The following is a 55684-nucleotide window of genomic DNA, read 5'->3' as shown; positions in this document are numbered from 1 at the left end:
CGCAGCAGATACGCGTCGGACGCGTCCCAGGCGCGCAGCCGGTCGCGGGGATCCTCGGGGAAACGGGTCAGCGTGTGGGCGCCCCAGGGCGTGCTCATACGGTCGTTCATCGTGCGTCCAGGCTAGCCGAGGCGCAGCTCAGCCCCTGTCTCCGTCCGTCGGCGAGGAACCCGGGGAAGAGGTGCCGGCCCCGCCCCGAGCCCCGGGTCTGCGCGGCTCCGCCCGACCGGCCGGATACGTGATGATGGGGCCATGGAGGCCGAGCTGTTCCCGCGCAGCCGTGTGCGGATCGCACCCGGCGCCGCCCACGTGCCCGACTGGCTGGACGCGGACCGGCAGCGGTGGTTGCTCGGCGCCTGCCGGGAGTGGGCCCGGCCGCCCGCGGGACTGCGGACCGTGCGCACTCCCGGCGGCGGCACCATGACCGCCCGCCAGGTGTGCCTCGGTCTGCACTGGTACCCCTACGGCTACGCCGGAACGGCCGTCGACGGCGACGGCGCCCCCGTCAAACCCCTCCCGGACTGGCTCGCGACGCTGGCCCGCGAGGCGGTCGCGACCGCCCTCGGCCCGGAAGCCGTCCCGCCGGAGCCGTACGACATCGCCCTGATCAACTACTACGACGCGGACGCCCGCATGGGCATGCACCGCGACAGCGACGAGAGGTCCGCCGCCCCCGTGGTGTCCCTGAGCCTCGGCGACACATGTGTCTTCCGCTTCGGCAACACCGAGAACAGGGCGCGCCCCTACACGGATGTGGAGCTGCGCAGCGGGGATCTGTTCGTCTTCGGCGGTCCCGCGCGGCTCGCCTACCACGGCGTGCCGCGGGTGTGTCCCGGTACGGCGCCGCCCTCGCTCGGGCTGACGGGCCGGCTGAACATCACGCTGAGGGTCGGCGGCTTCCGGCAGGACCCGGAGCGGATCATGGGAGACTCGCCCTCATGACTGGCAAGGAGGCCCCCCGGACGGCAGGGGAAGCGAACACACGGACGCGGCTGGACCGGGGCCGCGGTGCGCTCGGCCCCGCGCTGGAGTTGGTGCACACCGGACGTGCGCCGACGCGTGCCGTGCTCACCGCCGAACTGGGCGTCACCCGGGCCACCGCCGGAGCCGTGGCCGCCGAGCTGGAGGCCCTGGGGCTGATCCGGGTCGACGCGCATCCGGGCGCCGCCGCCGGTGCGCAGGGCCGGCCCTCGCACCGGCTCGAGGTCGCCGAGGACGGGCCTGTTGCGCTCGCCGCCCAGGTGCACGCGGACGGCTTCCGGGCCGCGCTCGTCGGGCTGGGCGGCCGGATCGTCGCGACCGCGCCCGGCTGCGAGACCGTCGACGCCGACCCGGCGAAGGTGCTCGGCTCGGTGGTCGAGGAGGGTGCCCGGCTGCTGCGCGAGACCGGCCGGCGCTGTGTGGGCGCGGGGCTCGCCGTGCCGTCCGCGGTCGCCGAACCCGAGGGTCTCGCGCTCAACCCGCTGCATCTGGCCTGGCCGGCGGGCGCGCCCGTGCGGGAGATCTTCGCCGAACAGGTGCGCGCCGCGGGCATCACCGGACCGGCCTTCGCCGCGAACGACATCAACCTCGCCGCGCTCGCCGAACACCGGCACGGCGCGGGACGCGGCTCCCGGGACCTGCTGTGTGTCGCCACCGGTCACCGGGGTGTAGGCGGTGCGCTGGTGCTCGACGGGCGGCTGCACACCGGAAGTTCGGGGCTCGCGCTGGAGGTGGGACACCTCACCGTCAACCCCGAGGGCCGCCCCTGCCACTGCGGCAGCCGCGGCTGTCTGGACGTGGAGGCGGACCCGCTGGCCTTCCTGACGGCGGCGGGCCGTGACGCGGGCCCCGAGGTGTCACAGCTCCAGCAGGCCAACGACCTGATCCGGGACGGCTTTCCCGCCGACCCCGCCGTGCGCGTCGCCGTCGAGGTCCTGATCGACCGGCTGGGCCTCGGCCTCGCCGGGCTGGTCAACATCCTCAACCCGGACCGGATCATCCTCGGCGGACTGCACCGCACCCTGTTCGACGCCGACCCCGAGCGGCTGCGCGCCGTCGTCGCCGACCGCAGCCTGTGGGGCCGCAGCGGCGGCGTCCCCATCCTCGCGTGCACGCTCGACCACAACAGCCTGGTGGGAGCGGCCGAACTGGCATGGCAGCCGGTGCTCGACGACCCGCCGGCGGCCCTGGCCGAGGTCTAGGAGCGGGAGCGGGGGCCGGGAACGTGGCCCGGTCCCCGGCCCGTACGGCATCCGGCAGCCGCCAGTCCGTGGCTCCTCACCACTGGCGTCCGCGCGGCAGCCGCTCCCTCCCCGGTGCCGACATGCGCAGCACCTGGAACACCTCGCCCGGCGCCTTGGGCGCCTCGTGGTCCCAGAGCGAGAAGCGGACCACCTCCCAGCCGTGGGTGTCGACGGCCGCCGCCGCGAGCACCGCGCCGTCCGCCGCGGCCAACCGCCCGGTCTCGCGAACCACGTCCGCCATGGTCTCGGACAGCTCCGCACCGTCCGGCACCCGCTCGCGACTGCGCACGGCGACCACGGCGGGCGAACCCGCGGCGGCTCCCTCCTCGTACGCCAGCCCCGTCCACTGGCGGACCACCGGTCGCCCGAAGTCGTCGGCGAGCCCTTGGAAGGGGCCCGTCCACAGGAAGGTGTTCATGCCGTCGACGGTGTTCCAGAGGTAGAACGGCGCGTACTGGTTGACGGGCGAGCCGTGCACTCCGCGTTCCCGTATCAGGTACGTCTTGAAGCCGAGGCCGTCCCAGTCGTCCAGCAGGTGGCCGACGCGGGACACACGGCCGCGGATGATGTCCATGTCGTAGTCGGCGGGCAGCGTCAGCTCGTACTGCATGGCGTGCATCGGATGCCTCCTGAGACGGTGTGGGCGCGGACGTCGAGCCTCTTTCAGGAGGCCGGGCGGAGAAGGGTCAGCAGACCCCGGACCGCCGTGTCGAAGGCGGCCGGCGAACCCGAGGCGCGGGCCAGCACATAGCCGCCCTGGACGGTCGCGAGGACGGTCGCGGCGATCTCCTCCGCGTCCAGGGACCGAGCGAACTGCCCCTGCTCCTTGCCCTCTTCGACGAGCTGGGCGAGCTGCTCGCGCAGCCAGTCGATCGTCTCGTCGACGGGGGCCCGCAGAGCGTCGCTGGCGATCACGTCCGGATCCATCGTCAGACGGCCCACGGGGCAGCCGCGCAGCACGTCGCGCTCGCGCCGCAGATACGCCTCGATGCGTTCGTACGGCGTTCCGGGGCCGGAGAGCACGGCCTGCGCCGTGGCGCGCATCTCCTCGGCGGTACGACGGATCGCGGCCAGCGCCAGGTCCGGCTTGCCCTTGAAGTGGTGGTACATGCTGCCCTGGCCGGTGCCGGAGCGCTCCAGAATCGCCTTGGGACTGGTGCCCACGTAGCCGCGGTCCCACAGCAGTTCGCGAGTGGACTCGATCAGTCGCTCCTGGGTGTTCACGGCGACACTATACATACCAGTAGGTACAGAAATCGAGGGAACCGAAGGAGCAGCCGCCGACCACCCCGTACTCCTGACGGGGTACGCGCACTGCCGCCGGCCGTACGACGACCTCGAACCCTTCCTGGAGCGAGTCTTGGGGCATCACCGAGAACTCACCGAGGAGATGACCGAGATGGAGACCCTGGCTCATGGCTACGGCGGGCCCGGCCCCTGGATCCTGTTCTTCCCGCTGGTCTGGGCGGCCGTCGTGTTCGGCGCCGTGACCGTCCTCCGCCGCACCGCCTGGCGCGGCCGCGGTGCCCCGTGGCGCGGAGTGGACAGCCGACCGACGGGTGACTCGCCGATCGCGGTGCTCGGCCGCCGTTTCGCCTCCGGCGAGATCGACGAGGACGAGTACTGGCGTCGACTGTCCGTCCTGGACGAGCAGTTCGGGCGCGTGAGCAAGCAGGGCGCCGCGTGAGCGGTGCGGCCGCAGGCCGTGCCCCGGCCGCCGGAAACGGCGGCCTGCGCGACGGGACAGGTGTCACCGCCCGGTCAGCCGGCAACGGCGGACCGGGCGGGAGCGTGTCGTGTCCGGCGCTCGTCGACCGCGAGCGCGTGGGTCGGTGCCTCCAGGGCCTTCTCGTGCGGCGTGAGGGCGGGGACCGGGGCGACCGGCGCCGGTGACGGCGCGGGCAGCACGAACCAGACGACCTTGCCCGAGTCGCCGTTCGGCCGTACACCCCAGCTGTCGGCCAGCGCGGCGACCATCGCCAGGCCGCGTCCGCTGGTGGCGGTGGGATCCGGCGCGCGCAGTTCCGGCAGGCGCGGATCGTGGTCGTGCACCGAGACGGTGAGCCGGTCGAGCAGCAGTTCCATCTCCACGGTGCACGTCTTGTCGGGCTGTGCGTGCAGGTGGACGTTGGTCAACAGTTCCGTCACACCCAGGGACGCCCGGTCTATCAAAAGATCGAGGTGCCAGTAGCGCAACTGCGCCGATACGATTCTGCGGACCTGGCCGATCCGCGACGGCAGGGCTTGGAGCTCCACCGTGCAGTGCCTGCTTGGCTGGCTGATCACGGCTGCGACTCCCCGAATTGAGGTCCGGAAGAAGACGGAGATCGGATCCAGCAGGAGGGCTGGGTGTACCTGCCGCCTGCTGTGCGGCGGACTACTCCGGCCGCTTGCTGCGGTACGGCTTCGTACGGGGGCCGCCCGCTGTTCTACCGGCGGGCTGGTTCTTCAGCGTGATCGCCGGTAAACCCAGAGTGATGTGAGACCAGCGTGACCCAAGGGGTGACCTACCGCAACTCGCGCTCCGCTCAGCCGCCCCGCCCGGACGCCCGGCGCACCGCCTCGATGAACCGCCGCGCCGACGGCGGCCCCGGCTGCCCCGGAGCGGGGTCGCGGTCGCCGAGCGTCAGCGAGTAGCGTGTGCCGTTGAGGTCCGCCGACGCCCGGCCCTCCGGCGCGAACCACGGCCTGGACGCCCGCACCGCCTGCACCGGCGCGCTGTCGATCTCGCTGCCGTAGCTGGTCAGCAGCCGCAGCCGGCCGTCACTGATCCGGACCTCTCCGGCCCGAGTGAGCGACCGCAGTCTCTTCCCGATCCGCACACCCGTGGCCGTGAACTCCGGGTCCGCCATGATGCCCCGCCCCCTCACGCGTCCGCCTGTGCCCGTACCGGATCCCGTCCGGATCCGCGTGGCGCGCGATCCGGTGGCGCTGGTCGAGTCCGGTCGTGATCGAGTAACCGATTCCGCGCAGGCCGGTGCCCCGGTGACGCCAGGCTGCACCGACCGGCGTTCCTCGCCGTGCAGTCTGCCCGCACCCGGCGCCTGGCACCAGTGCACACGGTGAGGGCGCGCCGGGCAACCGGCGCACTCGCGTGGATGCGCCCCCACCGTTTTCCGCCGCTGCGCAAGGGACGCCTTTGAGCCGCCCAAAGAAGCGTTTATGCAGGTGGGAACCCCTGTGAAAGGTGTTTATGATGCGGGGCGTCCGAGCGTGTGAAACCGGCCTCGGCACATCCCGGTAAGGAGCCCCGCCGTGAGCATCCCCCAGATCAACCGCCCCGGCGAGACGCTGGACGTCGACCGCAGCGACGCCGAGTACCGCGCGTGGCTCAAAGAGGCCGTCCGCAAGGTGCAGGCCGAGGCGGGCCGCTCGGCCGACACTCATCTGCTGCGCTTCCCGCTGCCCGAGCGCTGGGGCATCGACCTGTATCTCAAGGACGAGTCGACCCACCCCACCGGAAGCCTCAAGCACCGCCTCGCCCGCTCGCTGTTCCTGTACGGACTGTGCAACGGCTGGATCCGTCCGGGCCGCCCGGTGATCGAGGCGTCCAGCGGTTCGACGGCCGTCTCCGAGGCGTACTTCGCGGGGCTCATCGGCGTGCCCTTCATCGCGGTCATGCCCCGCACGACGAGCGCCGAGAAGTGCCGGCTCATCGAGTTCCACGGCGGCCGGTGCCACTTCGTGGACGACCCCCGGAAGATGTACGAGGCCTCGGCCGCCCTCGCGGCGGAGACCGGCGGCCACTACATGGACCAGTTCACCTACGCCGAACGGGCCACCGACTGGCGCGGCAACAACAACATCGCCGAATCCGTCTTCCGCCAGCTGGAGTTGGAGCGGTTCCCGGAGCCCGCGTGGATCGTCGCCACGGCCGGCACCGGCGGCACCTCGGCGACCATCGCGCGGTATGTGCACTACATGGGCTACGACACCCGCATCTGCGTCGCCGACCCGGAGAACTCGTGCTTCTTCGCGGGGTGGACCACGGGCGATCCGGACGTCACCTGTGAGAGCGGCTCGCGGATCGAGGGCATCGGCCGGCCCCGGATGGAACCCAGCTTCGTACCCGGAGCCATCGACCGGATGATGAAGGTCCCGGACGCCGCCGCCGTCGCCGCGGTAAGGGCCCTGGAGGGCGCCATCGGCCGCCGGGCCGGCGGGTCGACCGGCACCGGGCTGTGGAGCGCGCTGAAGATCGTCGCCGAGATGGTGGCGGTGGGGCGCACGGGCAGCGTGGTGTCCCTGCTGTGCGACCCGGGCGACCGCTACCTCGACAAGTACTACTCGGACGCGTGGCTCGCCGAGCAGCGCCTCGACATCGCGCCGTACTCGTCGGCGATCACCTCACTGCTGGCGACCGGGGTGTGGGCGGGCTGATCCGGGCCCCGCGCCCTCGGCCGCGAGTCGCGCCTCCAGGGCCGTCACCGCGCCCCGGAACGCGCGCCCGAGGCCCCCGCGTGCCCGTCTCAGTGCAAACAGCAGAACCCCCGGCCCGCCGGCGGCGAAGGTCCACTGCACACGGGTGCCCGAGCCCGCCGGCGTCAGCCGCCACTCCTCCAGGAGCGCGCGGAGCCCCGGCGCGTTCGTCTCGTCGACCCGGTACGCGTACACCTCGTGGGGTACGGCCGCGACGACCGTCTCCCGGAAGCGGGTGCCGCCGACGAGGCGGACCTCGCGCCCGGCACCCCCGTCGAGCGGGCGGGCGAGGGTCACCGCGGCGAACCACTCGCTCCAGCCGGAGACGTCCTCCGCGAGAGCCCGGAAGACCCGCTCCGGGGGTACCGCGACTTCCCGGACGAACATGAGCCGCACGGGGGCGGTCCGTGTGAAGTCGAGCTCCACCGGGCGCAGACGGCGTGCCATGGACGACGACCTCCTCGGGGACAACGGTGCCCCGGACGCACGCGGTTGGCGCCGGGCCGGCGTCACCCTAGCTGGCGGGCCGTCAGATGTCTGCAGCGTCCTCGGTCTCGCCTGCCACCATCAGCCGCAGATGCTCGGAGATCTCCGCGCGCGCCTCGGGCGGCAGCCCCGCATCGGTCACGAGCGTGTCGACCTGCTCCAGCGCGGCGAACGAACTCAGGCCCACCGTGCCCCACTTGGTGTGGTCGGCGACCACCACGACACGCCGTGCCGACTGCACGAGCCGCCGGTTGGTCTCGGCCTCCGCGAGGTTCGGCGTCGACAGACCCGCCTCCACCGATATGCCGTGCACCCCGAGGAACAGCACATCGAAGTGGAGGGAGACGATCGCCTGATCGGCCACCGGCCCCACCAGCGAGTCGGACGGGGTGCGCACCCCGCCGGTCAGCACGACCGTGGCGGCACCCTGGCGCGGACCCGAGGTGCGCTGCGCCGAGTGGAAGACGTCCGCAACCCGCACCGAGTTGGTGACGACCGTCAACTCCGGTACGTCGACCAGGTGATGCGCCAGCGCGTAGGTCGTCGTGCCTCCGGAGAGGGCGATCGCCGTGCCGGGCGTGACCAGCTCGGCCGCCGCGCGCGCGATGTCCTCCTTGGCCGTCAGCTCCAGGCCCGACTTGGCCTCGAACCCCGGCTCGTGCGTGCTCGCCTCCACCACCGGGACGGCGCCGCCGTGCACCTTCTCCAGGACGCCCTGGCGGGCCAGCGCGTCGAGGTCGCGACGGACCGTCATGTCGGAGACGCCGAGCTTGCGTGTCAGTTCGTTCACGCGGACGCCGCCGCGTCGTCGTACCTCGTCGAGGATCAGGGCACGGCGCTGCTCCGCGAGGAGGTTCTGATTCTCACTCACGTCGGCTCCATTCCCCTTTATCCCCCTTCGTCCCGAATTCACCCGAAATTCTCGCAGGCTGTTCGCACCGGCATCCACGAGGTCATTGTCCCGTCACCAGCACCGAGGAGGTCTCATCCTCGCACGGGTCGTCTCACGCGGCGCCACCGACCGCAGCCCGGGATCTTCCTGTCCGCCGTCCCGCGTCGTCACACATATCGGGGAGATTCCGTGACAACGAGTGTGCACTGGCGCGCCGGAGGCGATCCTTTGCCTGCGACGACACACCGTACGCGGCACGGGGGAAGTGCGAAACAGTGGAGCGTGCACCGAGACACGACAGAGACCACGGCGCCGCCGGGCAGGCGTCCGCGGAAGCCGCGACGGCCCTGGAGCTCCTGGTCCACGGCGTCGGCGGCACCACACCCGAGGAGATGCTCGGCGATCCCCGCACGGTCCGGATCACCGGTGACGACACGGCGGCCGTGTACCGGCGCGCCGACGACGCCGACGCGGAGCGGCACCCGGCGGACCGGCACGGTCGCCCGGTGCCCGAGGCGTACGTCTGGTGCAACCTGACCTCGGGGAACGCCGCGCGCGCCCTGTGGCTGTTGCTGCTGCCGTTCATGGTGGCCAACCTCGCCCATTGGATGCGGCCCCCGACGGCGGGCCGCCGGCAGACCGTCCGTCTCTACGGACTGATCGTGCGGCTCATCGGGCTCACCCTCACCGTGCTGCTGGTCGCCGCCGCCTGCGAGGTGGCCATGGACCTCGCGGCCTGGCAGTGCGCGGGCACCCACGCCTGTGCCCGGCGCCACGCCTGGCTCGGATTTCTCTCCCCGGCGGGCTCCGGCGCAGGCTGGTGGAGCCCACCCGGCCGGCGCCTGGCCGTGGCCGGCGTGGTGCCCACCGCCCTCACCGGCCTGCTCTGGTATCTCTCCCACCGCACCTGGTGCGCCTACGAGTCCCAGGAGCCGATCCCCCGGCCGCCGGAGCCCGAGGAGGAAGCGCACCGCCCCGCGCTCGGCCGTCCCGGGTTCTGGTACGGGCGCCGCCTCGTGGCCCGGCTGCGCGCCGCCCACACCGCCGCCGGCTTCCTCACGGTCGCCGCAGCCCTCACCGGCTCCGCCGTGCACGACGACCACCGCCACGGCGCGACCACGCTGCACGTGATCGGTCTGGTGCTGGAGGCCGCGCTCCTGGCGGTCGCGGTGCTGGTGGTGGCGGTGGTGTGCCGAAGGGGACGCACCGAGAACCTGCTCGACCGGCAGCTCGACCGCACGGTGGTGCGTCTGCTGCCCGCAGGCGCGCTCGCACTCGTCGTCGCGGCCGTGATCTACGCGGGCTGGTCGCGTCCCGGCCGACGGTCCGAGGGGCGGCTGCCGGGTGCCTGGACGTTCAGTGCGCTGACCCTGGCGCAGGGGTTGCTCGTCCTCGCGCTCGCTGTCTTCGCGCACGTCCTGTACCGCGCCCACCCCGAGCCGCGCAGCGCACTGCGCGGACAGGCCGGACCTGCCGTCGCACTGCTCGCCTGTGCGCTCGGCGGGGTGATGTCCGGTGGCGTGGCCCAACGGGTCGCCGACTGGCTGGACGGCACGGGCCACTCGCTGGCCGGCCCGCCGGTCCTGCTCACCTGGCAGGCGTCCACCATCCCGCCGCTGCTGCTCATCCTGCTGGTCCTGGCCGCCCGGTTGGCCAGGCGCACCTGGCTGCTGCGGCGCGCCGAGGCGGTCGAGGTCGAGCGCGAACACCCGGGCGAGCCCACGGACACGGCCCGTACCGCGCGTATCGCGGGCACCCGCGCGATGGCCACCCTCACCGACCGGGCCCCGCTCGTCGTCGGCGTCACATCCGCCACGACCCTGCTGCTCGGGGCGGCCGCCCTGGTGGGGGCCGTCGCCACCGACGACACGCCGACCGGTGCCGCACAGGCCGCACAGCCCGTCGTCCGGGGCGTGGCCGAGACCGTGCAGACGCTCGGCTCCTGGCTGATCGGTGTCGGCTTCCTCGTCTTCGTCACCTGGGGCCGCCGCGCCTACAAGGACGCCTCCGCGCGCCGCACCATCGGCATCCTGTGGGACGTCGGCACCTTCTGGCCGCGTGCCGCCAACCCCTTCGCCCCGCCCTGCTACGCCGAACGTTCCGTACCCGACCTGACCTGGCGCATGGCCACCTGGACGCGCCAGAGCGGCGGACGGATCGTGCTGTCCGGCCACTCCCAGGGAAGCGTGCTCGCGGCCGCCGCAGCCTGGCAGCTGGCGCCCTCCGTGCGCCGACGGGTGGGCCTGCTGACCTACGGCTCACCCCTTGAACGGCTCTACGGGCGCTGGTTCCCGGCGTACTTCGGCCCGGCCGCGCTCACTTCCCTGCACCGCGAGGTCGACTGCTGGCGCAACCTCCACCGTCCGACCGACCCGATCGGCGGGCCGATCCGGCTGCCCGGCGACTGCGGCCCACAGGTGGACCGGGCACCGCTGCGGGACCCGCTCGCCTACGGTCGTACGCCCCGTCATCCGCTGCCCGCGCCGATCCTCGGGCACGGGGACTACCAGGCGGACCCGGCGTTCGCCGAGGAGCGCGCCCGGTTGCTGGCACGACTTCGGCCCGGACTCCCCGGACCGCGTCCCTCGGGCACGCCGCCCGGGTCGGGCGACAAAGGCTCCGGGGGTGCGGCTCAGGGCAGTTCGGGCAGGTCCTCCGGGTAGAGCAGAGTCAGGTCCTCCGTACTCGGCTCCGCCAGCTGGGCGACGCGGCCCGCATGCCGCTCCACCATCGCCTCGAAGGTCTGGCGTGCGGTACGCCCGTTGCCGAACGTCGCGCCCTTGGGGATCTCCGTGAAGTACTTGAGCAGCGCCTCGGCGGTTCCCGGGCTCAGCCGGTACTCGTGGTCCTCCGCCTGCTGCTCCACGATCCGCAGCAGCTCCTCGGGCCCGTAGTCACCGAAGGTGATGGTGCGCGAGAAGCGGGAGGCCACACCGGGGTTGACGGACAGGAACCGCTCCATCTCGGCGGTGTAGCCCGCGACGATCACCACGACCGCCTCCCGGTGGTCCTCCATCAGCTTCACCAGCGTGTCGATCGCCTCACGGCCGAAGTCGCGCCCGGAGTCCTCCGGGGACAGCGCGTACGCCTCGTCGATGAACAGCACTCCGCCGCGCGCCCGGTCGAAGGCTTCCTGGGTGCGGATGGCGGTGGAGCCGATGTGCTCGCCGACCAGGTCGACCCGGGACACCTCGACGAGATGCCCCTTCTCGAGCACACCGAGCGACGCCAGGATCTCGCCGTAGAGCCGCGCGACCGTCGTCTTGCCGGTGCCGGGGGAGCCCGTGAACACCAGATGCCGTCGCACGGAGGCCGCCTTGAGGCCCGCCTGCTGCCGACGGCGCCCCACCTCGATCATGTCGGTGAGCGCGCGCACCTCGCGCTTGACGCTCTCCAGGCCGACCAGCGCGTCGAGTTCCCCGAGCACGGCCGTCGACGTACGCGCCGGCTCCTGCGGCTCCGGGGCGGCGGCGAGGGGCTCCTGCTCGGTGGTGCGCTGGCCGGGGATCGCGCCGAGCAGACCGCCCGACTGGGTCGACGGCTGGACGGCGGCCTCATGGGCCACCACCGGCCGCAGTCCGGCGCTCTCGTCGCTCGTGCAGTCCTCGACGATCGCGGCGCCGCCACCGGGCGCGCCCGGGCCGCCGTCCGCGAACTCGTAGCCCCCTCGGCTGCAGCGCTCCGTGCGGCACTTCCGCAGTGTCGCCCGGCAGCCGTCGATCACATGGAAGCCGTAGCCGCCGCTGTCCGTGACCCGGCAGTTCAGGAAGCTGCCCCGGCCGCCCGCGGAGACGTAGAAGCCGGCCTCCGACGGTGACGTCACCGTGCAGCGCTCGATGGTGGGGTCGGCGCCCTTGGTGACGATCACGCCCGTCTGGGTGCCGTCGACCGTGCAGCCCGACAGCGTGCCGCCGCTGCCGTGGTCCCGGAACCAGGCGCCCGTCGCCGCGTCCCGGATCCGGCAGTCGTCCAGCTGCGCCGTGGCCCCGTCGCTCACCGACACCGCGGTGTTGCGCACCTGGGTGAGGTCGCTGTCCACGACGTCCGCGCGCGAACCGCGATCGAGGACGAACAGGGCGTCGGGCACGTCGTGCACCCGGCACGCCTCGAGGACCACGGTGGCCCCGTCGCTGACCCACACCGCCGGATAGTCGCCGGTGCTGTCGAAGATCTCGCACTGGTTGGCGTCCACGCGGGTGCCCGGGTCCCACACCGACAGGCCGTTGCGCCCGAACTGCCGCACCGTTGTCCGGGTGAGCGTGAGCACCGAACGGGAACGCAGGTCGACCGCGTTCTCCGGGATGTCGTGGATGCGGCAGTCGGCGAGGGTCAGCACCGCGTCGGTGTCCAGGGTGATGCCGTCCGCGGTCGTCCGGTGCACATCGCAGTCCGTCAGATGCGCGGTGCCCCGCCCCGTGACCTGCACCCCGGAGCCCCGGACCTCGTACACCTCGCAACCCACCGCTTCCAGCGCCGAGTTCTCACCGGTCGCCGACAGGCCGGCGCCCGAGGTGTGGTGCACCCGGCAGCGCTCCAGCCGGGGGTGGGCGCCGCCGCGGACCGCGACGCCGGACTGGCCTGCCGCCACGACCTCGCACTCCTCGAACACCCCGCCACCGCCGTCCACGACGGCGATGCCGATGCCGGCCGGGTTGTCGACCGTGCACCGGCGGACCGTGGGGCGCGCGCCGCCGCGGACCTCGATCCCGGCCGCGGATCGCGTCATGATCCGCAGATCGACCAGCTCCGGGGTGCCCGACTCCACGAGCACCGCGGGCGCGGCCGCGTCCTGGCCCTCGACATGCAGGTCCTGGACCACGGCGGAGGCCCGCACGGTCAGCGGCACGCCGTCCACCGGCGCGATCCGCACGGAGCCGGGGGAGCCCTCGGGTCCGCGCAGTGTCACCGCCCGCTGCACGACGAGATTCTCCCGGTAGGTGCCGGGGGCCACGGTGAGGACGTCTCCGTCGCCCGCGGCCTCCAGGGCGGCGGCGAGCGATGCGTACTCACCTGTGCGGCGCCGCCACCGCGATGTGCCGGTGTGCGTCACCTGGACCGTGCCCTGTGCCATGGCGCTGCTGTGCCCCCACCTCTGCTCACGCGGGTTCTCGCGAAGAAGCCGGACAGCCGAACAGCCCGGTCGGTCCACCGTAGCGTGCGCGGACGCCGCTGGATGACCGGAGTCCGCAGGCCGTCAACTGCCCGTCCCGGTACGGCCCCAGTCCGGGCCTGCCTTGTCCCATGCCTGGTCCCAGCGGGCGTAGCGGCGCTGGAGCATGCGCCAGACGATCACGCGCCGGCCGGTCTCTATCAGCCCCGCGGCCATCACGGCCGCACCGATTCCGGCCAGTACCGCGTGTGTCGTCGCGGTCTCACCGTCCAGCGGACGCGCCACTATTCGGCCACGGTCGTCGGTCCAGACGACGAACTGGTCGCCCCGGTGCGGGGAGCCGAGGGCGGTCAGTACCGTGCCGTGCCGCGCGGTGCCGTCGGGGGCGGTCCAGTCGGCGAGTACCTGGCTCTGTCTCTTCCGTGAAGCGGGGGATTCCGGATCCGGCTCCACCGGAGCGTGGTTGAGCCGTCTGACGACGGTGGCCGCCACCTGGTGATGGGTGCGCTGCTGGTCCTGCACGGCACGCTGCAGGGAGCTCTGGGCGATCGTGCCGATCACGGCGCCCGCCACCGGTGCGGCGAGGAGGACCAGGACCATGGCGGCCAGCGCCAGCCAGGCCTCGACCAGATCGGTCGTACGGCGCAGCGGATTGCGCCGCCAGCGCCACAGGCCGACGAGTGCTCGCATCATCACCCACCCTCTTCCGCCTCCGTCATAATCCCCGTATCCGCCCGTCCGTGTGCGGAATCGGTGAAGAGAGAGCCGAAACACCTCTCCTCCGTCTCATGAGCCCCTCATGAACTTCTCACGCACACTCAACGACCGCGTTCGCTGCCTGGGTTCCCGCGTACGGGGCGAATGCCGGCCTCGCTCGGCCCGGCGAGACGGAGGTCCCCGGTCCGCCAGCCGCGTCGCGATCCGGGGGAGGAGAGGGGAAGGGAGAAGGGGAGGGGGAGGCAGACGATCGCGGCGCGGCTCAGCCGAGGATCTCGACCGGGTCGCCGACGCGGATCGTGCCGCGCGTCAGCGGCACCAGATTCTGGCCGAAGATCAAGCGGCCGCCGATGCGCCGATGGCGGCCGAGCGTGCGCAGGGGCTCCTTGCCGCGTCCGGCCGTTGCCTGGTCGGTGGTCGTCACGACGCAGCGCCCGCATCCCTTGGCGACCCGGAACCCGACCTCGCCGATCGCGATCCGCTCCCAGTCGTCCTCGGCCCAGGGCGCCGTGCCGGACACGACGACGTTCGGCCGGAACCGGTTCATGGGCAGCGGGCCCTCGTCGGGGTGATCGCCCTGCGCGATCAAGGAGTTGAGGGCGTCCAGGGAGGCGAGCGTGGTGACCAGCAGCGGAAAGCCGTCGGCCAGGCTGACGGTCTCGCCCGGGCGCCCGAAGGGCGGGTCGATGGGGCGGCGGTGCGCGGGATCGTCGAGGTGGACGAGGGTCACCCGCTCGCCGAGGTACGCGCTGAACCAGGCGCTTGCCCCGGAGCCGGCCGCAACCGTCTCGATCTTCTCTCCCGCCCACTTCGCAGTGGTCGTGCCGGCCGGTTCGGGCACGGGCACGCTCAGCGGCTCCCGGTCGGAGGCGGACAACCGGATGCCGCCGTCGGACACGGGCTCGGCGGTGACCAGCGCGAGGCGTGGCTGCTCGCGCTGGGTGACGACCTTGCCCGTCTCGTCGATGAGGGCCCAGCGCCGGTCCCCGGACAGCCCCCATGGCTCCACCACGGCCTCGTTGAGCTGCTGGGCCCGCAGTGCCTTGACCGGGTGGACGTGAATCGAGTGCAGCGCTGGTGTCGGCATGAGGCCATCGTGCCATTGCGCACTGATGGCCTCACGTCACGAAATGGATCAGTACCCGCGGTACTGCTGTCCGTTGTTGTACGGATCCTGGTACGGAGCCGGGGCGGGACGCGGCGCCGCGGGGCGCATCGCCTCGTAGCCGGTGGGAGCGGCCATCGGGCGGGGCTGCTGCATCTGCTGGGGACCCGGGTAGCCGCGCGGGCCCGCCTGCTGCGGGATGTACGCGGTGGGGGCCTGCTGCAGGGGCGCGGGCTGCGGAACCTGGGGGTAGCCGTAGGCCGGGGCGTGGGACGGCCCGGCCGGCAGCGCGGGGAGCGCCGACGGCAGCGCGGGCAGGTTGCTGCCCGGCGTCTCGTACGCGGAGGGGACCCGGATCGGAGCGATCTGCGGGGTGCCCCGCTCGGCGACGAGCCTGTCGTAGATCGGAGTGTCCGGGAAGGGCGACGCGGAGTAGTAACCGCCGCCATAGGTGGAGCGGGGGGAGGTCATGGCACATAAGTTAAGCCCACGATGTGCTGGTTGGGGAGACCGATAAGAGGGTTGTTTTCCGTGCCCGGGGTGACGCGGGATCCCCAATGCGAGCGAACTTGTCAAAAAAGGGCAGCAATCGGGGTTTGGATCGCGTAAAGGCCGAGTTCCCAGCAGGTTACCGGCGGTTGACCACCGCTCTTCGGTGCCGTTGATGGGACTTCGGGGCCCGGGAGAATAGGTTGGCCGGAACGGATGCACGGACCGCCCGGAACCCTTCCCGGCCGTGCGACAGGTGATGGGGGCGGACATGCCGATGTCGAAAGGATCCAACCTCCAGGTGCCGGCAACGGCCCTGCGGGTCGAATTGGGCTGGCGTTCCGGACCGGGTGTCCCCGACGCGGACGCCTCGGCGCTGCTGCTGGTCTCCGGCAAGGTCCGCACGGACGGTGACTTCGTCTTCTACAACCAGCCGGCCCACTCCTCCGGAGCCGTACGGCACGAGGGCAAGCGGGACCTGGGCGGCCAGGTGACCGACACGCTCCTCGTCGACCTCGCGCGCGTGGAGCCCGCGGTCGAGACGGTGGTGCTCGCCGCCTCCGCCGACGGCGGAACGTTCGGGCAGGTGCCCGGGCTCTACATCCGAGTGCTCGACGCCGGGCAGGGCACGGAGCTGGCACGCTTCGACCCCACCGCGACCGTGGAGACCGCGTTCGTGCTCGGGGAGTTCTACCGCCGTCAGGGGGCCTGGAAGTTCCGCGCCGTCGGACAGGGCTACAGCAGCGGACTCGAGGGTCTGGCCACGGACTACGGGATCACGGTGGACGAGCCGCAGCACGCCCAGCCGCCCGCCGGGCCCGCCCCCGCCACGCCTGCGCCCCCCATGCCGCCGGTCACCGCCCCGGCCCCGCTTCCCCCGCCGCCGGCCGCCCCGGCCCCCACGGGCACGTGCGGGGCGCCGCTCCCGCCCCAGAGCCCGCCGTCGGTCCCGTCCACCCCGGTCCGCCTCACCAAGGTCACGCTCACCAAACAGGCCCCTTCGGTCTCGCTGACCAAGCAGGGCGGCACCTCCGGCGAGCTGCGGGTGAACCTCAACTGGCAGACACGTGAACAGTTCTCGCGCTGGGGCGGTAGGCGCGGCCGGGCGGCGACCTCGAACCCGGACCTCGACCTCGACCTGTGCGCCCTCTACGAGCTGTCCGACGGCAGCAAGGGGGTCGTCCAGGCCCTCGGCAACGCCTTCGGGGCGCTGCACCGGCCGCCGTACATCCACCTCGACGGCGACGACCGCACCGGGGCCGTGGAGACCGGCGAGAACCTCACCGTCAACCTCGACCACAAGCAGAGCCTCCGGCGCATTCTCATCTTCGTCACCATCTACGAGGGCGCCCGCTCCTTCGCCGACCTGCACGCCACGGTCACGCTCCGGCCGGAGCACGGCGCGCCCATCGAGTTCTCCCTCGACGAGTGCACGGTGCCCTCGACCGTGTGCGCCCTCGCCCTCATCACGAACACCGGCGGCGACCTGGTCGTCCAGCGCGAGGCCCGCTACCTGGTCCCCGAGCGGGGGGTGAGCCACCAGCGCACGATCGACCGCGCCTACGGGTGGGGCATGAAGTGGACCCCCGGCAGAAAGTGACCGCTCCGCCCACCCGGGGGAGCGGTCCGCTCACTGCTCGTCCAGGGCCGGGTCGGGGCGGGCATAGGTGCGGCCCTTCCAGGCCGCTCCGCGCCCGCGATAGTGCTGCACCGCCGAATCGACCGTCATCAGGAGATACAGAAAGGCGGTGACCGGCAGCAGCACCGAGAGCCACAACGGCTGCCGGTAGTACCGCAGCATCGGGATGTACGTCCCCGTCATCACCAGCTTCGCGAGCCCGCCGACCACCATCGCGGTCGTGTTCCCGCTGACGAGTCCCGCGACGATCGTCAGGGACGGCACCAGGTAGACGAGGGTGAGACCGAGCACCGTGCCGAGGAGCAGCAGCGGACTGTGCCGCAACTGCGCGTACGCACTGCGCGAGACCATCCGCCACAGGTCGTGCAGCCGCGGATAGGGACGCACGCTGTCGACCCGGTCGGCCAGTCCCAGCCAGACATGGCCACCGCCGTCCTTGACCGCCCGCGCGAGCGCCACGTCGTCGATCACCGCCTGCCGGATGGCGTCGGGGATCCGCGCCCGCTCGGCCGCGTCCGTACGCAGCAGCACACAGCCGCCCGCGGCGGCCGCCGTCCGCGACCCCCTCGTCGCGATCCACCGGAAGGGGTAGAGCTGCGCGAAGAAGTACACGAAGGCGGGCACGACGAGCCGCTCCCAGACGCTGTCCACCCGGAGCCTGGCCATCTGCGACACCAGATCGAAACCGCCGGTGCGCGCCGCCGCCACCAACTCCCGGAGGCTGTCGGGCGCATGCGCGATGTCGGCGTCCGTCAGGAGCAGGTATTCGGGGGTACGCGCGCGTGCGAGAGAGATTCCGTGCCGTACGGCCCACAGCTTGCCCGTCCAGCCCGCGGGGGGCTCACCGGGGGAGTCGACTGTGAGCGGCAGCCCGCCGTACCGCTCGGCCAGCGCCCGGGCGAGCTCTCCGGTGCCGTCCGAGCTGCCGTCGTCGACGAGGAAGACCTCGGCCTGTCCGGGGTAGTCCTGCGCGAGCAACGACGGAAGGCTGTGGGGGAGGACCGCGGCCTCGTCCCGCGCCGGTACGACGACACAGACGGACGGCCACGACTCCGGTTCCCGGCGGGGCGGCAGCCGCAGATCCGTACGCCAGAAGAAGCCCTGACCGACCAGCAGCCACAGCCATGAGGCCAGCGACACGACAGCGATCCACACAAGGGCAGTCACCTGCCGCAGTCTGCCCCACAAGGAGGTGCTTCAGGGCTCATCGTCTATGGTTGCGGGGTGAAGATCGCGCTGATGGACTCCGGAATCGGACTTCTGCCGGCCGCTGCGGCGGTGCGGCGTCTGCGGCCTGACGCAGATCTCGTGCTCTCACTGGACCCCGACGGGATGCCCTGGGGGCCGCGCACTCCCGAGGGCGTCACCCAGCGGGCCCTGGCCGTCGCCGAGGCCGCCGCCGCGCAGCGGCCCGACGCCCTGATCGTCGGCTGCAACACCGCGACCGTGCACGCCCTGCCCGCCCTGCGCGCCTTCCTCGAACCCGGTCTGCCGGTCATCGGCACCGTCCCGGCGATCAAGCCGGCCGCGGCGGGCGGCGGACCGGTCGCCATCTGGGCCACGCCCGCCACCACCGGCAGCCCCTACCAGCGCGGTCTGATCCGGGAGTTCGCGGACAGCGTGGACGTCGCCGAGGTCCCGTGCCCCGGGCTCGCGGACGCCGTGGAGAAGGCGGACGACGCGGCGATCGACGCGGCCGTCGCCGCGGCTGCGGCCCGCACACCGGCCGAGGTGACCACTCTGGTCCTGGGCTGTACCCACTACGAACTGGTCGCCGAACGGATCCGCGCCGCCGTGCAGCAGCCCGGTCGGCCGCCGCTCGTTCTGCACGGTTCCGCCGGCGCCGTCGCCGCGCAGGCACTGCGCCGCATCGGTGCGGACGTGGCTCCGGGGGCCTCCGCGAGCGCCGGTGTGACGGTGCTGCTCAGCGGACGCGAGGGTGTGCTGCCGGCTGCGGCGCTGTCGTACGACGAGGGCAAGCTCCTGCAGTCGGTCAGCACGACCGGCTGAGGACCGGCCTCGACTCCGGCCGTGTCATTGGGCCGTACCCCGCGTAGGTGACGCTGCGCAACACCATGCCCGCGCTCCGAAACATGGGTACCCTCAAGGGCATGAGGGAGCACCTCGACCGTGACAGGGCTCCGCAGCCCGAGATCTGGACCGGACGCGCGACGAACCGCGCCCAGTGGCTCGCGGCGCTCGTCGGTGCCGCCTGTATGGCGCTCGGTATCGAGCTCGCCGTCGACTCCGCGTGGTCGGCCGGCATCGTCCCCCTGGTCATGTCCGTCGTGGGCTGTATCGCGGCTGGTCTGCTGGTCCTCTTCGGCACGCTCGCGTTCGTGCATGTCGCGGTCAAGGTCGACAAGGAGTGCCTTGAGGTGCGCTGCGGGCACATCGGTCTGCCGCGTCGCCGCATCCCGCTCTCGCTCGTCGCCGGAGCGGAATTCGCCCCCCGGGTCACGCCACGCCAGTGGGGCGGCTGGGGCTACCGCTGGCGCCCCGAGAAGGGGACGGCCGTGATCGTACGGCGTGGAGAGGGTGTCGTCCTGCGCCTGTGGGACGGGCACACCTTCACGATCACCGTGGACAACGCCGAGTCCGCCGTGCGGGTCATCCGGGCCCGGCTGCACCCGAGCCTGCCGGGCGCCACGCACTGACCGGCATCAGCTCTCCTCCTCTTACTCCTTATTTATACGGCCTCTCGCGACGCCGTCATGTCACGGTGATGGTCACTGCGGCGATCCGCTCTTCCCGTCCGGCCGTGCGGCACCCTCGCCGTCCCACAGCGGGCGTGCCGTAGCGATCCCGGCCAGCAGGCCCGCGCCCGCCGTCACCGTGGTGAAGCTGAGCGCGTCACCGGTCGACGCGATCACGGCCAGCGCCGTCAGGGCCGCCCCCGCCGTGAGGGCGATCGGCGTGGGTCGCCGGGCGCGCCACAGGGCGTGGAGGAACCAGCAGTAGACCCCCGCGAGCAGTGCCAGCCCGATCAGCCCCTGTTCCGCCGCCTGCTGAAGGGACGCCGAATGGGGCTTGTCGTCGGGCAGGAGCGACTGCGCGGACACGGGGCTCAGCTCACCGAAGCGCCCGGGCCCCGCACCGAGCACCGGATGCTCCCGGACCAGGGTGAACGCGTCGTGCCACAACTGGACGCGGTGCCCGCCGAACGGGGCCTCGACAACGGCCGAGGGGCCGCCGGGCGTCATGTTCCCGGCCATCGCCCAGGTCGCCGCGGTCACCGCCGTCACCACGAGGGCGCAGGCGGCCAGTACCCCGGCGCGGTGGTGTGTCCGGTCCGCGGCGAGTGAGTACAGCAGCAGGCCGATGGACGCCGTCAGCCCCGCAGTCGAGCCCAGCGCCACCGCGACTCCCGCGATCCCCACGACGGACAGCCGGAGCGCGAACCGTGGCTCCGGGTCCCGGGCCGCCCACGCCGCACAGCACGCCGCACCCGAGGAGAGCGCCAGCAGCGCGGCGATCGCACCGGTGGAGCCGAGCGGGGCGGGGGACGGCGGGCCCGGCGTCGCGTAGGGTGCGGCGACCGCGAACCCGACTCCGCACAGGGCGCCGACCGCGGGTGCGGTGACCGGCAGCAGCGCCCCGAGGATGCGCCCCGAGGAGTACCCGGCGGCGACCGCCAGCACAGCGAGCAGGACGCCCTCCGGCCGCCCGCCGTGCGCGGCGGCCGTGATCAGCGACCAGGCCGCGCACCCGCCGAGCATGAGGACGCCCGTCGCATCCGAAACGTTTCGTCTTTCGTCTTCCGCATCCGCGGCCCCGGCCGCGGACTCCGTACCCGTGGATCCCACTCCGCCGCCCCCCTGAGCCGGGCCCCACCGTCCCGGCTGTGTCCGGCTGCACGTCACAGGCTCGCGCACACCGTAACGGTGATGCGCCGGTTTGTGGACGAGTTGCGCAGGAACGTTGCTGCAGAAGGCGGAACAAAATGGTCGAATCACGGGTGGAAGCCCCCGGGGCCCCAATGGACCGAGCTGTCCGGTGCATGGTCACGCGCCGTACACTCCCCGGGTGACCGTCACCGCAACTCCCGTGGGCGAGCCGGAACAGCTCGAACCCCAGGCCGCACCCGCACGCCGTGGTGTCCGCCGGGCACGGCGCCTCCTTCCGGCCGTCGCAGCCGCGCTCTCCGGAGTGCTGCTCTACGTCAGCTTTCCGCCCCGGAGTCTGTGGTGGCTGGCCGTCCCGGCCTTCGCCCTCTTCAGCTGGACCCTGCGCGGCCGCACCTGGAAGGCCGGCCTCGGCCTCGGCTATCTGTTCGGCCTCGGCTTCCTGCTGCCGCTGCTCGTGTGGACCGGCGTGGAGGTCGGTCCCGGCCCCTGGATCGCGCTCGTCGCGGTGGAGGCCCTCTTCGTCGCGCTCGTCGGTGCGGGCATCACGCTGGTCTCCCGGCTGCCCGCCTGGCCGGTGTGGGCGGCCGCCCTGTGGATCGCGGACGAGGCGGCACGCGCGCGTGCGCCCTTCGGCGGCTTCCCCTGGGGAAAGATCGCCTTCGGTCAGGCGGACGGTGTCTTCCTGCCGCTCGCGGCGGTGGGCGGCACCCCGGTGCTCGGCTTCGCCGTCGTGCTGTGCGGCTTCGGTCTCTACGAGATCGTGCGCGTCGTCGTGGACGGCCGGCGCAACGGGGGCGTCCTGCGGCGCGGAGCGGCCGTCGCGGCCCTGCTGAGCATCGCGGTTCCCGTGGTGGGCGCCGTCGCGGCGCGCTCCCTGGTCAGCGACAAGGCCGAGAACGGCACCACGACCGTCGCCGTCATCCAGGGCAACGTGCCGCGCTCGGGCCTTGAGTTCAACGCCCAGCGGCGCGCCGTTCTCGACTACCACGCGCGCGAGACCCGGCGACTGGCCGAGAAGGTCAGGGCGGGCAAGGTTCCGCGGCCCGACCTGGTGCTGTGGCCGGAGAACTCCTCCGACATCGACCCCTTCGCCAACCCCGATGCCGCCGTGGTGATCAGCGGCGCCGCCCGGGCGATCGGCGCACCCATCTCGGTGGGCGGTGTCGTCGAGCGGGACGGCAAGCTCTACAACGAGCAGATCCTGTGGGACCCGGCCAAGGGCCCGGTCGACACCTACGACAAGCGGCAGATCCAGCCGTTCGGCGAGTACCTCCCGCTGCGCCCGCTGCTCGGCGCCATCAACAAGAACTGGACGTCGATGGTGCGCCAGGACTTCAGCCGGGGACGCAAGCCGGGCGTGTTCACCATGGCGGGCGCCAAGGTCGGACTGGTCACCTGCTACGAGGCCGCCTTCGACTGGGCGGTGCGCTCCACCGTCACGGACGGCGCCCAGCTCATCTCCGTGCCGAGCAACAACGCGACCTTCGATCGCAGCGAGATGACCTACCAGCAGCTCGCCATGTCCCGGGTGCGCGCGGTGGAACACAGCCGGACCGTCACCGTCCCGGTGACCAGCGGCGTCAGTGCGATCATCATGCCGGACGGAAAGATCACTCAGCGGACCGGGATGTTCGTGGCCGACTCGCTCGTCCAGAAGGTGCCGCTGCGTTCCTCCACGACCCCGGCCACGCGGCTGGGCACCCTGCCCGAGGCATTGCTCGTGCTCGTCGCGGTCGGCGGGCTCGGCTGGGCGGTGGCCTCGGCGGCGCGTGGTCGCCGTGACCGTACCGTCGAGGACACCCGTCTCGGAGACCCTGAGGCCGCGGAATCGGCCCGATAGGGTCCCTCCATGGCTACGCCCGATTTCATCAGGACCATCCGCGCCTCCGCGGGCCATCAACTGCTCTGGCTCCCCGGCGTCACCGCCGTGGTCCTCGACGACGACGGCAGGGTCCTGCTGGGGCGCCGGGCCGACAACGGGCAGTGGTCGGTGATCGGGGGCATACCGGAGCCGGGGGAGCAGCCCGCCGCCTGCGCCGTGCGCGAGGTGTACGAGGAGACGGCCGTGCGGTGTGTCCCCGAGCGGGTCGTCCTCGTGCAGGCGCTGGCTCCGGTGACCTATGCGAACGGCGACCGGTGCCAGTACATGGACATCACGTTCCGCTGCCGTGCGATCGGCGGCGAGGCACGTGTCAACGACGACGAGTCGCTGGAGGTGGGCTGGTTCTCGGTGGATGCGCTGCCCGCGCTGAGCGAGTTCGCGCTGCTGCGGATCAAGCAGGCGCTGTCGGAGGCACCCACATGGTTCGACCCCACTAATCTGCTGTGAAGTGTGGGTGGTGACCATATGCGGAGGGGATGGGGCGCAGCCTAGGGTTTCCGCATGACCGAGCCCAGCCCTCTGTCGGCCCCCCACGCCCCCTCGCTCGACCTCGGCGGACGCACCGCCCTCGTCACCGGCGCCGCCGGCGGCATCGGCCGTGCCTGTGTGCTGCGGCTGGCGGCCGCCGGGGCGAAGGTGAGAGCGGTCGACCGGGACGCCGCCGGACTCGACGCCCTGGCAGGCGCGGCCGACGGTCTCCCGGGCAGCGTCGAGCCGTACGTCCTCGACCTCACCGCCCTGGACGCGGCCGAACTCGCCGCCGACGGCACCGATGTCCTGGTCAACAACGCCGGACTCCAACTGGTACGGCCCCTGGATGAGTTCCCGCCCGACGTCTTCCACACCGTGCTCACGGTGATGCTCGAGGCGCCGTTCCGGCTCATCCGCAGGGCACTGCCGCATATGTACGGCCAGGGCTGGGGCCGCATCGTCAACGTGTCATCGGTCCACGGACTCCGCGCCTCCGCCTTCAAGTCCGCGTACGTCGCCGCCAAGCACGGCCTCGAAGGACTCTCGAAAACCGCGGCACTGGAGGGCGCCCCCCACGGCGTCACGTCGAACTGCGTCAACCCCGCGTATGTACGCACACCCCTCGTGGAGAAGCAGCTCGCCGACCAGGCGAAGGCGCACGGAATCCCGGAGGAGCGCGTGCTGACCGAGGTGCTGCTCCAGGACACGGCGGTCAAGCGGCTCATCGAACCGGAGGAGGTCGCCGAGGCGGTGGCCTATCTCTGCAGCCCAGCGGCCTCCTTCATCACCGGCACCTCGCTGGTCCTCGACGGCGGCTGGACGGCGCACTGAGCGGGAACATGCCAGAAGTTGTCCACAAGGCCGGTGGGCCCGGCCCGAAGGTGGGCCATCCTGGGGGCATGTCACGCGATCACGCACAGCCTGCGGCACCCCTCGGCACCCACGCCGAGGCCCCGTTCCTGGAGCTCCTGGCCCGGCGCGCATCGGCCGACGCCTATGAGCAGCCGGTGCTGCTCGCCCGGGCCGAGGGCCTGCCGCCCGAGCACATCGACGCGCTCGACCGGGCGAAGCGGCTCGCGCTGCGCGTGCGTGCCGAGATGGAGGGCAGACGCCGCCGGGAGGCGGAGCTGTCCGCGCTCTTCGAGACCGCCCACGATCTGGCCGGGCTGCGCGACCTCGACGCCGTCCTCCAGGCGATCGTCCAGCGCGCCCGCTCGCTGCTGAGCACCGACGTCGCGTATCTGACCCTGCACGACGAGGCCGCCGGCGACACCTATATGCGGGTCACCGAGGGCTCGGTCGCCGCCCGGTTCCAGCAACTGCGCCTCGGCATGGGCGAGGGGCTCGGAGGACTCGTCGCCCAGACCGCCCGCCCCTATGTGACGCCCGACTACTTCCAGGACGCCCGCTTCCAGCACACACGGACGATCGACACCGGTGTCCATGACGAGGGACTCGTGGCGATCCTCGGCGTGCCGCTGATGATCGGCCCACAGGTCATAGGGGTGCTGTTCGCCGCCGACCGGCGGGCCCGCGTCTTCGAGCGGGAGGAGATCGCTCTCCTCGGCTCGTTCGCCGCGCTGGCCGCCGCCGCCATCGACACCGCGAACCTGCTCACCGAGACCCGTTCGGCCCTTGCCCGGCTGGCGCGGGCCAACGAGATCATCCGTGACGGCAGCGCGGTCATCGAGCGGGCCTCGGACGTGCACGACCGGCTCGCCGAACTCGTCCTGCGCGGCGGCGGTGTGCACGACGTGGCCGCGGCCGTCTCCCAGGTCCTCGATGGCACGGTCGAGTTCGCCGAGGCGGACGCCGCCCCCGCCGCGGCGCTGGAAGCCTCCCGCGCCGAAGGCCACGCCGTGCGACACGAGGACGACTGGGTCGCCGCGGTGGCGGCCGGCGGGGAACTGCTCGGCGCCCTGGTACTGCGCGGCCATACACGGCTCGACCCCGTCGACCAGCGCACCCTGGAGCGCGCCGCGATGGTGACCTCCCTGCTGCTGCTCGCCCGCCGCTCGGCGGCGGAGGCCGAACAACGCGTCCGCGGCGAGCTGTTGGACGACCTCCTCGACGCCCGCGACCGCGACCCGCGCGTCCTGCGTGAACGGGCCGCGCGGCTGCGCGCCGATCTCGACGCCACCCATGTGCTGCTCGCAGCCCGCCTCGACGGCACGGCGGACGACGCCGACCAGGAGGCCGCCGCCCGCCGCCGTCTGGGGTCCGCCGCCTTCCATCTCGCGGCCACCCGGCACGGTCTCGCCGCCGTGCGCGACGGCGGTACGGTCCTGCTGCTTCCCCTGGAACGCGGCGGCACCGCGACAGACCTCGCCCGCCGCACCGCCCGCCAACTGGGCACCGCCGTGCACGAGGCGGTCACCGTCGGCGCCTCCGCCCCCTTCGAGGACCTCGCCGCCCGGCCGGACCGGGTGGCCGCGGCCCACACGGAGGCGCAGCGCTGTCTGGAAGCCCTGCGCCTGCTGGGGCGGGCGGGAGACGGCGCCGCCGCCGAGGACTTCGGCTTCCTGGGGCTGCTGCTCGCCGGGGACAGGGACATCTCCGGGTACGTCGAACGCACGATCGGCGAGGTCGTCGCCTACGACGAACGGCGCGGCACCGATCTCGTCCGCACCCTCGACGCCTACTTCCTCTCAGGGATGAGCCCCGCACGCACCAAGGACCGGCTGCACGTCCATGTGAACACGGTGGCGCAGCGCCTGGAGCGGGTGAGTCGTCTGCTGGGCGACGACTGGCAGAGCCCGGCCCGTGCCCTGGAGATACAACTGGCCCTGCGGCTGCACCGGTTGTCGTCGACTCGGCACTGACCCCGAGCCATGGCCGCAGCGCGTCACCCCCCGGCGGAACGGCCCCCGGAACCGCGCGAATGAAGCCGGACGCACGCCGGTCCCGGGCGTCCGGACGCCCGGGACCGGCGGAAGGAACCGGAGATCAGGCGGTACGGGCATCCGCGGCCCGGGTGTCCGCTGACGCGGCTTCGGCGGAGGCCTCGACCCGCGCCAGATCGCGGTCGCGAGTCTCCTTCGCGACACCCACCGCGACCAGGGTCAGCACGGACGCCGCGATCACATACAGAGCGATCGGCGTCGAACTGCCGTAGTCCGACAGCAGAGCGGTGGCGATGAGCGGCGCCGGGGCCCCGGCCGCCACGGAGGCGAACTGGGCACCGATGGACGCACCCGAGTAGCGCATGCGGGTGGCGAACATCTCGGCGAAGAACGCCGCCTGGGGCGCGTACATCGCCCCGTGCAGCATCAGGCCCACGGTCACGGCGAGGACGAGGTTGCCGAAGCTGCCCGTGTCGATGAGCGCGAAGAACGGGAACGCCCAGAGACCGACTCCGGCCGCGCCCAGCAGATAGACCGGCCGGCGGCCGATCCGGTCCGACAGCGCGCCCCACGCCGGGATGACGGCGAAGTGCACGGCGGAGGCGATGAGTACGGCGTTGAGAGCGGTCTGCTTGGAGACGCCGGCCGACGTGGTGGCGTAGACGAGGATGAAGGCGGTGATCACGTAGTAGCTGATGTTCTCCGCCATCCGCGCGCCCATCGCGACCAGCACGTCCCGCCAGTGGTGACGCAGGACGGACACCAGCGGCAGCTTCTCCGTGTCGGCGTCGCCGGCCGCCTTCCGGGCCTCTGCCTGCGCCAACGCCTGCTGGAAGACGGGCGATTCATCGACAGACAGACGAATCCACAAACCGATGACCACCAGCACTCCGGACAGGAGGAACGGTATGCGCCATCCCCAGGACCCGAACGCGTCGTCGGAGAGCGTGGCGGTCAGCAGGGACAGCACACCCGTGGCAAGGAGCTGTCCGGCGGGCGCACCGGTCTGCGGCCAGGAGGCCCAGAAGCCGCGGCGCCGCGCGTCACCGTGCTCCGACACGAGCAGCACGGCACCGCCCCACTCACCGCCGAGCGCGAACCCCTGCACCAACCGCAGTACGGTGAGCAGCACGGGAGCGGCGGCGCCGACCGTCGCGTGGGTCGGCAACAGACCGATGGCAAAGGTCGCACCGCCCATCAACAGCAGGCTGAGCACCAGCAGTTTCTTGCGCCCGAGCCGGTCACCGTAGTGCCCGAAGACCAGAGCGCCGATCGGACGTGCGGCGAACCCCACCGCATACGTCAGGAACGACAGCAGGGTGCCGACCAGCGGGTCGGAGTCCGGGAAGAACAGCTTGTTGAAGACGAGCGCGGCGGCGGATCCGTACAGGAAGAAGTCGTACCACTCGATGGTGGTACCGATGAGGCTGGCGGCGACGATGCGGGGGAGGTTCGCCGGGGGTGGGGGAGCGGTGTTCGGGGATGCCATGTGCGCCACTTCCTCGTGTGCGGTGGGGACGGGTACGTGTCGGCACACCGTAGAAACACGCAGGTCAGGCGCACATGTGGCGGGGCAACATAGTTCGAGGGTCAGCTATGCATTCGGCCACCATGCCCCCCACGGAGGGATGGCTGGGCCGCTTTGATGGACTCGGCCGTGGTGGGTGCCGAGGGTATTTCGGTCGGCAGCACGGCAGTTGACCAGTGAACGGGCGGCTGATTCGAGAAGGGTGAGGGCCGCCGCCCTGGAGGGGCGGCGGCCGGCCGGGCTTGGTCGACGCGATCACTGGATCACGGGGTGCGGTGCCGTGGATGACGTCGGGTGAGCCGGGCAGGGTGGGGCGGACGTGTGGCCTGCGGCCGAGTCGGGAGTTCGGGCAGAGGCGGCCGACACCTTTCTCGCGGCACGGCTCCCGATCGCCAGGCTCAGGATCTGTCGGCGGTCTCGGCGAGGTTGTCGGCGTCGGCGGCCTCGTCCTGGGCTATGCCAAGGAAGCGCTGGATCGCTTCGACCGGCATCTCGAGTCCCTCGGACGCGGACTGCTCGTTGCCGAACACCTGCACTGCCTCGGCGACGGCCAAGGCCAGTTCGACCTCTGCCTTGCGGACCTTGGCCTCGGCCTTGTCCACGGTGTCGACCACCGCCAACTGGCGGCGCTGCTTCTCCTGAAGCCTCTGTTTGCGGGAAAGGATTTTGTCAGAGTTCTGCACAGACATGACCAAGATCATAATCAGCTCGCGTGCGCACCAGCGTTCTGTTCCACGGCCAGGTCAGACAGCCGCCGTCCTGGACGTACTCGCCGATGAGTTGCGCACCGACGGCGCTGCCGTCGCCAGCGATCTGCCGTCCTATGCCCTGCGGCACGGCACGAGCCGGAGCGGCGACATGGCCGAGTCGCGATTACTCGGGGATGACCAGACCCCGGGCACGCAGCTGCGGCAAGCAGCGCTCCAGGCAAGCTTCCACCGAGGGGGCGTCAGTACGCACGACAGGTCTTCGTGGAACGGGCCACCGAGCGCGACGAAGGTTTACGGCCTCACTCCGTCACGCATACGTTCCGCATCCGCCTTGAACAGCACTGTGACGCCCTGCTCCGCCAGCGCCTCCATGACACGCACCACGTCGACCAACGCTTCAGCCCACCCGTTTGAACAGGCAGGACACAGTAAACCGCCCCAGGCGTCCCCGATCACTGTCGCGGCGGTCCGGTGGACCCGACCGCCGCGCGACTGTCACGCCGTGTGCTGATAGGCCGGATAGGTCAGGTAGCCGGCATCGCCGCCCTGGTAGTACGTGCTCTCGTCGATGGGAGCGATCGGAAGGCCGACGCGGAGGCGTTCGACGAGGTCGGGGTTGGCCAGGAAGCCGCGGCCGAAGCTGATCAGGTCGGCGCCCAGGCCCAGCCAGTGGTCGGCTTCCTCGCGGCCGGTCTGCTTGGGGCCCATCGGGAGGACCGGATTGATGATCAAAGCCCCGGGCCAGGCGCGGCGCAGGCCCATGAGCACCTCCTCGTGCGTGGTCGCTTCCAGGTGGACGTAGGCAAGTCCGAGACGGGACAGCTCTATCAGCAACGCCGTGTTGAGGGCGAGTGCGTCGGTCTCTTCGACGCCCCAGAAACCACCTCCCGGCGAGAGGCGGATGCCCGTCCTGGCCGCGCCGATCGCGTCCACGGTCGCGGTCACGGCCTCCACGGCGAACCGGATTCGGCTCGCGATCGAGCCGCCGTAGCGGTCGGTGCGCCGGTTGGCGTTGGAGGAGAGGAACTGGGAGATCAAGTAGCCGTTGGCGCCATGGAGTTCGACTCCGTCGAAGCCCGCGTCGATCGCGCGGCGCGCTGCCTCGGCATACGCGTGGGCGTGCTCGGGCACCTCGGCGGTGTCCAGCGCGCGGGGCAGGGGCGCCGGCTGCGGGCCGGTCGGGGTGAAGACGTCGCCCACTGCGGCGATCGCCGAGGGGCCGACGGGCTGGTGGCCGGTCGTGTCGGGGTGCGAGACCCGACCGCCGTGCATGAGCTGGGCGAAGATCCGTCCGCCATTGATGTGCACGGCGTCCGTCACGGCACGCCATGAGGCGACCTGCTCGTCGGTGTGCAGTCCGGGCGTGCCCGGGCTGGACTGCCCGACGAGGCTGGGCTGCACGCCCTCGGACACGATCATTCCGGCCGTCGCGCGCTGCGCGTAGTACGTCGCCATGGACGGTGTGGCAAGGCCGCCGGCCGCGGCCCTGACACGGGTCATCGGGGCCATCACCATCCGGTTGGGCAGGGTCAGGTCACCGAGGCGGTAGCTGCTGAACAACGTCGTCATACGGGCTCCTCCATCCGTACATCTGTGCCCGGTTGCCGGGCACAGCGCTACGCTAAAACCTGACATGGATGTCAGAGGCAAGCGATGTGGCGTGGTTCACGAGGGGAGGCAGTCGTGCGGATCGGCGAGCTCGCGGCGCGTACCGACGTCAGCGTGCGGTCGCTGCGCTACTACGAGGAACAGGGGCTGCTGACCAGCAGCCGTAGCGCCAGTGGGCAGCGGCATTACACGGAGGCCGAGGTGGAGCGGGTGCGGTTCATCCAGCGCCTGTACACGGCGGGCCTGTCCAGTCGTACGATCTCCGAGCTGCTGCCCTGCGTCGACGCGCCCAGCGAGGGCAATTCCGATGCGGCTCTCGATCGGATGGCGCAGGAGCGCGACCGGCTCTCCGAGTACATCGACGAACTCGTGCGGACCCGGGACGCATTGGACGGCCTGATGGCCACGGCCCGGGCCCACCGCGAGAGCCTGCGCACTCCGACTGGCACGCGCCCAAGGCGTTGAACGCGCACGGTGGCTCCGGATCGGATGGAGGGGGCCTAGAAGCTGAAGCCCATGAACGCCCCATAACCGCGTTCAGCCGCCTCATCGAAGAACGCGACGAGCTCCTCGTAGGAGTGCTCAAGCCAGTCCAGCTCGCCCTCGGCATCGAATTGCCACGTGTTGGGGTACACCTCCTCGATGGTCATCCGCTCCGGGGCGTAGTGGGCCGCCAACCGCTCCCAGGGGGTCGCCCGCAGAAGCCGTGCCACGCTCTCGATCTGCTCCGCAGACCATCCGAACAGGGTGCCGTCCCGCAGGATCGGGGACCCGTCCATCAGGAATTCGATATTCACTTCTGCCTCGTCGAGCAGGAACTGCAGGCCGGCCCACGCCTTGCCCGGACCGCCGTGAGGACGATCCGGCATCGGATCGCTGGCGTACAGCTCATAGACGTATTCCCGGCCCCAACTCGGTTCCCTGTCAGCCCTGTCCAGTTCCTCCCTCGTCGCGCTCATGAAAGCAATGCTCACGCTCATGAAAGGCAATCCCCCTTGGTCACCGTTTGATCGACCATTTGCTCGAGCAGCGATGGCGAGTGTTCCACACGGCTCTGACAACCGGGCCGCACACCGCGGCGAACGGCGTCAAGGTCCGTCTTCAAGGATCGCCAGATGGTGGATCACGTCGCGATTGAAGACGGACCCTGGTTCCGCTAACTCGCTTCTGCGAGGCAGTACGACGTCTGCGCCCAAGTCGCGTACCAGCTACCGGGGGTGAACTGTCACTCGGGCTTGGTGCCCCCGCGTGCTGGGTATCGCAGGCGCATGCGGGCATGGGGAGAGGCCGTGTTGATGGGCCCCCGGGTGGAGCGTCTTCTGCGGGGTGTGGTGCGGCGGGTGCTGGCCAGAGGGGAGCCTCATCCGTGGTGGTTGCCGCGGCGCGTGCTGACCGTGGTGTCGGCCGATGTCGACATCACCGCCGGTGTCGGGGAGATCTGGATCGTGTGGCGTCCGAAGTCACCGCGGATGCGTGAGCACATCGCGCTTGTGGAGCGGTACGACGAGCAGTGGCGGCACGTAGGAGGTGGCGGCTGCCCCGGAGACGATCCTGTCGACGTCGATGTGCTCGACGTCTGCAGCGGCGGGGGCGTACTCAGCCTCACGCGCAGTCTTGACCCCCCGCACTCCATGACCATGGCGCCATTGATCAGTTGCGCCAAAGTGCGCCTCGGGCGGGATGTGGCTCACGTTCTCGTCGGCGGCCGACGGATCGCGGTTCCCGAGCAGCGCATGCTGATCGCTGTTTGGGCGTCCTCCCAGATCAGCCGCGGAGTCCGTCCCGTCGTCGTCGCCCTGGGGCGCGACGGCGCCGAACTCTCCCGCCTGGGTCCCCGCGACAGCCTGGACACCTATACCTGGGCGCGATTGAGGGAGGAGTCATAGCCAGTCCGGTTACCTGCCGCAGATCTCCATCATGCTGGATTTCGGGCTGGGCAGCGAACATCCTGGCCCAGGCATCTGCGACGACCCCGATACCGGTCGTTCTCAGCGAATGGCTGATGAAGTCCGGCGCGAGGATCGTCTCCAGGGCAGACAGGTCCCGTCCATCGAATGCCTCCTACATGCGCAGGCCGACAGCCCTGGCGTCATGCGCTTCAACTGTCATCGGCCAGCTTCCAACTCGTAGTCGAACCAGATCCGATGCGTTCCGTCAGCGTCGACGGTCATTCCTCCGGCGCCGGAGATCCCGGCCAGCTCTCCCGTGCCGCTCGTGGGCACGATGGTGAAGAACTCCGCTGTGCGATCACTGCCGGACGTCGTCGCCGAGTGCACGAAGTTGAAGGCGCCGGGCCGGCCGCACAGCGAGCCTTCGAACGACTCCATGGCCACATAGGTGCCCACGCCGGTCGTCTGGTCGAACGCAGCGGTGAACAAGGTCGCCGAGCGGCCGGCGACCTCGCCCTCGAAGCGCTTCTCCATCGTCGCGACACCCACCGGAAGTCCAGTGGACACAGCCGGGTCCGGTTTCAGCTCGGTCGGGACGAACGCTTTGACAGTGAATGTTCCTGTAGCTCTCATGGCACGACCGTACCGGTGGGGTCTGACATCGCTCTCCCCGTGGGCGGGCGGCCCCTTCGTGTACATGACACGTGCGGCCTGCACCCACTGCTATGTGTCCCGCCACGAGTTGGAGCTTCTCGCTCCGCGTGCTGTCGTCGGCCTCGCTGCGGAGTGCAGTCGGGCAGTCCGCATGATGCGCGACGCTGTGAGCGCGGGGGCGCGGCTCGACAGCGATGAGTTGGAGGAGCTCACCCGCAGATACCTGGACCTGCGCTCGGAGGCTCAAGACGCCATGCGTTCGGACATCTGGGCCGACAACGGCGAGGAGTGACGCTGGTGATCGATCTGCGGTCGCTGGACCAAGTCACTGATGACCGGGTGCGCCGCCGAGTCACCGGAACGCTCATCGATGCCATCCCTGCCGCCGAACGAAGTACCTGCCGACCACAACCGCGCGTGAGGCCGAGAACCTCTCGATCACGCGCTGCACCGTACGGTCCTCGACCGACCTCCCACCGGGTGGGGACGGAGGACGTGAAGAGGTGCCTTGGATCCTGACCGGTCGCGGACCCAGATGAGTTTTTCCGGCCCCGAAAGTCTCACCCTCGTAAACGACAACCCGGGAGGAACACATGTCTCAGCTACTGAGAGTCCATAACTTCAACGTCTCGATCGACGGAATCGGCGCCGGTGAGGACCAGAGTTTCGAGCGTCCTTTCGGCCACGTCGATCCCGAGAGACTGTTCGCCTGGGCCGGCGCCACGGCGAGCTGGCCGATGCGCACCGACCCTGGTGGGAGCCGGGGCCTCGACGACTACTTCACGCGGGACTACGCGCGCAACATCGGCGCAGAGATCATGGGCCGCAACAAGTTCGGTCCCCAGCGCGGGCCATGGCACGACGACGAGTGGCGCGGCTGGTGGGGTGACAAGCCGCCGTTCCGCACCCCGGTGTTCGTCATGACCCACCACAAGCGTCCTGCGTTCACGCTCTCCGACACCACGTTCCACTTCGTCGAAGGCGACCCGGCAACCGTCCTCGAACAGGCACGAGAGGCGGCGCAGGGCAAGGACGTCCGGCTCGGCGGCGGAGTCACCACCATCCGGGAGTTCCTTGACGCCGACCTCGTCGACACCCTGCATGTGGCGGTCTCGCCGGTGAAGCTCGGCTCCGGACTGCGACTCTGGGAGTCCCCCGACGAGTTGCTCGACCGATTCCATCTGGAGGTCGTGCCCAGCCCGAGCGGAGTGGCGCACCACTTGTTCTGGCGAAAGTGACCAACGGACGGCGCCGAATAGGCCCGGACCAGCGGGTATGCCACTGGTCCGGGTGTCTTCATGCCGCGTGGGCCGTCTGTGGGCCGTCGTTCCCTTCACCGGCCGCGTCGTGGTCGTACATGCCGTCGAACTCCTTTCGCGTCCGTTCTCCCCGGCGTCGAGGAGAACGGACGCGTAGAAGTGCCTGAGGGCGTGCATGCCGTCTTCGCGTGATTCCACCACCCGTTGACCCGGCTCGGGCTTGGGGAGGACGCGGGTGACCACAAGGGCGGGCTTCCATGCCTGCAAATTGAAGCTGCCTGAGAACTCCTGACGACAGGCCTGACGATCTGGGGGTGCGGGGTGGCGCGGCCGAAGCCGTGGGAAGTCGACGACGAGCTGTGGGCGGTGATCGAGCCGCTGCTGCCAAAGGCCGAACGCCGGGCCCGCTGTCCGGGACGCAAGCGGCAGCCGGACCAGGTGGTGTTCCAGGGCATTCTGTTCGTGCTGCACACCGGGATCTGCTGAGAACACCTGCCGCAGGAACTCGGCTTCGGATCGGGCGTACGTGCTGGCGTCGCCTGGCCGAGTGGACCGAGGCCGGGGTGTGGCCCGGGCTGCACGAGGTCCTCCTTGCCAGGCTGCGCAGCGCGAACGCCGTGGACTTCTCCTGGGCAGCCGTCGACGGCTTCCGTATACGCGCGTTGAAGGGGGAGCCAAGTCTGTGGTCTCAACTGTGGTCTGAATTTGCCGTTTCCGAGCCTGTCCGCCGTTGTCCGCTGGAGTCCCGGAACGCCTCTGAGCAGCGGATGGCCGTTTCGTGGACGCCTACGGACACCCTCGGACCAAAATCGGACAACTCGTCATTTGGGGATCGCCGGTGTGCTGACTGATCACTCCCCGATGTCGGCATCCCGCCGCGCCGCATCCAACTGCTCCAAGAACCTGACGGTGCGCAGGGCGTCGGGGTGGTCGTCGCCCAGTGTCCGCCGCCGTCGGGTCAGGGCGTCTTCGGCCAGAGCGCGTGCCTCCTCTACCTGCCCCACGTCTGCCAGATACATGGCCAGATTGGTGGCGGTGCTCAGGGTGTCGGGGTGGTCGTCGCCCAGTACCCGCCGCTGCCGGGTCAGGGTGTCTTCGGCCAGGGTGCGGGCCTCCTCCGCCCGCCCCAGCTCCGCCAGATCGCTGGCCAGGTTGGAGGCGGTGGTCAGCGTGTCGGGGTGGTCGTCGCCCAGGAGGAGACGGCGGCGCTGGAGGGTGTCCTCGTCCAGGGCGCGGGCACGCCCGTGGTCCTGGGTGTCGTCGTGGGCGCGGGCGAGGTAATGAGCGGTCCAGAGGGTGCCTTCGTGGTCCGGGCCGAGTTGCCGGGACCAGGTGTGGTGCAGCTGCTGGAGGCGGGCTCGGGCGGTGCGGGCCTGGCCGCGATCCAGCAGATACCAGCAGGCATCGCGGACCACATCCCGTCCCGCTTCGCTGGTGATGAGGGCCGGGTCCACAGCGAGGAGATGAGGCAGCAGCGCCCGCCATGCGGGCCACGTCGAGGGACGCACGACGCTTCTGGGATTGGCTGCCGTCAGGAGGGCTTCGGCGTCCCGGCCCGCCTGTTCGCGTTGGTCGTGCGTGAGGTGGTCGCGCAGGACGGTCTGGGTGAGGCGGTGGAGCTGAAGGGTGCCGTCCTGGGCCCGGGCCAGGCTGTGCCGGGTGATGGCACGCAGCGCTGTGCTGCCGGTCAGGCGGGTGGTCAGGGCGTCGGCCAGGGGGGTGGAGGCGTTGGCGGGGAGGTGGCCGGCGCAGGTGGTGACGGGGAAGGGTTCGGGAGCCAGCAGGCTCAGGGCGGCCAGCAGGGCGGCCGCGCCAGGGTGGTCGGATTCCAGGCGGGTGGTGGTGAGGCGGACCTGCGCGGCCAGAGAGACGGGGTAGCCGGCGGGGCGGCCCTCGGCCAGGACCTCGGCGGTGTTACGGGCCAGTTCGGCGCTCAGGTCGGCGGCGGACAGACCGTCGGTGAGCAGGGCGGCGGCCTGGACGAGGGCGAGGGGGAGGTCGTCGAGGGTCCGGGCGAGGCGGTCGGCGTCGCTCTCACTCAGAACGGCGCCGTGGGCATGCAGCAGGGCGACCGATTCGGCACGGGTGAAGACGTCGACATTCAGCGGGCTGGCGTGGGCCTGCCAGTGAGGGCTGCGGGAGGTGATGAGCACATGGCCACCACCACCCGGCAGATAGGGGGCCAGGAGCTCGGGGTCTTCGATGTTGTCGAAGACCAGCAGCCAGCGGGAACGGGTGCGCAGCTCCCCCGACAGCGCGTCCACGGCGTCGGCGGAGGGTGCGTCGGCGGGCGCGGCGCCGATGCGGGTGGCGAGCTGGGCGAGCTGATCGGGAATGAGGGCGGGATCCTCGGCGGCGATCCACCAGGCCAGTTCGTACTCGCCGGCGAAGCGGTGCGCGTACTCGACGGCGAGCTGGGTCTTGCCGACCCCGCCACGTCCGTGCAATGCCTGGACTGCCACGCGACTACTGGCCGCCAGTGTCTGACGCAGCCGGACAAGGAGGGTGTCGCGGCCGGTGAAGGAGGCGTTGCGGGCGGGCAGGTTCCACACCCGCGGCAGCGAGCCGGGCAGGCGGGGACCGCTGCCACCCAGCTGCCGCAACGCCCCGGGAAAGGCCGGTGCAACGGTCGGCCGACGCGGGCTGCTGACCGCCTCCAACAGCACCCGGCGGGCGGCCTCCTCGCCCAAGTCGAACAGATCACGGGCGATGAGGGGGCGCAGGATCGCCGGCGAGACGACCTCCGCCACACGAACCGGGGTGATCTTCTCTTTCATCGCCATGATGGCGGTCCACTCGGGCGTGGTGAACCGGTCCGGCTCGAAGTAGGCCGGGGAGAACAACGCCAGAAAACACCCCCGTTCCAAAGCGGCGCTCATCTTCAGGACGAAGTTGTCACCCGCACCCCAGTCCCAGTAGTCCAGTTCCGCCTGGAAACCGGCATCGACCAACTGCCACGCCGCCCACTCCGCCCAGGCCCGATCCGCCCCCGCGTGACTGACGAACCACGCCCCGCCAGGCACCTCAACGCCGCTCATGCCGATCCCCCGAGCCCAGCCACCGCACTGAACCTCCGAGCGTAGAACCCGACATCCGCAAGCGACTTGCGTTCACCCGTACAAGCCAGGAAACAGGCAGCATCCGGGACCACGACATCGGCGCACACCACCGAGGGCCAGCGCGGATGGCCCCAGACCGCGAGGGCCTCGATGTGTGATCGGCGCTGCCCGCTCGCACTCCGGAGCCGTTACGCCTTCGGGATGGACGGAGAGCTCCCCCGGCTCGCGCGAAGCCGGTGGCCGCGTTCGATCGTGTGGACGGTCGCGGGTAGGCTCCTTGAATGGGGGCGAGCTTGCGGGACAAGTGGAGAGGGCTGCCGCGGTGGGCACGATGGGCTCTCGTGGTCTACCTGGCCGGTTTCGGCGAAGGTACGTGTGCTCACATCAGTGATCTGGTTCGTGGCGGTATCCATGCCTATGCTGCGTTTCCGCACGCGTCGATTCGGGCGTACTTCGTGAGCCTTGTCGTCCTCGACCCGCTGGTCGTGGTGCTGGTGGGACTCGTGCGGCGAAGCGGCATCTGGTTGGGGAGCGTAGTGATCACGCTGGACGTGGCCGCGAACTGGATCAGCAACTGGCCTTCGGTGAAGGCCGATCCGGTGCGTCTGCTGCAACCGGTCGGACTGACCCCCATCACGCTCTTCGGCCTGTTCGTCCTGGTGTCCTGCATTCCCTTGCTGCGAGCGGCGACGTGCGATTCGACGCCGGTGCCGAGCCGAGCGAGCATGTAGGTGGGCACCGGAAGATCGTCCGTGAGCTGACCCGCGTGTCCACCAGATCCTGGAAGGAACCGACGAGATCATGCGCGTCATCGTGGCCCGCGGCCTGACGGAGGCATTCGGATGACCGGCGGCGAGGAACCCGTCCTCTTCCACGTCACCGGGCGGGCCGCCCGTATCACCCTCAACCGGCCGAGGGCACTCAACGCCCTGAACCATGCGATGGTCCGCCGTATCGACGAGGCGCTGACCGCCTGGGAACACGACCCGGCCGTGGAGACCGTGGTCATCACCGGAGCGGGGGAGCGTGGTCTGTGCGCGGGTGGCGACATCCGGGCCGTCCACGACGACGCACGCGACGGGGACGGCTCCGCCTCGGCCGCGTTCTGGCGCGACGAGTACCGCCTCAACGCCCATGTCGCCCGCTACCCGAAGCCGTACGTCGCCGTCATGGACGGCATCGTCATGGGCGGCGGGGTCGGCGTGTCCGCGCACGGCAGCGTCCGGGTCGTCACCGAGCGGTCCAGGGTCGCGATGCCCGAGACCGGCATCGGCTTCGTCCCCGACGTCGGCGGCACCCGGCTGCTCGGCCTCGCCCCGGGTGAGCTGGGCACCCATCTCGCCCTCACCGGCGCGCAGATCGGCGCCGCCGACGCCCTGCTGTGCGGCCTCGCCGACCACTACGTACCGTCCACCTCGGTCCCCGAACTCCTCGGCGACCTCGCCGAGACGCCCGTACGAGACGTCCTCGCTCGCCATGTACAGCCCGCGCCGCCCGGAGAGTTGGCCGGACAGCGGGAGTGGATCGACAGCTGCTACGCCGCCGACACCGTCGAGGAGATCCTCGACCGGCTTCTCGCTCACGGCGGTCAGACGGCCAAGGAGACCGCGGAGGTCCTGCTCTCCCGGTCGCCCACTGCCCTCAAGGTCACCCTGGCCGCGGTGCGCCGCGTCCGTCGCCTCGGCACGCTGGAACAGGTCCTGGACCAGGAGTACCGGGTCTCCTGCGCTGGCCTGCGCACCCACGACCTGGTGGAGGGCGTCCGCGCCCAGATCATCGACAAGGACCGCACCCCGCACTGGTCCCCGGCGACCCTCGCCGAAGTGTCCGACGCCGACGTGGAACGCTTCTTCGCCCCCCTCGGCGACCGCGAACTGGGGCTCGCCGGACAAGGCACCGCCACGGAGACGGCTTGGTGAGCGAACTGATCGTCCGCCTGGCGTGGAGAGGAAGATCACGCCAGGGGAGGCGGTCTTGGCCGGGTACCCGACACGCGGTACGGTCTTTCCGATATTGACGACGGTACGACGGAAGCCGGTGGAAATCCGGCACGGTCGCGCCACTGTATGCGAGACGCCTCCCGGGGCGGCTCGTGAGTCAGACCCGTGGCCGTCGTCGTGTGCACCACCGAGATGGGACGCGAACTCCCAGAGGAGGTCCTGCCATGGCGCAGACCGTCGCCCAGCCGACAGCCACCAGCCCCGTCGTTCCCGCCAAGCTGCCGCTGAACGCGATAGCTCCCTGGGCGGTTTTCTTCGGCATCCTCATGCTCATCCTGCTGTACTTCGTCGGCGCCGAGCAGGGCGCCACCTCCGTGTTCAACGGCACGGACGTCCACGAGTGGGTGCACGACGCCCGCCATCTGCTCGGCTTCCCCTGCCACTGACGCGAGGGACGCCGCACACCCATGAACTCCGCAACCGTGCGCAACCTTCTGGTGCGGGGCATGCTCGGCGGCCTGGCCGCCGGTGTGCTCGCCCTGGTCGTGGCCTACCTTCTCGGTGAGCCGGACGTCGACAGCGCGATCAGCTTCGAGGCAGCTCACTCCCACGAGCACGAGATGGAAGTCGTCTCCCGCTCGCTGCAGTCCACCGCCGGTCTCGCCACCGGCGTCCTGGTCTACGGAGTCGCGTTCGGCGGTATCGCCGCGCTCGCCTTCTGCTTCGCGCTCGGCAGGGTCGCCAGCTTCTCCCCGCGGGCGACCGCGCTGCTGCTGTCCGGCTGCGCGCTGCTGGCCGTGTACGTCGTGCCGTTCCTGAAGTACCCGGCCAACCCGCCGTCGGTCGGCAACCCCGACACCATCGGCAAGCGGACCACGCTGTACTTCCTGATGATGCTGCTCAGCGTGCTCCTGGCGATCGCCGCCACCATTGTGGGCAAGCGGCTCGCACCGAGACTGGGCAACTGGTACGCGACCGTCGTCGCCGTCGTCGGCTTCGCCGTCGTGATCGGTCTGGCGTATGCCTTCCTCCCGGTGATCAACGAGGTGCCGAAGGACTTCCCGGCCACCCTGCTGTGGCGGTTCCGTCTCTCGGCCCTGGCCATCCAGATCGTCCTGTGGGGCGGATTCGGCCTGCTCTTCGGCGAGTTGGCGGAGCGCCAGCTGAATCCTAAGCCCGCACCGGCCGCTCGGGGCCGGGCGGTCGCCGCTCCGAACTGAGATGGGTACAGAGAGGATGGCGACCCTGGGCACCGTCTATGACGCCGAGCCGGCCGTGCGCGACGTCGACGACATCATCGCCGACCCCGACCGCGCGGGCGGCAACGATGGCCCCGAACGCCGGAAAGGCCCGAAGGCCCGCACTAAATGGCTGTGCGGCTCCGTCAACGACACCGCCGCCGAAGTCGTCGCCGCAGTGTTCGACCAGGCCGAATCCCGCGATCCCGGACACACGCGGACCTGGGTGGCCCTGGTCGACGGCGCACCCCACCAGATCGACCTGATCAACGAGCAGGCCGCGGCCAGGGGCATCGGCGTCCACATCGTCATCGACATCATTCATGTCCTGGAGTATCTGTGGGGCGCCGCCCACGCCCTGCACACCACCGGCGACAAGACCATCGAGGCCTGGGTCGCCCGGACCGGCCGCACCATCCTGGCCGGCGGCGCCATTCAGGCCGCCGAGCAGATCAGAGCGGCCGCGACGGCCGCCGGCATCGCAGCGGGCAAGAACAAGGGCATCGACGACGCCGTGGCCTACCTCGCCAACAAGGCCGAATACCTGCGCTACGACACCGCGCTCGCGGCCGGCTGGCCCATCGCCACTGGAATCAGTGAAGGCGCCTGCCGCCACCTGGTGAAAGACCGTCTGGACATCACCGGAGCCCGCTGGGGCCTGGCCGGGGCCGAGGCCGTGCTGAAGCTTCGCGCGCTGCGATCCAACGGCGACTTCGACGCCTACTGGGCCTGGCACGAGAAGCAGGAGTTCATCCGCAACCACCAGGCACGATACCGACTCACGGCGTGATCAAAACAGAACCCTCACAGGAACTGCACCCGCCTCCTCAAATAGGATTGAGATCACGGCGCTGGAGGTTTTCCACCGCCATCACCTCTAAATCCAGCCCCTCGTGAGACAGCTCCGGACGGACCTCGATCGGCACCTCGTATACATCCGCCGCAGCCGCCGCTGCGGCACGACGATGCCCAGCGATGATCACATACCTGGCGCCTCCGATCGCGGACGCGTGATCCGGGTACGCGGCGAGATGTGCCTCCCGCGTCACCACCACCAGGGGCTGCACCACGCCGACCGATCTCATCGACTGGATCATCTCGGTTAAGTCGCCGAGGTCCGGGCGTGGATTATCGGGATGAGCCGCCAGCTCAATAGTCTTCGCGTGGCTCCTGCCGCCCGGAACTACCTGCTCAATTTCATGAAAAACGGACACAAATCTCCACTTTAGACTTCCAGGTGCTTCTTGGTTGGATTGGTCTCTTATCCGACGCGCCAAATAGGGACATTGGCGAGGGGTCAGTCCGGCGCCGGAAGTGCTGCAGTTTCTGCCACCGCGCCCGGTTTCGTACTCACCGTCAAGCCCGGCGACGACTACGAGTCCCTGTTCGGGTCATGGCCGCCGAGCCGCAACTCCGCCTGGAGGTGACAAGGGCTGGGCGGCTCGGGATCGACGATCAAGACGGTGTATCAGCCGCCCTCGGGCGGCTCATCAGCGTTCGAAGCCCGCCAACGGCAGTCATCGCGGAGCGGAATTACGTGACCGTCAAAACCTCCCTCCTGCGCATCGCGGGCTTCTTTCACGCCGACACCGTTGGACGCGGCTGTACGTGTTTCGCCATGAAGATGGAGACCCTTCCCCCAACCTGCTATGCGACCGCGACAGGTGCGCCAGAGCGTTCGATGCCGTCTTCACAGCCGACGGCGTCGAGATTCCTCTAGAGCGCGCTCCAGTCACCGAAGAGGAGCGCCCGCGTTTGATGGGTGCGCCCCGGGTCAGTCGGCTGTGCTTGCTCACTGACCCGGGACGCACATGGAACTTGGTCAGGCTCTTGTCAGAGGAGCAAAGTCGCCCCCGTCACCAATTCGCATCGGTGCCGTTGCTGTATAGACGTCCTCCTGCCAGGACGAGGCGGAGAGCACGCAGCGCTTGCAGGTCGCGGAGTGGGTCGCCGTCGACGACGAGCAGGTCGGCGCGGTAGCCAGCGACGAGCTGTCCAGTGTCGGCGTCGATTCCGAGAGCGCGGGCGGCTTCGACGGTGGCCATGTCGAGGATGCGGTCCCGGGGAAAGCCCAGGTGCTCGTAGAGCTCCAGACCGTTCACGAAGCCGTCGAACATGGCGCCTGGCACCCCGGCGTCCGTTCCGGCCACCAGGCGAACTCCCTGCTCGGCCATCCACCTCACTTGGCCGAACAGTTCCTCTGCACGGTCCTTGCCGAACCGCTCGGCGAAGCGCCGCCAGTTGGGGCTCGCAGCCGGGCAGACGTGGATCTCCTTAGCGATGAGATCGGCGACGACGTCGCCGCGCATCTCGAAGCCGCCATCGACCATCCATGTGCAGTGCTCGACCGTGTTCACCCCCGCGGCGACGGCACTCGCGATGCCGTCCGTGCCGTGGGCGTGCGCTGCTACAGGCAGGCCGGTCCGGTGGGCCTCCTCGACGACCAGGCGCAACTCCTCGGTGGTGAACTGGGACTGCCAGGTCGCGGGTCCGCCCCGGGTAAGTCCGCCGCCGGTGGCCATGACCTTGATCACGTCGGCGCCGGCCTCCGCATTGCGTCGTACCCGGTTCCTGATGGCCTCCTGGCCGGCAACCTCACCGCCAAGGAACCAGCAGTGCCCTCCAGGTGGGGTGAGAGGGGCTGTCGCGGCAAGGATCCGTGGGCCGTGCAGAACACCCGCTGCGATCGCGTCGCGAAGGCGCACGGAGAGTCCACCTCGGTCACCCAGGTCCCGCGCCGTGGTCACCCCGACCGCCAAAAGTTGCTGTGCCCTTCCGGCCATACCAAGAAGCAGGCTCAGATCGTCCGCCTCGCGCAACGCACCCACCGGATCGGGCGAAGCATCGAATGCAAGGTGCACATGACAGTCGATCAGGCCTGGGAGAATCGTGCCCTGTGGGAAGGACGCCCTCTGTACGCCCTCGGGGGCGACTTCTTCAACCTCGTTCCGCGTGCCAACCGCAGCGATTGCGCTTCCGCTGACGAGTACAGCTCCGTCAGCTATGCATTCGCCACCAGGGCCCGTCAGCACCTGTCCAGCTGAGATCAACAGCTCCATTTTCCGTTTCCTTGTCCAATCCGCGTCTGGCTGCGGGGAGCGGAGGGCCCCCGAGCCGACGGCTTTGCTCGGGCCAGCCGGGGTGCCAGGGGCATGGGAAAAGAAGGCCAACGCGGGCCCGGCGTTCGGAGGTCTTCGACGTGGACCATCCGGTTCCCGATCAGGGGTTCGTGTGTTACGCGTCTCTCAATGCGTCTGACAGAGCGACGAGTTCTCGGACATCGGCGTCAAGGTCGTCGTTGTGTGGCATCGCGATCGGCACCGCGGTCGATCTCGCCGAGCTACCCGCTGCCTGCGTCTGGAGCGCGGTCCGCAGGTGTTCGGCAAATGCTGCGGGTGACCTTTGGCCGACGTCGTGGGCGCCAAGATCTGCCAGGTACGGGCTGATCCGCACCAGGCCGTCGCGGCACTCGATGACGCGCCGGTAGTAGCGACGGTGAACGCCACGAACGGAGGGAAGGTAGGTCCATCGACTGACGGGCACGCGATTCAAGGCATCCTCGGGGTACGCCTTGTGGAGCAACGTCCATAGCGGCTGGAGTCGTCGATACAGGCGGTGGTGGCGCCACCAGATCCGCAGTGCGGCGATCCGGGTGACGACACCGGGGTAGCTCACACCGATCATGAACAGCAGCATCGCGAGGAGTAGGAGCAGGTTCACGATCTGAGTGAGCCCATGCGGAACTGGGCTGCCGCGCCACTGGATCACGACGAAGGCCGCGCGAACCGAGCAGACTGCCACCATGCCCGCCATGCCAGCGGCTGCCAACCACAGCCCACTGGCCAGGGGGCGGGTGGCCATGCGGGCGTAGCGCCAGGTCCAGCGCAGCGCGGAGGCGATGGCGTAAACCAAGTAGAGCCCTGCAATCAGGTAGAAGATCGCTACTTGATGCACGCTCATGTCCTGCGTCTCGTAGACGTGCTCTCGGACGCTCGCGGGGGTGGTAAGAACGGCCAGCGAGATGGTTGCGACGGCGACGGCGAGCGGCAGAGCCTCCCATCGGGCGCGAGATCGCCCACCCCGGCGATCCGAGACCGAGTAGAGGTAAAAGCACATCAGCCAGTAGGCGGCCGCTAGGAGGAGCACGTTCTGCAGCAGCTTGGCGCAGCCGGGCCCGGCAAGGCTGTCGAAGGCTCGTGCGCCGGCACGGAAACCAAGCGGAAACGCCGTGCCGACGCACGCAACACACAGGGTGACCGCGCGGAGCGGGCCGTCCTCGGGCGCCTTGGCCAACTGGTACAGCTTCCAGCTCAGAGCCATAACCAGAACCACCCCAATGGCAATCACAGCCATCCCTGCCGATCGCCTAAGGCGGCCTGTACGCGCTGCACCGAGGGGTGGCTTGGCCTGCGAGGCGTCACGTGATCGAGCACCGAGGCCCATTCGAGGATGATCGTGGCGACGAGTTCGGCCTCGCGCTCGTGTTCGTGGTCGTAGGAGGTTCGACGGAGTGCTCGTCTGACGGCGTCCAGAGACAGGTCTGGCGCCATCTGCTGCCAGAACTTGTCGTCGGCGTCGTCGCTTTTGTGATCCGCCAGGATGTGTCCGACCTCGTGCAGGACGATGTGATCCTGGTGGATCTTGCTGGTCTCTTGCTGGTACAGGATGTAGTCGACCGAGGCCGTGGCCAGCCATACGCCGAACGGCCCGGGTACTGGAAGCGAGTAGGGCACGAGCCGGATGGGACGTCCGCGACGCTCCCCGAGGCGCTGGCACAGGACATCGACCTGTAACGGAGGATGGATGCCCAGTGCTCGGAGCTCGCGCTTACATCGACGCCGCAGCTCTCGTTCTTTCAATCTGCCCTCCCCGACGGATTAGGTATCAGTTGGTCCGCTGCGGCGGTCCCCCCTCCGGACGTCAGCGGCCTTGCCTATGTTGCCAAGTCACAAGCCTCGTCGCTCTGCCTGCTCCAACTGGTAGACGACGTCGAGGAGATCCATTACCTGTTTGCGTCGCTCCGGTGACAGCTCGCCCGCGCGCATGGCCATGAGCTTGACGTCGCCGCTGCCGACTGCCTTGTCCAGGCGCTCCTGCTCCGCTCGCAGGAGGCTCAGCTGTCCTTCGACTCGGTCTGTCACATCGTCATCGAAGAAGTAGGCGGCAGGCACGCCAAAGAAATCTGCGAGAGCCTGAAGGTGCCTGAGCGTTGGATTCGTCTTCTTGTTCTTGCGTAACTGCCAGATGTAGCTCTGGGAGATCGCGACGCCGGCCCGGCTGATGGCGGCCGCGACGTACTCGTTGCTGTACTCCTGGTCCCGACGGGGCTTGACGATCGCGAACAAGTGGTTCAGCTTGTCCGCCAGGCTACGGCCCATCTGCTCGGTCACAGTGGCCCTCCTCGCGGCAACGATCTAGGTTTCGACTGGTGTCAATCTACCTCAAGCCAAGCTCTGTATGACAGTTGAGTCGGGTGGGCCTGTTGAGCTAGGCTCCCGGCGCACGATGATCTCAACTGTGGTGAAAGCTCGGACCGTATCTCTCTTTACCTGAGTCGACGGACGACCACCGGGCGGCGCCTCAGTTGGCTCCACTCACGGGGAGAGGGTGCTGTGGCGTCGGCAACGTCGGTGAATCCGGAGACCGCATCAGGGACGGTCGGATCGGCAAACCCGAGAAACCTTAGACCAGTTCTGGATCGAGCGGTGGAGCGGGTGCCCATCCACCGGTTGTCCGCAGTGAGTTCACCTCGCACCTCGGGCGCGGACGACCAGCATGTACGGGCGCTCGCCCAACTCGATGTACCTCTGCCACCCGTCGTCGTACACCGCCCGACGATGCGGGTCCTGGACGGAGTCCACCGGATCAGGGCGGCGGAGCTGCGGGGTGAGAGCGACATTGAGGTCCGATTCTTCGACGGTGGCGAGAAAGAGGCCTTTCTGCTCGCCGTCCAGCTCAACTCAGCTCATGGCAAGCCGCTATCGTTAGACGACCGGACCGCGGCTGCGCGGCGTATCATTGCCTCACACCCTCACTGGTCCGACCGACGCATCGCTTCGGTGACCCGCCTGTCAGCCAAGAACGTGGCGGCCCTCCGGGGGTGTTCGACCGGCGATGGACCGCAGTCGAACAAACGAGTAGGCCTCGATGGCCGCGCACGCCCGTTGAATCCAGCCGAAGGACGCCTGCTCGCAGGCGAGTTGCTGGAACAGGACCCGCACATCTCACTGCGCGAGCTCGCCCGGCGTGCAGGGATGTCCGTAGCGACGGCGAGCGATGTGCGTCAACGGTTCCTTGATGGCCGGGAGTTATTGCCCCCGAGGCTGCGGGACGGTGGTTCGAACGACGACCGGCCGCGCGGTCAGGGCGGCGCCGGCAGCCTCAGCGGCTTCGGCCTTGGAAGTTCCGCCCTACTCGACAGCTTGCGACGCGACCCCTCCGTGCGGCACTCGGAATCGGGGCGCAAGTTCCTTCAGCTATTGAGCATTCATCCGGCAGGCCCATCGGAGTGGCAGAAACTCGTCCAGGGAGTTCCGGCCCATCGGACTGATGCTGTCGCACGTATCGCACGGGATTACGCCGAGGCGTGGCTCAACGTTGCAGACATGCTCGAAGATAATCAGTGATGGGCCATTCAGAAAGCTTCCTTGCGTCAATCTCTGGTTGTTCACTGCTTGCCGCCGATTGAGCACTCGAATACCTTCTGAATTGCTTGAGGATCCCTCAACGCCAGAAAATCCAAGAAGTTCTCGGAAATCTCTTCGCCGAACAGGGGAAGTTCCATCATGAGATTGAAGAAGCCGCTCATCGGCGCCGTGCTCACCGCCACCATGGTGACCGGCGTTGCTGGCACCGCTTCGGCGCACACCCAGGCGCCGCACCCTGCCCCGGTCGCCGCGGTCCAAGCGGCGCAGGGTTACTCGGACAGCGACGTGGTCGCATTCCTGGTCTTCGGCCAGGGCAAGGCAGCCAAGGACCACCCTGAGCTGGCCCGGCAGATTCGCAGCCGCCGCTCCGACACCTCGGTGACACCCGCGCAGCTGTCGTACCTGATGCACAAGCTGCACCAGGCCGACCCGGCCTTCCACACCAAGGTGACGAACGCGGTCCAGTCCAAGGACCCGTTCGTGGTGCAGCAGGGCATGGTGGCGCTGAACGACGACCTCAAGGCAGCAATGGCCTCGGACAGCAGGGCCAAGACCCTCAACAGCGCCGACATCGCACGGCCCAACGGCTGGGTGTGGACCAAGTCCAACATCGTGACCGTGGCGAACGTCGCGGCCGGCATCAACGTCGCCGCAGGCACAAACGTCGCCGTAGGCGCAGAGGTCGCCGTGGTCGTGGTGATAGCCCCGGCCGCGGCCAGCTACAGCTTCGATCTGAAGCAGTCGGACCAGCTCGACGCAAACGACTTCGTCGCGGCGGTCGCCTCCACTCTCTGATTCCTCGCCGCAGGGGGCCTGCCACGACCGCGGCACGGCAGGCCCCCTGCGGCACAGGGGCATCAGTACGACCGGGAGTGTTCCGTCCATTCCAGGGGGAAAGGAAAACCGCGCATGTCGACGCCTGTCACAAGGCGGCAGCTGTACATCTTTGCGAGCACGCTGGCAGTCATGGTCACCTATCTTCTGGTCGCGCTCTTCTACACGCTGCCGAGCAACGCACTCAGCAGCCGACATTCCAAAGGAGCACGCCAGTACTTCAACGATGTCACCCCCGAGGTCTGGGCCTTCTTCACCAGGGACCCCGAGGGCGTGCAGATCGGCACGTACGCCTTCGACGGAAAACACTCCAAGAATCTCCTGAAGACCCCGCAGGGCAGCCCGTCCAACCTCTTCGGACTCGACCGCAGCCAGCGCGCCCAGGGTCCCGAGATCGCGTACATCAATACCTCGGTGACCCAATGGGCGCCGTGCGCGGGCAATTTGGCGACTTGCCTGCACGAAGCGGCCGCACGCCCCGCCGAGAAGGTCAAGAACCGCAACCCCGTGAGGACCGTGTGCGGGGACTCCTTCATTACTCAGGAACGCGTAGTGCCCTGGTCTTATCGGAACCTGGTGACGTACGACCGGCGCGTCACCAGAATCGCCCACCTGGATGTCTCATGCTCATAGCCGCCGCCCGGAGCGCCGCTTCTGCACTGATCGAGGAACAGTCCACCCGGCTCCAACTCCGGTTATCCGCCTTCGACTTCCGCTCGCGCTGGTTCGGCGTGGGGCGTTCACTGATCTGCTTCGCCGAGCTAACGGTGGTGCTCATCACCCCGTCGAAGGCGTTGCTCACCCCGGTCCTGACCATCAGTGACGGCGCGCGCTGCGGTGGAGTGCGCTCCGCGTCCGCGTACTGCCTGGTGGGCGGTACCGACCATGCGGAGTACGCCCGTTGGATATTGGTCGCCGTGCTCTTGGTGGCGGCTGTCGGATACCGGCCGCGCTGGACGGCGATCCCGCAGCTGTGGGCTATCTACTCGATCGCGGTGAGCATCACCGTGCCGGACGGCGGCGAATCTGTGGGCATGATCATGTCCCTCCTCATGCTGCCGATCGTCCTGACGGACAACCGGACATGGCAGTGGAGCCCACCGACGAAACCGTTGCCCCCGTCCGGGCACGCTGTCGCTTACGCCGCCTTCTGGGCGGTGAGACTGCAGCTCGCGTACATCTATCTCGACACCGCCATCAGTAAGTTCGGTGTCGCCGACTGGGCCAACGGCACGGCGGAGTACTACTTCCTGCGCGACAACATGTTCGGCGTTGCCAAGCCCTGGGACGGGCCACTGCTTGCACTCTCCAAGTATCCGCTGATCGTAATCGGCATGACCTGGGGCGCGCTTGTCGTCGAACTCCTCATCGCTGTCTGCATCTTGGGTTCCGACCGCTGGCGCAAGGTGGGTCTGGTCCTCGACATCCTGCTGCACGGCTCGATCATCCTGCTGATGGGCCTGTGGAGCTTCGCCCTGGTGATGATCGGCTGCTCGATCCTCGCGTCGATGCCTGCGGGCCATACGTCGTCGGACACCACGCCCGCCGAACAACCCCCCAGCGAGCACCTCCCCTCTGAAAACGGCATCAATGACAGCTCAGTTGGCCACTCACAGGCAGTGCTAGGTTGAACCGGTGGCCAAGCTGGAACTCCAGAACGTTTCCGCCGGTTACCATGGGCGATCGGTGCTCCGGGACATGGATCTCGAATACGGTGCGGGAATCCATGTACTGCTCGGCCCGAACGGTGCCGGCAAGACGACGACGTTTCGTGTGCTCGCCGGGATCCTCGCACCCTTCAAGGGCTCCGTGCTCGTGGACGGAGCCGACCCGCACATACACACCGAGATCAAGTCCCTGATCGCCCTGGCCACACACCGCTCGGCGCTCGCACCGCGGCTGAGCGTCGTGGACAACCTGCGATACTGGGCACGCGTCCTTGGCCTGCCACCGGGTCATTCCGAGGAGAGGATCGCGGAAGTCCTGCACTTGCTCGGCCTCACCGACCTCGCGGACCGCCGCATCGGCAGCCTCAGTCGCGGCCAAAACCAGCGAGCCGGCCTAGCAAAGGCGTTCCTGGGACAACCGGCAATCCTGCTCCTGGACGAGCCAATGTCGGGCCTCGACCCGAGCACGACGGACCAACTCATCAACCACCTGCGAAAGCTGGCAGATGAAGGACACACGGTCGTCGTCTCCACGCACGCCCTGGCCGATGCCTACCGCTTCGCCGACGACGTGACGGTGCTGCAGGACGGACGCATCGTAGGCCGCGGGGAACCGGCCGCGCTGCGCACCGCCCTGCTCGGCACCGCCTACCGCCTGCGCATCCGAGGCTCCGGCGACATACCAGCGGTCCTCGACCGACTCGGCCACCACTACGAACAACAGCAGCAGGGCGCCGTCATAGTGGAAGTGCCCGACGAGGAGGCGGCGGAGAGACTGGTCGCCGACCTGGTGAGCGAAGGCATCGGCGTACGAGAAGTAGTACCAGCCCGGAACCCGCTGGAAGACGTCTACCAGCAACTGCAGACGGAAAGCACAGCCAGTGACGCAACGTAGCCTTACCTTCGACGTGACCCGGGCCAGGATCCTGGCCTCCGCGCTGCTATGGCGGACGAGACGCGAGCGGCTACGGAACTTCGCCACGGTGTTCCTGCCGTTCGTGCTGACGGTCGCCTCCGTGGTTGCTCTCCCCCTTCTCTCCGACGACTCGGACATGAACGGCGCAGCCAGCAGCGCCCGACTCGGCCTGCAGTATGGGGCGCACGGGGACACGGTCGCGGCCGGGCTGCTACTGGTCCTGATGCCCGGTATCGTCGCCCTACACGGCACGGTCGGCGCGGGCCTCGCGGTCCGCAACGTGGTCGGCGCGGAGGCCGGGGTCGGCGCACTTGAGGCAATGCTCGGCGCCCCGTACAACCCGGCGAGCATCGCAGGCGGACTGCTCGCCTACGTACTCGTCGTCACGACGGGGCAGTGGGCGGTGATGAGTACGCTCGGCGCCCTCGCCCTCGCGCTGTCCAGCGCTCTGCACCACGACAGCCTCACACCGGACGCCGGCTATCTGACCCTCGCCCTTGTGCTCCCACTCCTGGCCACCTGGGCGGGCGCAGCTCTCGCCTTACTGCTCAATCTGCTTTTCCCGCGCCTGTCACAGCCCGGCGCCGGAGCCCTTGCAAGCAACGGCGGAGGCCTGGTCAGCCTGGCCGCCATGCTGCCAGGCTTCGGTGCCTTGCTGGCGATGTCCATCGCCCTGGACCCTTTGGGCCCGACAAGGTTGCTGTTGTACGCGGGTGGGGCGACCGTACTGATCACTGCGGGGAGCTTGATCGGAATCGCGAGGGGCTTCCGGCCGGAATCGGTGCTTTCGTCGTCGGCATGAGACCGGTCAATGTAAGGCAACCGCTCGACGCAACTGCCCAGACAGGCAACTAGCCAGAAATGCGGTGATGGTCATGGTGAAGGTCCTCGTCGACATCCGCCCGTCGCTGGTGGCGGAGTTTTTCCACCGCGCATTCACGAAGCCAGTGGTGGAGATCGACGGCGTCGAGTGGCCCGCGAAGTGGGGCACGACTGAAGTGTCGATCGAGCCAGGAGCCCACGAGATCGCCGTCTTCTTCCGCTACAAAGGCCAGCGCGCGGCCCGGCTCGGCGAAGGCACCGGGGAGTTTACGGTGCCGGACAACGCGCACACGCAGCCGCGGGTGACGGCGCGACTCGGCCCGCGTAACGGCAGCAGCTTCAAGATCAAGTCTGCCTGAAACATCAAGGCGAAGTGGGGACACGTGGCCAAAAAGTCGATCGTACAGTGCGCAGCAGGACACCTCTACACGGCTACATGGATACCGTTCCTCGGCATCAAATCTTTACGTCTCACCCCGTCCACGCGCTATGCCCGTTGTCCAGTCGAAAAGCACTGGACGGTGGTCAGCAGGCCGGACCCGTCGACCCTCACTGAGGAGCAGATCGCCGAGGCCCGATCGCACGACGCGGGGTGGATGTAGCCACGACACCGAGCCAGGACAAGGAGCCCGGCATAAGCTGCTGCCGTCGGGATGGAGTCCCCACTGGTTCCGGCACATGCACGCGACCGCGCCACCGGGGGGTGCTCAGCCCGAAGGCCGCGAGGTCCTGGTGGAGCTGCTCGGCCGGGTTGAGGTATCCGCGCCGGAGGCAGACGGTAGTCACCTCGGCGAAGTTGGCGGCCGACATGGTCGCCTCGGGCAGCAGCTCGTCGCTGGTCAAGTGCCCGTGCTGTTGCAGTGAGCCTTCGGGATGGGTCAGCGTAAGGGCATCGCCGCGGGGAGGCTAGCCGGGAGCCGCGTTGGCCCACGGATATGGTTCTCACGCTCCTCGGCACTCAAGATCCTCGCCCAGTGCTACAACTGGCGGAAGCTCTTTGGGTGCAGTTCCTGTGAGGGTTCTGTTTTGATCACGCCGTGAGTCGGTATCGTGCCTGGTGGTTGCGGATGAACTCCTGCTTCTCGTGCCAGGCCCAGTAGGCGTCGAAGTCGCCGTTGGATCGCAGCGCGCGAAGCTTCAGCACGGCCTCGGCCCCGGCCAGGCCCCAGCGGGCTCCGGTGATGTCCAGACGGTCTTTCACCACCTCCGGCCTTATCACCACGCCCTTGCCGTCCACCGACAGCACCTGCAGCGTCTCGGTCGTGCACGGCGCTGGGACGAGCGCGTCGTAGAACGCGTGGATGTCCGCGGCCGCGCCGATGGCCAGTTCCAGGACCTGCCGGTACCCGACCCCGGCCCCGGTCAGGGCGTTGACCCGCTGAGCGGCCTCGGCGAACGAGCCGCGGGCGGCCTCGATCGCGGCCAGTTTCGCCACCCCGTACGAATACATGCCGCCCGGCATGTTCAACACCGCGTCCGCGGGGTGCAGATCGGCGACGCCGGTCCCGCGGTAGGCGATCCTGGTCGCGGTGACCTTCCCGAACACCGTGCCCAGGATCCGGGTCCGGCCCCGCTCGATCCGGGTGCGCTCCACGCCGTGCGCGTCCACGACATCCGCGACCCGCACCTCGGTCAGCGCCCGCAGCCGCAGATGGTCCTGGAACAACGACCGGGTCACCTCGCGCATCGCCAAGCCGAGCATGTCCTCCAACTGCGAGTGCGTCATCGCCGCGGTGCCGGGACCCGCGAGGTCTGCTTTCACATGCTCGAACAAGCCGGCAGAAGCGGCGAACACGTCCTCGGCCGCGGCGAGCGCGCCACCGGCGGTCCCAGCCGCGCTCACCGGACACCCGCGGCGGAAAGCTCGAACAGCCCCGGCTCCGCCTCGACCAGGACACCGCGGGCGACCAGGCGCTTGAGTTTGCTCCGCATCGACTCCCCTTGCGAGTCCGTCGCCTCCGGCACCCCGATCGCGGCCAACACGGCCTTGCACCTCTTCGCACCGCTCTGCTCGGCGAACACCGCAGCGATCTGCCGGTAGGCCGGCGAAGTCACCGCCTGGTCCCCGCCCGCCTCCGCGGCCACCAGCAGCGCCGCGGCCTGCATCAACCCAGCCACCGGCACCGGCCCCAGGGTCTCGGACACCTCCGGGACCTCCGCAGACGAGTCGGCCGGGGCGGACAGCACCTCGTTCATCGTCTCCCGCGTGATCTGCAGCCTGGACAACTCGATCTCGACCTGCGACAACGACTCCGAGAGCCCGCCGATCTGCTCACGCAACCCCTCGGCCCGCGACCGGGCCGCGTGTTGTCCAGCGAGGCGCGGGTCTCGTCCCAGCCGCGGGTCTTCAAGCCGCAGTCGGGGTTGACCCACAGACGTTCGGCGGGGATGGCCTTCAGCCCCGTGCGCAGCAGATCCGCCGCCTCCTCGCTCGGGACGCGAGGTGAGTGGATGTCGTAGACCCCCGGTCCGGCCTCGCGTGGATAGCCGTGGGCGGCGAGTTCGCGGGCCACCTGCACATGGGAGCGGGCGGCTTCCAGGCTGATGACGTCGGCGTCGAGGTCGTCGATGGGCTGGACGATGTCGCCGAACTCGGCGTAGCACATATGGGTGTGGATCTGGGTGTCCGGGCGGACCCCGGCGGTGGTGAGCCGGAACGCCTCCGTGGCCCAGACCAGACGGGCGGGGCGGTCGGCGGTGCGCAGCGGCAGCGTCTCGCGCAGGGCGGGCTCGTCGACCTGGATGACCGACGTCCCGGCCGTCTCCAGGTCGTGGACCTCGTCGCGCAGGGCGAGGGCGACCTGCCGGGCGGTGTCGGCGAGGGGCTGGTCGTCGCGGACGAAGGATCAGGCGAGCATGGTGACCGGGCCGGTGAGCATGCCCTTGACGGGCCGGTCGGTGAGGGACCGGGCGTACGTCGTCCGGCACACCGTCATCGGCTCCGGGCGGGAGATGTCGCCGGCCAGGATCGGCGGGCGGACGTCGTGGCCGCCGTAGGACTGGACCCGCCGTGCTGGCTGGCGAGGTAGCCGGAGAGCTGTTCGGCGAAGTACTGGACCATGTCGTTGCGTTCGGGCTCGCCGTGCACGAGGACATCCAGTCCGGTCTTCTCCTGGACGGCGATGACCTCCCGGATCTCGGCCTTGATGCGCTCCTCGTACCCGCTCGTGTCGATCCGGCCCGCGCGCAGGTCGGCCGGGCGGTGCGCAGTTCGCCGGTCTGCGGGAAGGAGCCGACGGTGGTGGTCGGCAGCAGCGGCAGTTTGAGCCGGGCGCGTTGGGCCGTGGCCCGTTCGGTGTAGGGCTGGGAGCGGCGCGCGTCGGCCTCGGTGACGGCGGTGGCGCGGGCGCGGACGGCCGGTCGTGGGTGAGGGGGGAGCGGGCGCGGGACGTCAGATCGGCCCGGTTCGCGGCCAGTTCGGCGGCGATGGCGCCGGTGCCGTGGGACAGGCCCTTGGCGAGGGTGACGATCTCGGCGGTCTTCCGGCGGGCGAAGGCGAGCCAGCGCAGGATCTGCGGTGTCCCGTTCGGCCGCGGTGTCGAGGGGGACGTGCAGCACGGAGCAGGAGGCCGAGACGTCGACCCGGTCGGCCGGGCCGAGCAGGGTGCCGAGTGTGACGGGGGACTTCGACAGGTCGGCGGCCCAGATGTTGTGGCCGTTGACGACTCCGGCGACCAGACGCTTGCCGGACAGGCCGCCGGCCGCGGCCAGGTCGTCCAGGTTGGCGGCGGCGGCCTCGGTGAAGTCCAGCGCGAGTCCGTCGACCGGGGCCTTGGCGAGGACGGGCAGGGCGTCGCCCAGGCGGTCGAAGCAGGAGGCGACGAGCAGCTTGGGCCGGTCGGTGAGGGCGCCGATGTCGCGGTAGGCGCGGGCGAGGGCGGAGTTCGGCCGGGGAGCGGTCCTGGACCAGGGCGGGCTCGTCGAGTTGCACCCACTCGGCGCCGACGGCACGCAGGTCGGCGAGGACCTCGGCGTACACGGGCAGCAGACGGTCCAGCAGGGTGAGCGGGTCGAAGTCGGCGGGCACGCCGGGCGCGGGCTTGGCGAGCTGCGGTACGACCTCGAGCGCAGCGCCGTCGTCCGCCTGGTATGTACGCCGACCCGCCCTCGAGGTCACCGGGATGTCCGCGCACGAGTCGTTCGCACACGGGCAGTTGGGTGTTCGGACACGCGGGCACGTCCTCCCCGGGGAGGACACCTACTGGCCGTCGCTTCCCAGGCCCGTGCGTCGGACCCAGTGCGTATGACGGCGGTCGTTCCCGCTCACCGCTGCGGGGCAGTCCCGGATTCCCACCGGGTTCCCTCTTGCGACGCTCCCGCCTGGCGGACGGGGCGAACCAGCTGCACGGGTCAGCCCAAGGGGCCGTTCGGGGTCGCGGTGGTGCACGTCCGGCATTCGGATGGTGAGGTGGCACACGCAGTTGACGCGCGGTCGTCGTACGTGGGACGGGGCGAGGGCGGGAACCGCGTACGCGCGCTTCCCGCCCTTCCCCTGTGTGCGTCGCCGGCTCCCGCTGCCGGGGACGGGGCCCTTTGTGCAGGGTGGTGCGACACGGCCGGCCGGCGCCGGGACCGGCATCCGGATGGAGCCTGCGGCAGGCATATCACCCGACCGGCCGAGCTGACGTGCCGTCGGCTGTCGGGCCCGGAAGTCTAGACTCCGATATCAGCCACCAGTACTTCGCCTGCCCCTGTCCGGCACGGGTGGGGCCGCTCGCGCGACGGAGGAGGCGCCATGCTGTACCGCTCCGGCAGAACGTGCTGGAAGCGTTTCGCCACCGTCCTCC

General features: G+C 69.9%; 54 protein-coding genes, 3 pseudogenes and 2 riboswitches (2 of these 59 cut by a window edge). Of the genes and pseudogenes, 30 read left to right on the top strand and 27 right to left on the bottom strand.

The window, feature by feature from the left end:
* On the bottom strand, nucleotides 1-98 hold the beginning of the coding sequence (locus tag ACFYX0_RS04460) for a methyltransferase (RefSeq protein ID WP_388966179.1). It extends 1039 nt beyond the left edge of the window; the window shows 98 of its 1137 coding nt (coding positions 1-98); it begins with the start codon at nucleotides 96-98; its stop codon lies beyond the left edge, outside the window.
* A gap of 154 nt (nucleotides 99-252) precedes the next feature.
* Here ACFYX0_RS04460 and ACFYX0_RS04455 point away from each other — a divergent pair, with 154 nt between their 5' ends.
* Together ACFYX0_RS04455 and ACFYX0_RS04450 are read left to right on the top strand one after the other, a co-directional pair.
* Nucleotides 253-942 carry an alpha-ketoglutarate-dependent dioxygenase AlkB family protein gene (locus ACFYX0_RS04455; protein ID WP_388966177.1) on the top strand — a complete coding sequence of 230 codons (690 nt, stop codon included), beginning with the start codon at nucleotides 253-255 and terminating at the stop codon, nucleotides 940-942.
* Nucleotides 939-2183 carry an ROK family protein gene (locus ACFYX0_RS04450; RefSeq protein WP_388966174.1) on the top strand — a complete coding sequence of 415 codons (1245 nt, stop codon included), beginning with the start codon at nucleotides 939-941 and terminating at the stop codon, nucleotides 2181-2183. The genes ACFYX0_RS04455 and ACFYX0_RS04450 overlap by 4 nt, the downstream gene beginning before the upstream one ends.
* 76 nt (nucleotides 2184-2259) lie before the next feature.
* Here ACFYX0_RS04450 and ACFYX0_RS04445 read toward each other — a convergent pair whose 3' ends face one another.
* The gene (locus ACFYX0_RS04445; protein ID WP_388966171.1) at nucleotides 2260-2844 is read right to left on the bottom strand and encodes a DUF4865 family protein; all 585 of its coding nucleotides are present in this window, start codon (nucleotides 2842-2844) and stop codon (nucleotides 2260-2262) included.
* Between the two features lie 44 nt (nucleotides 2845-2888).
* Complete coding sequence (locus ACFYX0_RS04440) at nucleotides 2889-3464, bottom strand: TetR/AcrR family transcriptional regulator (protein WP_355905539.1); 576 nt, start codon at nucleotides 3462-3464, stop codon at nucleotides 2889-2891.
* Between the two features lie 160 nt (nucleotides 3465-3624).
* Between ACFYX0_RS04440 and ACFYX0_RS04435 the strand changes: the two genes are divergently transcribed.
* Nucleotides 3625-3912, top strand: coding sequence for an SHOCT domain-containing protein (locus ACFYX0_RS04435; RefSeq protein ID WP_388966505.1), 288 nt, complete (start codon nucleotides 3625-3627; stop codon nucleotides 3910-3912).
* A 74-nt stretch (nucleotides 3913-3986) separates the two neighbouring features.
* On the opposite strand, the gene ACFYX0_RS04430 is transcribed toward ACFYX0_RS04435, so the two are convergent.
* Together ACFYX0_RS04430 and ACFYX0_RS04425 are read right to left on the bottom strand one after the other, a co-directional pair.
* Nucleotides 3987-4511 (bottom strand): ATP-binding protein, encoded by a 525-nt coding sequence (locus tag ACFYX0_RS04430; protein WP_388966169.1) that lies wholly within the window; start codon nucleotides 4509-4511, stop codon nucleotides 3987-3989.
* Nucleotides 4512-4753: 242 nt separating this feature from the next.
* Entirely contained in the window at nucleotides 4754-5077 is a 324-nt protein-coding gene (locus ACFYX0_RS04425; RefSeq protein WP_311700194.1) for a hypothetical protein, read from the bottom strand.
* A 403-nt stretch (nucleotides 5078-5480) separates the two neighbouring features.
* On the opposite strand from ACFYX0_RS04425, the gene ACFYX0_RS04420 reads away from it, so the two are divergent.
* The gene (locus tag ACFYX0_RS04420; protein ID WP_388966166.1) at nucleotides 5481-6605 is read left to right on the top strand and encodes a PLP-dependent cysteine synthase family protein; all 1125 of its coding nucleotides are present in this window, start codon (nucleotides 5481-5483) and stop codon (nucleotides 6603-6605) included.
* On the opposite strand, the gene ACFYX0_RS04415 is transcribed toward ACFYX0_RS04420, so the two are convergent.
* Nucleotides 6573-7091 carry an SRPBCC family protein gene (locus ACFYX0_RS04415; RefSeq protein WP_388966163.1) on the bottom strand — a complete coding sequence of 173 codons (519 nt, stop codon included), beginning with the start codon at nucleotides 7089-7091 and terminating at the stop codon, nucleotides 6573-6575. The genes ACFYX0_RS04420 and ACFYX0_RS04415 overlap by 33 nt on opposite strands.
* A gap of 82 nt (nucleotides 7092-7173) precedes the next feature.
* On the bottom strand, nucleotides 7174-8001 hold the full coding sequence (locus tag ACFYX0_RS04410) for a DeoR/GlpR family DNA-binding transcription regulator (RefSeq protein ID WP_388966160.1): 828 nt from the start codon (nucleotides 7999-8001) through the stop codon (nucleotides 7174-7176).
* A gap of 296 nt (nucleotides 8002-8297) precedes the next feature.
* Here ACFYX0_RS04410 and ACFYX0_RS04405 point away from each other — a divergent pair, with 296 nt between their 5' ends.
* Entirely contained in the window at nucleotides 8298-10685 is a 2388-nt protein-coding gene (locus ACFYX0_RS04405; RefSeq protein WP_388966158.1) for a hypothetical protein, read from the top strand.
* On the opposite strand, the gene ACFYX0_RS04400 is transcribed toward ACFYX0_RS04405, so the two are convergent.
* From ACFYX0_RS04400 to ACFYX0_RS04385, 4 genes are all read right to left on the bottom strand, one after another.
* Nucleotides 10655-13093 (bottom strand): right-handed parallel beta-helix repeat-containing protein, encoded by a 2439-nt coding sequence (locus ACFYX0_RS04400; protein ID WP_311700198.1) that lies wholly within the window; start codon nucleotides 13091-13093, stop codon nucleotides 10655-10657. The genes ACFYX0_RS04405 and ACFYX0_RS04400 overlap by 31 nt on opposite strands.
* 123 nt (nucleotides 13094-13216) lie before the next feature.
* Entirely contained in the window at nucleotides 13217-13822 is a 606-nt protein-coding gene (locus ACFYX0_RS04395; protein WP_311700226.1) for a hypothetical protein, read from the bottom strand.
* Nucleotides 13823-14111: 289 nt separating this feature from the next.
* Nucleotides 14112-14936, bottom strand: a complete 825-nt coding sequence (locus ACFYX0_RS04390; RefSeq protein ID WP_311700199.1) for an MOSC N-terminal beta barrel domain-containing protein — start codon at nucleotides 14934-14936, stop codon at nucleotides 14112-14114.
* Between the two features lie 48 nt (nucleotides 14937-14984).
* The gene (locus ACFYX0_RS04385) at nucleotides 14985-15425 is read right to left on the bottom strand and encodes a DUF6643 family protein (protein ID WP_311700200.1); all 441 of its coding nucleotides are present in this window, start codon (nucleotides 15423-15425) and stop codon (nucleotides 14985-14987) included.
* Nucleotides 15426-15720: 295 nt separating this feature from the next.
* On the opposite strand from ACFYX0_RS04385, the gene ACFYX0_RS04380 reads away from it, so the two are divergent.
* Nucleotides 15721-17043, top strand: a complete 1323-nt coding sequence (locus ACFYX0_RS04380) for a TerD family protein (protein ID WP_388966154.1) — start codon at nucleotides 15721-15723, stop codon at nucleotides 17041-17043.
* A 30-nt stretch (nucleotides 17044-17073) separates the two neighbouring features.
* Here the strand turns inward: ACFYX0_RS04380 and ACFYX0_RS04375 are convergent, their stop codons facing one another.
* A complete protein-coding gene (locus ACFYX0_RS04375; RefSeq protein WP_388966151.1) occupies nucleotides 17074-18249 on the bottom strand; it encodes a glycosyltransferase in 1176 nt (391 codons plus the stop codon).
* Between the two features lie 57 nt (nucleotides 18250-18306).
* Between ACFYX0_RS04375 and ACFYX0_RS04370 the strand changes: the two genes are divergently transcribed.
* Nucleotides 18307-19092 (top strand): aspartate/glutamate racemase family protein, encoded by a 786-nt coding sequence (locus ACFYX0_RS04370; RefSeq protein ID WP_311700203.1) that lies wholly within the window; start codon nucleotides 18307-18309, stop codon nucleotides 19090-19092.
* A 101-nt stretch (nucleotides 19093-19193) separates the two neighbouring features.
* Nucleotides 19194-19739 carry a hypothetical protein gene (locus tag ACFYX0_RS04365; protein ID WP_311700204.1) on the top strand — a complete coding sequence of 182 codons (546 nt, stop codon included), beginning with the start codon at nucleotides 19194-19196 and terminating at the stop codon, nucleotides 19737-19739.
* 72 nt (nucleotides 19740-19811) lie between these two features.
* Here ACFYX0_RS04365 and ACFYX0_RS04360 read toward each other — a convergent pair whose 3' ends face one another.
* Complete coding sequence (locus ACFYX0_RS04360) at nucleotides 19812-20801, bottom strand: O-antigen ligase family protein (protein WP_388966148.1); 990 nt, start codon at nucleotides 20799-20801, stop codon at nucleotides 19812-19814.
* A gap of 307 nt (nucleotides 20802-21108) precedes the next feature.
* Between ACFYX0_RS04360 and lnt the strand changes: the two genes are divergently transcribed.
* From lnt to ACFYX0_RS04340, 4 genes are all read left to right on the top strand, one after another.
* Nucleotides 21109-22770, top strand: coding sequence for an apolipoprotein N-acyltransferase (gene lnt, locus ACFYX0_RS04355; RefSeq protein WP_311700206.1), 1662 nt, complete (start codon nucleotides 21109-21111; stop codon nucleotides 22768-22770).
* A gap of 9 nt (nucleotides 22771-22779) precedes the next feature.
* A complete protein-coding gene (locus ACFYX0_RS04350) occupies nucleotides 22780-23259 on the top strand; it encodes an NUDIX domain-containing protein (protein WP_311700207.1) in 480 nt (159 codons plus the stop codon).
* A gap of 54 nt (nucleotides 23260-23313) precedes the next feature.
* Nucleotides 23314-24114 carry a 3-hydroxybutyrate dehydrogenase gene (locus ACFYX0_RS04345; RefSeq protein WP_388966145.1) on the top strand — a complete coding sequence of 267 codons (801 nt, stop codon included), beginning with the start codon at nucleotides 23314-23316 and terminating at the stop codon, nucleotides 24112-24114.
* 68 nt (nucleotides 24115-24182) lie between these two features.
* Complete coding sequence (locus ACFYX0_RS04340; RefSeq protein ID WP_311700209.1) at nucleotides 24183-26105, top strand: GAF domain-containing protein; 1923 nt, start codon at nucleotides 24183-24185, stop codon at nucleotides 26103-26105.
* A gap of 124 nt (nucleotides 26106-26229) precedes the next feature.
* Here ACFYX0_RS04340 and ACFYX0_RS04335 read toward each other — a convergent pair whose 3' ends face one another.
* The 3 genes from ACFYX0_RS04335 to ACFYX0_RS04325 form a co-directional block, all read right to left on the bottom strand.
* Nucleotides 26230-27615 (bottom strand): MFS transporter, encoded by a 1386-nt coding sequence (locus ACFYX0_RS04335; protein WP_311700210.1) that lies wholly within the window; start codon nucleotides 27613-27615, stop codon nucleotides 26230-26232.
* A gap of 437 nt (nucleotides 27616-28052) precedes the next feature.
* Nucleotides 28053-28343, bottom strand: coding sequence for a hypothetical protein (locus ACFYX0_RS04330; RefSeq protein ID WP_311700211.1), 291 nt, complete (start codon nucleotides 28341-28343; stop codon nucleotides 28053-28055).
* 516 nt (nucleotides 28344-28859) lie between these two features.
* Entirely contained in the window at nucleotides 28860-29933 is a 1074-nt protein-coding gene (locus ACFYX0_RS04325; RefSeq protein ID WP_311700212.1) for an alkene reductase, read from the bottom strand.
* A 114-nt stretch (nucleotides 29934-30047) separates the two neighbouring features.
* Here ACFYX0_RS04325 and ACFYX0_RS04320 point away from each other — a divergent pair, with 114 nt between their 5' ends.
* Nucleotides 30048-30437 (top strand): MerR family transcriptional regulator, encoded by a 390-nt coding sequence (locus tag ACFYX0_RS04320; protein WP_311700213.1) that lies wholly within the window; start codon nucleotides 30048-30050, stop codon nucleotides 30435-30437.
* 35 nt (nucleotides 30438-30472) lie between these two features.
* On the opposite strand, the gene ACFYX0_RS04315 is transcribed toward ACFYX0_RS04320, so the two are convergent.
* Nucleotides 30473-30952, bottom strand: a complete 480-nt coding sequence (locus ACFYX0_RS04315) for a YfbM family protein (protein WP_388966142.1) — start codon at nucleotides 30950-30952, stop codon at nucleotides 30473-30475.
* A gap of 405 nt (nucleotides 30953-31357) precedes the next feature.
* Between ACFYX0_RS04315 and ACFYX0_RS04310 the strand changes: the two genes are divergently transcribed.
* Nucleotides 31358-31858: a hypothetical protein gene (locus tag ACFYX0_RS04310; protein ID WP_388966139.1), complete on the top strand. Its 501-nt coding sequence runs from the start codon at nucleotides 31358-31360 to the stop codon at nucleotides 31856-31858.
* Between the two features lie 219 nt (nucleotides 31859-32077).
* On the opposite strand, the gene ACFYX0_RS04305 is transcribed toward ACFYX0_RS04310, so the two are convergent.
* The gene (locus ACFYX0_RS04305) at nucleotides 32078-32494 is read right to left on the bottom strand and encodes a DUF3224 domain-containing protein (RefSeq protein WP_311700216.1); all 417 of its coding nucleotides are present in this window, start codon (nucleotides 32492-32494) and stop codon (nucleotides 32078-32080) included.
* Here ACFYX0_RS04305 and ACFYX0_RS04300 point away from each other — a divergent pair.
* The 3 genes and pseudogenes from ACFYX0_RS04300 to ACFYX0_RS04290 all read left to right on the top strand — a co-directional run.
* A complete protein-coding gene (locus ACFYX0_RS04300; protein WP_311700217.1) occupies nucleotides 32493-32807 on the top strand; it encodes a hypothetical protein in 315 nt (104 codons plus the stop codon). The two genes, ACFYX0_RS04305 and ACFYX0_RS04300, sit on opposite strands and share 2 nt — an antisense overlap.
* A 301-nt stretch (nucleotides 32808-33108) precedes the next feature.
* Complete coding sequence (locus tag ACFYX0_RS04295) at nucleotides 33109-33753, top strand: dihydrofolate reductase family protein (protein WP_311700218.1); 645 nt, start codon at nucleotides 33109-33111, stop codon at nucleotides 33751-33753.
* Nucleotides 33754-34095: 342 nt separating this feature from the next.
* Nucleotides 34096-34454 (top strand): annotated as a pseudogene (locus tag ACFYX0_RS04290) (transposase); the annotation flags it as partial.
* Nucleotides 34455-34625: 171 nt separating this feature from the next.
* Here ACFYX0_RS04290 and fxsT read toward each other — a convergent pair.
* The gene (gene fxsT, locus ACFYX0_RS04285; RefSeq protein WP_388966137.1) at nucleotides 34626-36812 is read right to left on the bottom strand and encodes an FxSxx-COOH system tetratricopeptide repeat protein; all 2187 of its coding nucleotides are present in this window, start codon (nucleotides 36810-36812) and stop codon (nucleotides 34626-34628) included.
* A 362-nt stretch (nucleotides 36813-37174) separates the two neighbouring features.
* Between fxsT and ACFYX0_RS04280 the strand changes: the two genes are divergently transcribed.
* The 5 genes from ACFYX0_RS04280 (at nucleotide 37175) to ACFYX0_RS04260 (ending at nucleotide 40801) form a co-directional block, all read left to right on the top strand.
* Nucleotides 37175-37564 (top strand): hypothetical protein, encoded by a 390-nt coding sequence (locus tag ACFYX0_RS04280; RefSeq protein WP_388966134.1) that lies wholly within the window; start codon nucleotides 37175-37177, stop codon nucleotides 37562-37564.
* A 111-nt stretch (nucleotides 37565-37675) separates the two neighbouring features.
* Nucleotides 37676-38752, top strand: coding sequence for an enoyl-CoA hydratase/isomerase family protein (locus ACFYX0_RS04275; protein WP_388966132.1), 1077 nt, complete (start codon nucleotides 37676-37678; stop codon nucleotides 38750-38752).
* A gap of 64 nt (nucleotides 38753-38816) precedes the next feature.
* A riboswitch (cobalamin riboswitch) is annotated at nucleotides 38817-38961 on the top strand.
* Between the two features lie 36 nt (nucleotides 38962-38997).
* Nucleotides 38998-39219 (top strand): CbtB-domain containing protein, encoded by a 222-nt coding sequence (locus ACFYX0_RS04270; RefSeq protein ID WP_311700222.1) that lies wholly within the window; start codon nucleotides 38998-39000, stop codon nucleotides 39217-39219.
* A 21-nt stretch (nucleotides 39220-39240) separates the two neighbouring features.
* Entirely contained in the window at nucleotides 39241-39993 is a 753-nt protein-coding gene (locus ACFYX0_RS04265) for a CbtA family protein (RefSeq protein ID WP_311700223.1), read from the top strand.
* A gap of 1 nt (nucleotide 39994) precedes the next feature.
* A complete protein-coding gene (locus tag ACFYX0_RS04260; protein WP_388966129.1) occupies nucleotides 39995-40801 on the top strand; it encodes a hypothetical protein in 807 nt (268 codons plus the stop codon).
* A 37-nt stretch (nucleotides 40802-40838) separates the two neighbouring features.
* On the opposite strand, the gene ACFYX0_RS04255 is transcribed toward ACFYX0_RS04260, so the two are convergent.
* From ACFYX0_RS04255 to ACFYX0_RS04235, 5 genes are all read right to left on the bottom strand, one after another.
* Nucleotides 40839-41225: a ParB N-terminal domain-containing protein gene (locus ACFYX0_RS04255; protein WP_311701491.1), complete on the bottom strand. Its 387-nt coding sequence runs from the start codon at nucleotides 41223-41225 to the stop codon at nucleotides 40839-40841.
* Nucleotides 41226-41867: 642 nt separating this feature from the next.
* Nucleotides 41868-43070: an amidohydrolase family protein gene (locus ACFYX0_RS04250; protein WP_311701490.1), complete on the bottom strand. Its 1203-nt coding sequence runs from the start codon at nucleotides 43068-43070 to the stop codon at nucleotides 41868-41870.
* 175 nt (nucleotides 43071-43245) lie between these two features.
* The gene (locus ACFYX0_RS04245; protein ID WP_388966126.1) at nucleotides 43246-44364 is read right to left on the bottom strand and encodes an MAB_1171c family putative transporter; all 1119 of its coding nucleotides are present in this window, start codon (nucleotides 44362-44364) and stop codon (nucleotides 43246-43248) included.
* Nucleotides 44355-44744, bottom strand: a complete 390-nt coding sequence (locus ACFYX0_RS04240) for a hypothetical protein (RefSeq protein WP_388966123.1) — start codon at nucleotides 44742-44744, stop codon at nucleotides 44355-44357. The genes ACFYX0_RS04245 and ACFYX0_RS04240 overlap by 10 nt, the downstream gene beginning before the upstream one ends.
* Nucleotides 44745-44957: 213 nt before the next feature.
* Nucleotides 44958-45401, bottom strand: a complete 444-nt coding sequence (locus ACFYX0_RS04235; RefSeq protein WP_311701487.1) for a helix-turn-helix domain-containing protein — start codon at nucleotides 45399-45401, stop codon at nucleotides 44958-44960.
* Between the two features lie 447 nt (nucleotides 45402-45848).
* Between ACFYX0_RS04235 and ACFYX0_RS04230 the strand changes: the two genes are divergently transcribed.
* The 7 genes from ACFYX0_RS04230 (at nucleotide 45849) to ACFYX0_RS04200 (ending at nucleotide 51256) form a co-directional block, all read left to right on the top strand.
* Nucleotides 45849-46637 (top strand): winged helix-turn-helix transcriptional regulator, encoded by a 789-nt coding sequence (locus ACFYX0_RS04230; protein ID WP_311701485.1) that lies wholly within the window; start codon nucleotides 45849-45851, stop codon nucleotides 46635-46637.
* 159 nt (nucleotides 46638-46796) lie between these two features.
* Nucleotides 46797-47453: a sporulation delaying protein family toxin gene (locus ACFYX0_RS04225; RefSeq protein WP_388966121.1), complete on the top strand. Its 657-nt coding sequence runs from the start codon at nucleotides 46797-46799 to the stop codon at nucleotides 47451-47453.
* 171 nt (nucleotides 47454-47624) lie between these two features.
* Nucleotides 47625-48125 carry an SdpA family antimicrobial peptide system protein gene (locus tag ACFYX0_RS04220; protein WP_388966117.1) on the top strand — a complete coding sequence of 167 codons (501 nt, stop codon included), beginning with the start codon at nucleotides 47625-47627 and terminating at the stop codon, nucleotides 48123-48125.
* Entirely contained in the window at nucleotides 48116-49123 is a 1008-nt protein-coding gene (locus ACFYX0_RS04215; protein ID WP_388966114.1) for a sporulation-delaying protein SdpB family protein, read from the top strand. Before ACFYX0_RS04220 ends, ACFYX0_RS04215 begins: the two co-directional genes overlap by 10 nt.
* Before the next feature lie 67 nt (nucleotides 49124-49190).
* Nucleotides 49191-50054, top strand: coding sequence for an ABC transporter ATP-binding protein (locus ACFYX0_RS04210; protein ID WP_311701541.1), 864 nt, complete (start codon nucleotides 49191-49193; stop codon nucleotides 50052-50054).
* Nucleotides 50041-50877, top strand: coding sequence for a hypothetical protein (locus tag ACFYX0_RS04205; protein WP_388966112.1), 837 nt, complete (start codon nucleotides 50041-50043; stop codon nucleotides 50875-50877). The genes ACFYX0_RS04210 and ACFYX0_RS04205 overlap by 14 nt, the downstream gene beginning before the upstream one ends.
* 73 nt (nucleotides 50878-50950) lie before the next feature.
* Nucleotides 50951-51256, top strand: a complete 306-nt coding sequence (locus ACFYX0_RS04200; RefSeq protein WP_311701543.1) for a hypothetical protein — start codon at nucleotides 50951-50953, stop codon at nucleotides 51254-51256.
* A gap of 671 nt (nucleotides 51257-51927) precedes the next feature.
* Here ACFYX0_RS04200 and ACFYX0_RS04195 read toward each other — a convergent pair.
* From ACFYX0_RS04195 to metE, 3 genes and pseudogenes are all read right to left on the bottom strand, one after another.
* Nucleotides 51928-52101 (bottom strand): annotated as a pseudogene (locus ACFYX0_RS04195) (ISKra4 family transposase); the annotation flags it as partial.
* A 635-nt stretch (nucleotides 52102-52736) separates the two neighbouring features.
* On the bottom strand, nucleotides 52737-53177 hold the full coding sequence (locus ACFYX0_RS04190) for a hypothetical protein (RefSeq protein ID WP_388966514.1): 441 nt from the start codon (nucleotides 53175-53177) through the stop codon (nucleotides 52737-52739).
* A gap of 26 nt (nucleotides 53178-53203) precedes the next feature.
* Nucleotides 53204-54945: pseudogene (gene metE, locus ACFYX0_RS04185) on the bottom strand (5-methyltetrahydropteroyltriglutamate--homocysteine S-methyltransferase); the annotation flags it as partial.
* Between the two features lie 108 nt (nucleotides 54946-55053).
* A riboswitch (cobalamin riboswitch) is annotated at nucleotides 55054-55204 on the bottom strand.
* Nucleotides 55205-55632: 428 nt separating this feature from the next.
* Between metE and ACFYX0_RS04180 the strand changes: the two are divergent.
* On the top strand, nucleotides 55633-55684 hold the 5' end (the start) of the coding sequence (locus ACFYX0_RS04180) for a DUF6230 family protein (protein WP_388966110.1). It continues 572 nt past the right edge of the window; 52 of the gene's 624 nt are visible here — the first part of the coding sequence; the start codon lies at nucleotides 55633-55635; the stop codon falls past the right edge of the window.

Origin of the sequence: Streptomyces sp. NPDC002573, from assembly GCF_042889625.1 — a bacterium.
Classification (GTDB): domain Bacteria; phylum Actinomycetota; class Actinomycetes; order Streptomycetales; family Streptomycetaceae; genus Streptomyces; species Streptomyces gibsoniae.
This window is presented reverse-complemented; position numbering and strand designations above follow the sequence as displayed.

Coding starts and splice junctions, on each gene's coding strand:
- ACFYX0_RS04385 (WP_311700200.1), bottom strand. CDS start 15,425: ATGACCTCCCCCCGCTCCACCTATGGCGGCGGTTACTACTCCGCGTCG.
- ACFYX0_RS04295 (WP_311700218.1), top strand. CDS start 33,109: ATGTCTCAGCTACTGAGAGTCCATAACTTCAACGTCTCGATCGACGGA.
- ACFYX0_RS04330 (WP_311700211.1), bottom strand. CDS start 28,343: ATGTCTGTGCAGAACTCTGACAAAATCCTTTCCCGCAAACAGAGGCTT.
- ACFYX0_RS04350 (WP_311700207.1), top strand. CDS start 22,780: ATGGCTACGCCCGATTTCATCAGGACCATCCGCGCCTCCGCGGGCCAT.
- ACFYX0_RS04455 (WP_388966177.1), top strand. CDS start 253: ATGGAGGCCGAGCTGTTCCCGCGCAGCCGTGTGCGGATCGCACCCGGC.
- ACFYX0_RS04435 (WP_388966505.1), top strand. CDS start 3,625: ATGGAGACCCTGGCTCATGGCTACGGCGGGCCCGGCCCCTGGATCCTG.
- ACFYX0_RS04360 (WP_388966148.1), bottom strand. CDS start 20,801: ATGCTCGGCGGGTGCGCGGCCTGGTCGCTGATCACGGCCGCCGCGCAC.
- ACFYX0_RS04380 (WP_388966154.1), top strand. CDS start 15,721: ATGTCGAAAGGATCCAACCTCCAGGTGCCGGCAACGGCCCTGCGGGTC.
- ACFYX0_RS04250 (WP_311701490.1), bottom strand. CDS start 43,070: ATGGAGCTGTTGATCTCAGCTGGACAGGTGCTGACGGGCCCTGGTGGC.
- ACFYX0_RS04440 (WP_355905539.1), bottom strand. CDS start 3,464: ATGTATAGTGTCGCCGTGAACACCCAGGAGCGACTGATCGAGTCCACT.
- ACFYX0_RS04365 (WP_311700204.1), top strand. CDS start 19,194: ATGAGGGAGCACCTCGACCGTGACAGGGCTCCGCAGCCCGAGATCTGG.
- ACFYX0_RS04220 (WP_388966117.1), top strand. CDS start 47,625: ATGGTCACCTATCTTCTGGTCGCGCTCTTCTACACGCTGCCGAGCAAC.
- ACFYX0_RS04260 (WP_388966129.1), top strand. CDS start 39,995: ATGGGTACAGAGAGGATGGCGACCCTGGGCACCGTCTATGACGCCGAG.
- ACFYX0_RS04305 (WP_311700216.1), bottom strand. CDS start 32,494: ATGAGAGCTACAGGAACATTCACTGTCAAAGCGTTCGTCCCGACCGAG.
- ACFYX0_RS04225 (WP_388966121.1), top strand. CDS start 46,797: ATGAGATTGAAGAAGCCGCTCATCGGCGCCGTGCTCACCGCCACCATG.
- ACFYX0_RS04270 (WP_311700222.1), top strand. CDS start 38,998: ATGGCGCAGACCGTCGCCCAGCCGACAGCCACCAGCCCCGTCGTTCCC.
- ACFYX0_RS04200 (WP_311701543.1), top strand. CDS start 50,951: ATGGTGAAGGTCCTCGTCGACATCCGCCCGTCGCTGGTGGCGGAGTTT.
- ACFYX0_RS04340 (WP_311700209.1), top strand. CDS start 24,183: ATGTCACGCGATCACGCACAGCCTGCGGCACCCCTCGGCACCCACGCC.
- ACFYX0_RS04345 (WP_388966145.1), top strand. CDS start 23,314: ATGACCGAGCCCAGCCCTCTGTCGGCCCCCCACGCCCCCTCGCTCGAC.
- ACFYX0_RS04400 (WP_311700198.1), bottom strand. CDS start 13,093: ATGGCACAGGGCACGGTCCAGGTGACGCACACCGGCACATCGCGGTGG.
- ACFYX0_RS04335 (WP_311700210.1), bottom strand. CDS start 27,615: ATGGCATCCCCGAACACCGCTCCCCCACCCCCGGCGAACCTCCCCCGC.
- ACFYX0_RS04445 (WP_388966171.1), bottom strand. CDS start 2,844: ATGCACGCCATGCAGTACGAGCTGACGCTGCCCGCCGACTACGACATG.
- ACFYX0_RS04265 (WP_311700223.1), top strand. CDS start 39,241: ATGAACTCCGCAACCGTGCGCAACCTTCTGGTGCGGGGCATGCTCGGC.
- ACFYX0_RS04390 (WP_311700199.1), bottom strand. CDS start 14,936: ATGCCGACACCAGCGCTGCACTCGATTCACGTCCACCCGGTCAAGGCA.
- ACFYX0_RS04395 (WP_311700226.1), bottom strand. CDS start 13,822: ATGCGAGCACTCGTCGGCCTGTGGCGCTGGCGGCGCAATCCGCTGCGC.
- ACFYX0_RS04230 (WP_311701485.1), top strand. CDS start 45,849: ATGCGGGTCCTGGACGGAGTCCACCGGATCAGGGCGGCGGAGCTGCGG.
- ACFYX0_RS04300 (WP_311700217.1), top strand. CDS start 32,493: ATGGCACGACCGTACCGGTGGGGTCTGACATCGCTCTCCCCGTGGGCG.
- ACFYX0_RS04315 (WP_388966142.1), bottom strand. CDS start 30,952: ATGAGCGTGAGCATTGCTTTCATGAGCGCGACGAGGGAGGAACTGGAC.
- ACFYX0_RS04450 (WP_388966174.1), top strand. CDS start 939: ATGACTGGCAAGGAGGCCCCCCGGACGGCAGGGGAAGCGAACACACGG.
- ACFYX0_RS04415 (WP_388966163.1), bottom strand. CDS start 7,091: ATGGCACGCCGTCTGCGCCCGGTGGAGCTCGACTTCACACGGACCGCC.
- ACFYX0_RS04215 (WP_388966114.1), top strand. CDS start 48,116: ATGCTCATAGCCGCCGCCCGGAGCGCCGCTTCTGCACTGATCGAGGAA.
- ACFYX0_RS04245 (WP_388966126.1), bottom strand. CDS start 44,364: ATGGCTGTGATTGCCATTGGGGTGGTTCTGGTTATGGCTCTGAGCTGG.
- ACFYX0_RS04210 (WP_311701541.1), top strand. CDS start 49,191: ATGGATCTCGAATACGGTGCGGGAATCCATGTACTGCTCGGCCCGAAC.
- ACFYX0_RS04425 (WP_311700194.1), bottom strand. CDS start 5,077: ATGGCGGACCCGGAGTTCACGGCCACGGGTGTGCGGATCGGGAAGAGA.
- ACFYX0_RS04325 (WP_311700212.1), bottom strand. CDS start 29,933: ATGACGACGTTGTTCAGCAGCTACCGCCTCGGTGACCTGACCCTGCCC.
- fxsT (WP_388966137.1), bottom strand. CDS start 36,812: ATGAGCGGCGTTGAGGTGCCTGGCGGGGCGTGGTTCGTCAGTCACGCG.
- ACFYX0_RS04275 (WP_388966132.1), top strand. CDS start 37,676: ATGACCGGCGGCGAGGAACCCGTCCTCTTCCACGTCACCGGGCGGGCC.